At 66.7% G+C, this 56,073-nt stretch carries 59 protein-coding genes; 25 read left to right on the forward strand and 34 right to left on the reverse strand.

The annotated features are described in order from the left end of the window. Positions 1-51: 51 nt before the first annotated feature. Positions 52-843, reverse strand: a complete 792-nt coding sequence (locus BST38_RS14540) for an ArsR/SmtB family transcription factor (RefSeq protein ID WP_083144044.1) — start codon at positions 841-843, stop codon at positions 52-54. 111 nt (positions 844-954) lie between these two features. Between BST38_RS14540 and BST38_RS14545 the strand changes: the two genes are divergently transcribed. Next, a complete protein-coding gene (locus BST38_RS14545; protein ID WP_083144045.1) occupies positions 955-1,929 on the forward strand; it encodes a patatin-like phospholipase family protein in 975 nt (324 codons plus the stop codon). Here BST38_RS14545 and BST38_RS14550 read toward each other — a convergent pair. From BST38_RS14550 to BST38_RS14560, 3 genes are all read right to left on the reverse strand, one after another. Continuing rightward, positions 1,918-2,793, reverse strand: coding sequence for a patatin-like phospholipase family protein (locus BST38_RS14550; protein ID WP_083144046.1), 876 nt, complete (start codon positions 2,791-2,793; stop codon positions 1,918-1,920). The genes BST38_RS14545 and BST38_RS14550 overlap by 12 nt on opposite strands. A 65-nt stretch (positions 2,794-2,858) precedes the next feature. Then, on the reverse strand, positions 2,859-3,719 hold the full coding sequence (locus BST38_RS14555) for a class II glutamine amidotransferase (protein WP_083144047.1): 861 nt from the start codon (positions 3,717-3,719) through the stop codon (positions 2,859-2,861). 69 nt (positions 3,720-3,788) lie between these two features. Further along, the gene (locus BST38_RS14560) at positions 3,789-4,850 is read right to left on the reverse strand and encodes an NAD(P)H-dependent amine dehydrogenase family protein (RefSeq protein WP_083144048.1); all 1,062 of its coding nucleotides are present in this window, start codon (positions 4,848-4,850) and stop codon (positions 3,789-3,791) included. A gap of 155 nt (positions 4,851-5,005) precedes the next feature. On the opposite strand from BST38_RS14560, the gene BST38_RS14565 reads away from it, so the two are divergent. Further along, positions 5,006-6,193: a lipid-transfer protein gene (locus tag BST38_RS14565; RefSeq protein WP_083144049.1), complete on the forward strand. Its 1,188-nt coding sequence runs from the start codon at positions 5,006-5,008 to the stop codon at positions 6,191-6,193. A 135-nt stretch (positions 6,194-6,328) separates the two neighbouring features. On the opposite strand, the gene BST38_RS14570 is transcribed toward BST38_RS14565, so the two are convergent. Beyond that, positions 6,329-7,717, reverse strand: coding sequence for a cation:dicarboxylate symporter family transporter (locus tag BST38_RS14570; RefSeq protein ID WP_083144050.1), 1,389 nt, complete (start codon positions 7,715-7,717; stop codon positions 6,329-6,331). 109 nt (positions 7,718-7,826) lie between these two features. On the opposite strand from BST38_RS14570, the gene BST38_RS14575 reads away from it, so the two are divergent. Both BST38_RS14575 and BST38_RS14580 read left to right on the forward strand, forming a co-directional pair. Then, a complete protein-coding gene (locus tag BST38_RS14575) occupies positions 7,827-9,410 on the forward strand; it encodes a sensor histidine kinase (RefSeq protein WP_083144051.1) in 1,584 nt (527 codons plus the stop codon). Beyond that, a complete protein-coding gene (locus BST38_RS14580; RefSeq protein ID WP_083144052.1) occupies positions 9,407-10,096 on the forward strand; it encodes a response regulator in 690 nt (229 codons plus the stop codon). Before BST38_RS14575 ends, BST38_RS14580 begins: the two co-directional genes overlap by 4 nt. On the opposite strand, the gene BST38_RS14585 is transcribed toward BST38_RS14580, so the two are convergent. From BST38_RS14585 to BST38_RS14595, 3 genes are all read right to left on the reverse strand, one after another. Further along, positions 10,093-11,172: an MmpL3/TtfA transport complex stabilizer gene (locus tag BST38_RS14585; protein ID WP_181792073.1), complete on the reverse strand. Its 1,080-nt coding sequence runs from the start codon at positions 11,170-11,172 to the stop codon at positions 10,093-10,095. The two genes, BST38_RS14580 and BST38_RS14585, sit on opposite strands and share 4 nt — an antisense overlap. 375 nt (positions 11,173-11,547) lie before the next feature. Continuing rightward, on the reverse strand, positions 11,548-11,955 hold the full coding sequence (locus BST38_RS14590) for an STAS domain-containing protein (protein WP_083144054.1): 408 nt from the start codon (positions 11,953-11,955) through the stop codon (positions 11,548-11,550). 46 nt (positions 11,956-12,001) lie between these two features. Further along, entirely contained in the window at positions 12,002-12,340 is a 339-nt protein-coding gene (locus BST38_RS14595; protein WP_083144055.1) for an STAS domain-containing protein, read from the reverse strand. Between the two features lie 223 nt (positions 12,341-12,563). Between BST38_RS14595 and BST38_RS14600 the strand changes: the two genes are divergently transcribed. The 4 genes from BST38_RS14600 to BST38_RS14615 all read left to right on the forward strand — a co-directional run bounded on the left by BST38_RS14600 (position 12,564) and on the right by BST38_RS14615 (position 15,072). Beyond that, positions 12,564-12,905: a DUF732 domain-containing protein gene (locus BST38_RS14600; RefSeq protein WP_083144056.1), complete on the forward strand. Its 342-nt coding sequence runs from the start codon at positions 12,564-12,566 to the stop codon at positions 12,903-12,905. Between the two features lie 143 nt (positions 12,906-13,048). Next, positions 13,049-13,333, forward strand: a complete 285-nt coding sequence (locus BST38_RS14605) for a hypothetical protein (RefSeq protein WP_083144057.1) — start codon at positions 13,049-13,051, stop codon at positions 13,331-13,333. Positions 13,334-13,418: 85 nt separating this feature from the next. Continuing rightward, positions 13,419-14,750 carry an MFS transporter gene (locus BST38_RS14610; RefSeq protein WP_083144058.1) on the forward strand — a complete coding sequence of 444 codons (1,332 nt, stop codon included), beginning with the start codon at positions 13,419-13,421 and terminating at the stop codon, positions 14,748-14,750. Between the two features lie 73 nt (positions 14,751-14,823). Continuing rightward, positions 14,824-15,072, forward strand: a complete 249-nt coding sequence (locus BST38_RS14615) for a hypothetical protein (RefSeq protein WP_083144059.1) — start codon at positions 14,824-14,826, stop codon at positions 15,070-15,072. 1 nt (position 15,073) lies between these two features. On the opposite strand, the gene BST38_RS14620 is transcribed toward BST38_RS14615, so the two are convergent. Further along, positions 15,074-15,781, reverse strand: coding sequence for a TMEM165/GDT1 family protein (locus tag BST38_RS14620; protein ID WP_083144060.1), 708 nt, complete (start codon positions 15,779-15,781; stop codon positions 15,074-15,076). Between the two features lie 311 nt (positions 15,782-16,092). Continuing rightward, positions 16,093-16,455 (reverse strand): DoxX family protein, encoded by a 363-nt coding sequence (locus BST38_RS14625; RefSeq protein ID WP_083144162.1) that lies wholly within the window; start codon positions 16,453-16,455, stop codon positions 16,093-16,095. Between the two features lie 81 nt (positions 16,456-16,536). Between BST38_RS14625 and BST38_RS14630 the strand changes: the two genes are divergently transcribed. After that, positions 16,537-17,409, forward strand: coding sequence for a sigma-70 family RNA polymerase sigma factor (locus BST38_RS14630; protein WP_083144061.1), 873 nt, complete (start codon positions 16,537-16,539; stop codon positions 17,407-17,409). On the opposite strand, the gene BST38_RS14635 is transcribed toward BST38_RS14630, so the two are convergent. Beyond that, the gene (locus BST38_RS14635; RefSeq protein WP_083144062.1) at positions 17,382-18,737 is read right to left on the reverse strand and encodes an acetamidase/formamidase family protein; all 1,356 of its coding nucleotides are present in this window, start codon (positions 18,735-18,737) and stop codon (positions 17,382-17,384) included. The genes BST38_RS14630 and BST38_RS14635 overlap by 28 nt on opposite strands. A gap of 153 nt (positions 18,738-18,890) precedes the next feature. Between BST38_RS14635 and BST38_RS14640 the strand changes: the two genes are divergently transcribed. Together BST38_RS14640 and BST38_RS29360 are read left to right on the forward strand one after the other, a co-directional pair. Further along, the gene (locus tag BST38_RS14640) at positions 18,891-19,283 is read left to right on the forward strand and encodes a hypothetical protein (protein ID WP_083144063.1); all 393 of its coding nucleotides are present in this window, start codon (positions 18,891-18,893) and stop codon (positions 19,281-19,283) included. Positions 19,284-19,370: 87 nt separating this feature from the next. Next, on the forward strand, positions 19,371-19,526 hold the full coding sequence (locus BST38_RS29360; RefSeq protein WP_165761593.1) for a hypothetical protein: 156 nt from the start codon (positions 19,371-19,373) through the stop codon (positions 19,524-19,526). An 8-nt stretch (positions 19,527-19,534) separates the two neighbouring features. Here BST38_RS29360 and BST38_RS14645 read toward each other — a convergent pair whose 3' ends face one another. The 5 genes from BST38_RS14645 to BST38_RS14665 all read right to left on the reverse strand — a co-directional run bounded on the left by BST38_RS14645 (position 19,535) and on the right by BST38_RS14665 (position 23,176). Further along, complete coding sequence (locus BST38_RS14645) at positions 19,535-19,939, reverse strand: DUF2752 domain-containing protein (RefSeq protein ID WP_237160804.1); 405 nt, start codon at positions 19,937-19,939, stop codon at positions 19,535-19,537. Positions 19,940-19,944: 5 nt separating this feature from the next. Continuing rightward, on the reverse strand, positions 19,945-20,292 hold the full coding sequence (locus BST38_RS14650; protein WP_083144064.1) for a CD225/dispanin family protein: 348 nt from the start codon (positions 20,290-20,292) through the stop codon (positions 19,945-19,947). Positions 20,293-20,463: 171 nt separating this feature from the next. Next, positions 20,464-21,762, reverse strand: a complete 1,299-nt coding sequence (locus BST38_RS14655; RefSeq protein ID WP_083144065.1) for a H(+)/Cl(-) exchange transporter ClcA — start codon at positions 21,760-21,762, stop codon at positions 20,464-20,466. Continuing rightward, on the reverse strand, positions 21,763-22,074 hold the full coding sequence (locus BST38_RS14660; RefSeq protein WP_083144066.1) for a GNAT family N-acetyltransferase: 312 nt from the start codon (positions 22,072-22,074) through the stop codon (positions 21,763-21,765). 241 nt (positions 22,075-22,315) lie between these two features. Further along, positions 22,316-23,176: a DUF4436 domain-containing protein gene (locus tag BST38_RS14665; protein ID WP_083144164.1), complete on the reverse strand. Its 861-nt coding sequence runs from the start codon at positions 23,174-23,176 to the stop codon at positions 22,316-22,318. 201 nt (positions 23,177-23,377) lie between these two features. On the opposite strand from BST38_RS14665, the gene BST38_RS14670 reads away from it, so the two are divergent. After that, positions 23,378-25,132 carry a cadherin-like domain-containing protein gene (locus BST38_RS14670; protein WP_083144067.1) on the forward strand — a complete coding sequence of 585 codons (1,755 nt, stop codon included), beginning with the start codon at positions 23,378-23,380 and terminating at the stop codon, positions 25,130-25,132. A 10-nt stretch (positions 25,133-25,142) separates the two neighbouring features. On the opposite strand, the gene BST38_RS14675 is transcribed toward BST38_RS14670, so the two are convergent. Both BST38_RS14675 and BST38_RS14680 read right to left on the reverse strand, forming a co-directional pair. Further along, on the reverse strand, positions 25,143-29,339 hold the full coding sequence (locus BST38_RS14675) for a cadherin-like domain-containing protein (RefSeq protein WP_133057233.1): 4,197 nt from the start codon (positions 29,337-29,339) through the stop codon (positions 25,143-25,145). 328 nt (positions 29,340-29,667) lie between these two features. Beyond that, positions 29,668-31,014: an aminotransferase-like domain-containing protein gene (locus BST38_RS14680; RefSeq protein WP_083144165.1), complete on the reverse strand. Its 1,347-nt coding sequence runs from the start codon at positions 31,012-31,014 to the stop codon at positions 29,668-29,670. 175 nt (positions 31,015-31,189) lie between these two features. On the opposite strand from BST38_RS14680, the gene BST38_RS14685 reads away from it, so the two are divergent. Then, on the forward strand, positions 31,190-31,588 hold the full coding sequence (locus BST38_RS14685) for a PaaI family thioesterase (protein ID WP_083144166.1): 399 nt from the start codon (positions 31,190-31,192) through the stop codon (positions 31,586-31,588). Between the two features lie 3 nt (positions 31,589-31,591). Here BST38_RS14685 and BST38_RS14690 read toward each other — a convergent pair whose 3' ends face one another. Together BST38_RS14690 and BST38_RS14695 are read right to left on the reverse strand one after the other, a co-directional pair. Then, complete coding sequence (locus tag BST38_RS14690) at positions 31,592-32,815, reverse strand: oxygenase MpaB family protein (RefSeq protein ID WP_083144069.1); 1,224 nt, start codon at positions 32,813-32,815, stop codon at positions 31,592-31,594. A 105-nt stretch (positions 32,816-32,920) separates the two neighbouring features. Then, positions 32,921-34,573, reverse strand: coding sequence for an acyl-CoA synthetase (locus BST38_RS14695; protein ID WP_083144070.1), 1,653 nt, complete (start codon positions 34,571-34,573; stop codon positions 32,921-32,923). 64 nt (positions 34,574-34,637) lie between these two features. On the opposite strand from BST38_RS14695, the gene BST38_RS14700 reads away from it, so the two are divergent. The 4 genes from BST38_RS14700 to BST38_RS14715 all read left to right on the forward strand — a co-directional run bounded on the left by BST38_RS14700 (position 34,638) and on the right by BST38_RS14715 (position 37,313). After that, entirely contained in the window at positions 34,638-35,000 is a 363-nt protein-coding gene (locus BST38_RS14700; RefSeq protein ID WP_083144071.1) for a hypothetical protein, read from the forward strand. 92 nt (positions 35,001-35,092) lie between these two features. Continuing rightward, positions 35,093-35,887, forward strand: a complete 795-nt coding sequence (locus tag BST38_RS14705) for an SDR family NAD(P)-dependent oxidoreductase (protein WP_083144072.1) — start codon at positions 35,093-35,095, stop codon at positions 35,885-35,887. Positions 35,888-35,930: 43 nt separating this feature from the next. Further along, positions 35,931-37,046, forward strand: coding sequence for an alpha/beta hydrolase family protein (locus BST38_RS14710; RefSeq protein WP_420872576.1), 1,116 nt, complete (start codon positions 35,931-35,933; stop codon positions 37,044-37,046). Positions 37,047-37,115: 69 nt separating this feature from the next. Next, positions 37,116-37,313, forward strand: coding sequence for a hypothetical protein (locus tag BST38_RS14715; protein ID WP_133057234.1), 198 nt, complete (start codon positions 37,116-37,118; stop codon positions 37,311-37,313). 12 nt (positions 37,314-37,325) lie between these two features. Here BST38_RS14715 and BST38_RS14720 read toward each other — a convergent pair whose 3' ends face one another. From BST38_RS14720 to BST38_RS14730, 3 genes are all read right to left on the reverse strand, one after another. Then, positions 37,326-37,763 carry a hypothetical protein gene (locus tag BST38_RS14720; protein WP_083144075.1) on the reverse strand — a complete coding sequence of 146 codons (438 nt, stop codon included), beginning with the start codon at positions 37,761-37,763 and terminating at the stop codon, positions 37,326-37,328. A 248-nt stretch (positions 37,764-38,011) separates the two neighbouring features. Then, entirely contained in the window at positions 38,012-39,187 is a 1,176-nt protein-coding gene (locus BST38_RS14725) for an osmoprotectant NAGGN system M42 family peptidase (RefSeq protein WP_083144076.1), read from the reverse strand. A 219-nt stretch (positions 39,188-39,406) separates the two neighbouring features. Then, entirely contained in the window at positions 39,407-40,384 is a 978-nt protein-coding gene (locus tag BST38_RS14730; RefSeq protein WP_181792075.1) for a GlxA family transcriptional regulator, read from the reverse strand. A gap of 89 nt (positions 40,385-40,473) precedes the next feature. Between BST38_RS14730 and BST38_RS14735 the strand changes: the two genes are divergently transcribed. The 3 genes from BST38_RS14735 (at position 40,474) to BST38_RS14745 (ending at position 42,403) form a co-directional block, all read left to right on the forward strand. Next, the gene (locus BST38_RS14735) at positions 40,474-41,115 is read left to right on the forward strand and encodes an HD domain-containing protein (RefSeq protein WP_083144078.1); all 642 of its coding nucleotides are present in this window, start codon (positions 40,474-40,476) and stop codon (positions 41,113-41,115) included. 15 nt (positions 41,116-41,130) lie between these two features. After that, positions 41,131-41,835, forward strand: a complete 705-nt coding sequence (locus tag BST38_RS14740; protein WP_083144167.1) for a nitroreductase family protein — start codon at positions 41,131-41,133, stop codon at positions 41,833-41,835. A 142-nt stretch (positions 41,836-41,977) separates the two neighbouring features. Next, on the forward strand, positions 41,978-42,403 hold the full coding sequence (locus tag BST38_RS14745) for a cupin domain-containing protein (RefSeq protein WP_420872551.1): 426 nt from the start codon (positions 41,978-41,980) through the stop codon (positions 42,401-42,403). A gap of 23 nt (positions 42,404-42,426) precedes the next feature. On the opposite strand, the gene BST38_RS14750 is transcribed toward BST38_RS14745, so the two are convergent. From BST38_RS14750 to BST38_RS14760, 3 genes are all read right to left on the reverse strand, one after another. Beyond that, positions 42,427-42,705 (reverse strand): hypothetical protein, encoded by a 279-nt coding sequence (locus tag BST38_RS14750; RefSeq protein WP_083144079.1) that lies wholly within the window; start codon positions 42,703-42,705, stop codon positions 42,427-42,429. A gap of 115 nt (positions 42,706-42,820) precedes the next feature. After that, positions 42,821-43,360 (reverse strand): molybdopterin-binding protein, encoded by a 540-nt coding sequence (locus BST38_RS14755; RefSeq protein ID WP_083144080.1) that lies wholly within the window; start codon positions 43,358-43,360, stop codon positions 42,821-42,823. A gap of 106 nt (positions 43,361-43,466) precedes the next feature. After that, the gene (locus BST38_RS14760) at positions 43,467-43,856 is read right to left on the reverse strand and encodes a nitroreductase family deazaflavin-dependent oxidoreductase (protein WP_083144081.1); all 390 of its coding nucleotides are present in this window, start codon (positions 43,854-43,856) and stop codon (positions 43,467-43,469) included. Here BST38_RS14760 and BST38_RS29215 point away from each other — a divergent pair. Then, positions 43,844-44,077 carry a hypothetical protein gene (locus tag BST38_RS29215; RefSeq protein ID WP_133057235.1) on the forward strand — a complete coding sequence of 78 codons (234 nt, stop codon included), beginning with the start codon at positions 43,844-43,846 and terminating at the stop codon, positions 44,075-44,077. The genes BST38_RS14760 and BST38_RS29215 overlap by 13 nt on opposite strands. Before the next feature lie 32 nt (positions 44,078-44,109). Here BST38_RS29215 and BST38_RS14765 read toward each other — a convergent pair whose 3' ends face one another. Beyond that, positions 44,110-45,324 (reverse strand): Cmx/CmrA family chloramphenicol efflux MFS transporter, encoded by a 1,215-nt coding sequence (locus tag BST38_RS14765; RefSeq protein ID WP_083144168.1) that lies wholly within the window; start codon positions 45,322-45,324, stop codon positions 44,110-44,112. 338 nt (positions 45,325-45,662) lie between these two features. Between BST38_RS14765 and BST38_RS14770 the strand changes: the two genes are divergently transcribed. Both BST38_RS14770 and BST38_RS14775 read left to right on the forward strand, forming a co-directional pair. Next, positions 45,663-46,562, forward strand: a complete 900-nt coding sequence (locus tag BST38_RS14770) for an oxygenase MpaB family protein (RefSeq protein ID WP_181792076.1) — start codon at positions 45,663-45,665, stop codon at positions 46,560-46,562. Positions 46,563-46,614: 52 nt separating this feature from the next. Further along, entirely contained in the window at positions 46,615-47,640 is a 1,026-nt protein-coding gene (locus tag BST38_RS14775) for an NADPH:quinone reductase (RefSeq protein WP_083144082.1), read from the forward strand. Between the two features lie 231 nt (positions 47,641-47,871). Here the strand turns inward: BST38_RS14775 and BST38_RS14780 are convergent, their stop codons facing one another. Then, positions 47,872-48,606 carry a hypothetical protein gene (locus BST38_RS14780; protein WP_083144083.1) on the reverse strand — a complete coding sequence of 245 codons (735 nt, stop codon included), beginning with the start codon at positions 48,604-48,606 and terminating at the stop codon, positions 47,872-47,874. Between the two features lie 251 nt (positions 48,607-48,857). Between BST38_RS14780 and BST38_RS14785 the strand changes: the two genes are divergently transcribed. After that, positions 48,858-49,340: a YopX family phage-derived protein gene (locus BST38_RS14785; RefSeq protein WP_083144084.1), complete on the forward strand. Its 483-nt coding sequence runs from the start codon at positions 48,858-48,860 to the stop codon at positions 49,338-49,340. Here the strand turns inward: BST38_RS14785 and BST38_RS14790 are convergent. Then, complete coding sequence (locus BST38_RS14790) at positions 49,321-50,031, reverse strand: hypothetical protein (protein ID WP_083144085.1); 711 nt, start codon at positions 50,029-50,031, stop codon at positions 49,321-49,323. The two genes, BST38_RS14785 and BST38_RS14790, sit on opposite strands and share 20 nt — an antisense overlap. Positions 50,032-50,714: 683 nt before the next feature. On the opposite strand from BST38_RS14790, the gene BST38_RS14795 reads away from it, so the two are divergent. Beyond that, entirely contained in the window at positions 50,715-52,418 is a 1,704-nt protein-coding gene (locus tag BST38_RS14795; RefSeq protein ID WP_272818848.1) for an ATP-dependent nuclease, read from the forward strand. Between the two features lie 44 nt (positions 52,419-52,462). On the opposite strand, the gene BST38_RS14800 is transcribed toward BST38_RS14795, so the two are convergent. The 5 genes from BST38_RS14800 to BST38_RS29225 all read right to left on the reverse strand — a co-directional run bounded on the left by BST38_RS14800 (position 52,463) and on the right by BST38_RS29225 (position 55,707). Beyond that, complete coding sequence (locus BST38_RS14800) at positions 52,463-53,893, reverse strand: tyrosine-type recombinase/integrase (RefSeq protein ID WP_083144087.1); 1,431 nt, start codon at positions 53,891-53,893, stop codon at positions 52,463-52,465. Positions 53,894-53,902: 9 nt separating this feature from the next. Beyond that, positions 53,903-54,115, reverse strand: a complete 213-nt coding sequence (locus BST38_RS14805; protein WP_083144088.1) for a hypothetical protein — start codon at positions 54,113-54,115, stop codon at positions 53,903-53,905. Continuing rightward, positions 54,112-54,351, reverse strand: a complete 240-nt coding sequence (locus BST38_RS29220; RefSeq protein ID WP_133057236.1) for a hypothetical protein — start codon at positions 54,349-54,351, stop codon at positions 54,112-54,114. Before BST38_RS29220 ends, BST38_RS14805 begins: the two co-directional genes overlap by 4 nt. Continuing rightward, entirely contained in the window at positions 54,348-55,028 is a 681-nt protein-coding gene (locus BST38_RS14810) for a recombinase family protein (RefSeq protein WP_237160806.1), read from the reverse strand. Before BST38_RS14810 ends, BST38_RS29220 begins: the two co-directional genes overlap by 4 nt. A 211-nt stretch (positions 55,029-55,239) precedes the next feature. Further along, positions 55,240-55,707, reverse strand: a complete 468-nt coding sequence (locus BST38_RS29225; protein ID WP_133057237.1) for a hypothetical protein — start codon at positions 55,705-55,707, stop codon at positions 55,240-55,242. Positions 55,708-56,073 lie beyond the last annotated feature (366 nt).

Genomic DNA, 56,073 nt, shown 5'->3' on the forward strand with positions numbered 1-56,073 from the left:
CATGATCATCGGCCTGACGCCACACCAGAAACCCACTAATTCAGCAGGCTCCTAGCTGCCCAGTACCGCGGGTTGCTGCTCCAGGTGGCTCTTGAGATCCGACAGCTTCGACGGCCAGCCGCCTGAGACCAGCTGGCGCACAGTGCTTTCCTCCGGGAATCCGGTGTGGGTCACGGTGAGTTTCACCCGGCCGTCGTCGACCGGTTCCATGTCGAACGTGACCGTCGACCGCGGTTCGGCGGCGGCCCGTTCGATGATCTCTTCGGACAATCCGACCGCGGTGAGGTCCTTGGTGAAGGTGTGGAAGGTGAATGCCAGCCTGCGATAGGGGTCGCATTCGAGGACGACCTGCTCGGGTCCGGCGATGTTCAAGTCGCCGTCGCGCCATTGGAAAGTCGAGCCCACCTTCCAGTCGGTCACCAACCCGTGGCCCATGTAGCGCTCCGAGAACGCCGGGTCGGTGACGGCCTGCCAGAGCAGCTCGGGGGTGGTCCTGATGTAGGTGGTGTAGACGAAATCGTTGTTGTGCGCCATGGAATTCCGCTCCAATGCTGTTTTCAGGTCCGCGAGCGTCTGCGCCCGCAGTCGGTCGTAGTGGTTGATCCAGCGGTCGGCGATGGCGTTGATGGGTTCGGCGTTCAGGTAGTGCAGTTTCTCGCGGCCTTGCCACACGGTGCTGATGAGGTTGGCGTCCTCGAGCACCTTCAGGTGCTTGCTCACCGATTGCCGGGCCATGTCCAGCCCGGCGCACAGTTCTCTCAGGCTCTGCCCGTTGCGGGCGTTCAAGCTGTCGAGAAGACGCCGCCGACTCGGGTCGGCGAGCGCGCGGAACACCTCGTCCATGCCTCTAGTTCTCCCACATATGCAGCCTTATGGCTACATGTCTGACAATAGGCAGCCAAATGGCTGCATGTCAATGGGGCGCCGCCCCCTCATATAGGCCAGAATGAGCAGATGCGGGTCGCACTGGCGCTGGGCAGCGGCGGAGCACGCGGCTACGCCCACATCGGAGTCCTCAACGAGCTACGCGAGCGCGGCCACGACGTGGTCGGCATCTCCGGCTCGTCGATGGGAGCGCTCGTCGGCGGATTGGAGGCCGCCGACAAACTCGACGAATTCACGCTCTGGGCAAGCGGTTTGACCCAGCGGGCGGTGCTCCGGCTGCTCGATCCGTCGATCACGTCGGCCGGGGTGCTCAGGGCGGGCAGGATCCTCGACGCCGTCCGCGACATCCTGGGCGATGTCACCATCGAGGAGCTGCCGATCCCGTACACCTCGGTGGCGACCGACCTGGTCACGGGCAAATCGGTGTGGATGCAGCGCGGCCGGGTCGACGATGCGATCAGGGCCTCGATCGCGATCCCCGGCCTGATCACCCCGCACGTGCTCGACGGGCGACTGCTCGGCGACGGGGGCATTCTGGATCCGCTCCCGATGGCCCCGATCGCCGCCGCGCCCGCCGACGTCACGATCGCGGTCAGCCTGGCCGGTGAGGCCCCGGCGGCCGAACAACGCGTGCAGGACGCGCGCCAGCCCACGACCGACTGGCTCAGCCGGATGTGGCGCAGCAGTTCGTCGTTGTTCGACAACAAGACCGCGCACTCGCTGCTGGAGACCCCGACCGGGCGCGCGGTGCTGGGCCGGTTCGTCGCGGCCGACGACGAACCCCTCGACGAGTCGGTGGAGACGACAGGGCACGAGTTGCCGAAGTTGAACAGTTTCGAGGTGATGAACCGTTCCATCGACATCGCCCAGGCCGCGCTGGCACGCCATATCCTCGCGGCTTATCCGCCGGACCTGCTTATCGAGGTTCCGCGCACGGTGTGCCGCAGTCTCGACTTCCACCGGGCCGCCGAGGTCATCGAGATCGGCCAGGAACTGGCCAGCGTCGCGCTCGACACCTTGGAGCGCGCGGACTCAGAGCCCTGACAGGAAGTCGGCCAGTCGCGCGGCCTCACGGCGCCCCTGCTCCCTGCCCGCCCGTGCCGCGGGCGCCCGGCATGCCGGGTCGAGCGGATTCGGCCCGAACGCCGCCAGCGCCTCGCGGTCGGCGAAGACCGCCAGCGTCGCACCCGGAAAGGCCTCGATCTCGGCCGCCGTGCCGGCGCCCCACGGTGACGGGCCGTCGGCCGCCGACGGCACCAGCGCGACCGCGGACGCGCAGTCCGACACGGCGGACATGTTGACGGTGCTGGCCACGCCGCCGTCCATGTAGCGCCGGCCACCGATGGTGACCGGGGGCCACACCCCGGGAACCGCACAGCTGGCCGCGACGGCGTCGACCAGTGCGACCCCGGAGCCCGCCGTCAGCACCGACAACTCGCCGGTGTCGATGTCGACGGCGGTGACGCGCAGGTCGCGCTGCGGCCAGACATGGGACGGAAGGCGGTGCTCGATCACCGTGCGGCGCACCGCTTCGTCCACCGTGTCGGTGCTCGCCGCGACCGCACCGATCTTCTGGAGCTTCCGCGCTTTCGTCGTATCCGGGGTGGTCATCGCGGTGAGGAACAGCTCGGTGATCGTCTCGATCGACACCCCGGGATGGATCTCGTGGGCGCCGTATTCCTCGGACAGTTGCCGTTCGTACAACTGCTCCAGGGGCACGCCGCTGCACAGCTGAGCCCCGACGGTCGATCCGGCCGAGGTTCCGAGCAGGACGTCGGCGCCGAGCAGCCGCCGGCCGACCTCGGGCGCTTCCTCGACGATGCCGAGCAGCACGCCGGTCTCCCAGGCGATTCCGGCGAGTCCGCCGCCGGCGAGGACGAGTGCGCTCAGGGTCCCGTTACTGTTCACGCTGCCTTCCTGTCGCGGGGCACCTGCTCCCGCGGTCGCCGCGATTCTAGTTTGCGGCGCGCCGGCTACCGGACACTCTGGCTGACCGCCGCGGCGGGATTCAGCTCGGCGAGGGTGAGTTGGTGGCGGGGTTCGGGTATCGCGCCGGACACGCTGCTGATCTCCAGATCGGGTCCGACGTGCACCAGTTCACCCGGCTCCAGGAGCCGCCAGGCGGGGTCGTCGTCCATGGTCTCGGTCGCGAAGACCACCGAGGGTGAATCCATCAGGTGCTCCGACCGCGCGTGAATCCTGTTGCTGCGCAATTCGAATGCCGCATGCTCGGCGGGACGGCGCCGGTCGAGGATGAACAGGTCGTGCGTGTCGGGATAGCGCAGGGCCCACATGTCGGTCGCCGTACACAGCAGAATGTTGACCGCGTGCAGGGGGACGTTGCCGGCGATCCAGGTCATCGCCTCCACCAGCCCCGCTCCGACGTCTCCGCCGTGGCGGCGCACCGACGCGGTGATGAGCGCGAACACCCGCTCCGAGTCCGTCTGCCCGAGCACCAGATCACGTGCGGACAACTCCTTGAGCCGCGCGTCCATCGAGTCCAGCCCCTCCACCACGCCGTTGTGCGCGAAGAGCCTGCCGTCCTGCAGGAACGGATGGGTGTTGACCGCGGCCGACCCGCCGGTCGTGGCGTAGCGCACGTGGGCGATGAACGTCGTGCCGGTGTATTCGACGGCCTCGCGGGTGAATTCGGGGTCCGTCCAGGCCGCGACGGGTTGCTTGGACACCATCGGTGCACCGGACTGTTCGAACACCCCGATCCCGGTGCCATCCGGGTTCTTGTGACTCTGCCGGGCGAGACTGTCCGGCGCGTCGAGTAACCAGAACGTCGCCGAGACGGGCTTGCCGGCGTGCAGACCGAACAGCCGGCACATCAGGGCGACTCTTCGCCGAGGCCAGAGCGGGGCGTCATCGCACGGGCGAGAGCCATGCCCCGATAGTAGTCACCGCGGGCCCGTACCGAGGCCGGATGCGGCTTTACCGCTGATGAAGGGCAGGTCGAGGTAGGTGCTGACGCCCGGCGGCGCGGCGCACACGGCGGGCACCGAGTTCACGCAGTGCGCCGCGGTCGCGACGATCCCCGATTCGGGCCCGTGCTCGCCGAACTCCGACTGGAATCCCTTGATCACCACCGTGAAGTCCGGGTTGCCCCGCACCTCCATCTCGTAGCGCTGCCCTTCGGGACCGAAATCCCATGCCGGATCCAGATTCTCCTCACCCATCAGCCAGTTCACGGTGACCCGGACGACGACGTCGTCGCCGACGAGTGCCTCCCAGTGGAAGCGGCGCGCGGCGACCTGGCCGGGCTCGATCGCACCCAACGGAGAGTCGATCGGCGCGGTGGCGACCGCGATCTCCTGCGACGAGCGGATCTTGGGCTCGGCGGCGAATCCCATCGCGTCGACGATCATCCGCACCGACTGGACGAATCCGCCGTCGAGCAGTTTCTGCATCGGCCCGGACAGCGCCTTGTCCGGGGTGTCGCCGAAGCCCATGACATACCGCAGCACGTCGGGTGCCTCGTAGGTCCTCAGGTCCGAGAACTCCTCGGCGCGAACGAAAGTCACGCCGGTCGACATCGCCGACATCAACAGCGGGAACTTCTCACTGATCCCGCCGGGCGCGATTCCGGTGCCGTGCAGGGTGACCCCACCCGCCTCGGCGGCGGCCCGCAGCGGCGCGGCCTCCTTCTCCGACGGGTAGAACCAGCCGACCGGGCTGACGACGTTCTTTCCCGACCGCAGCAACGCGGTGACCTCGTCAGGGTTCGGCAGCAGCGGGGTGTAGATGACCGCGTCGGCGTCCAGCGCCAGGATCTCGTCCACGCTATTGGTGGCGATCACACCCAGCGGCGCGGTGCCGACGATGTCGCCGACGTCGCGGCCCGCCTTGGCGTCCGAATGCACCCAGCAGCCGACCAGTTCGAGCTCGGGGTGGTCGAGGACCCCGCGGATCGCGGCGACACCGACCCCGCCGGTGGCCCATTGCACGACGCGCAGCGCCATCTCGTCCCCTTCCCGGAAGATAGAACTAGAACACGTTCTATTTAGATGTACACCAGGCGCGGCGGCCGCCGACGGAGATCTGCACAACTGGTGGTCGATGCTCGGGTGGTCCGCGTTAACGTGCCTAGATACGCAATGTGGCGAAAGGGAATGTGATGAACCGAGTGTTCGTGGTCGGGGTCGGGATGACGAAGTTCGAGAAGCCCGGCCGGCGGGAAGGCTGGGACTACCCCGACATGGCCCGCGAGTCGGGAACCAAGGCGCTCGAGGACGCCGGGGTCGCCTACACCGAGATCCAGCAGGGCTTCGTCGGCTACTGCTCGGGTGACTCGACGTCGGGACAGCGGGCACTCTACGAACTCGGCATGACGGGCATCCCGATCGTCAATGTCAACAACAACTGCTCGACCGGCTCGACGGCGCTCTACCTCGCCGCCCAGTCGATCCGCGGCGGGTTGGCCGACTGTGTGCTCGCGCTGGGCTTCGAGAAGATGCAACCGGGCTCGCTGGGCGGCGGAGCCCAGGACCGGGAATCCCCGCTGGGACGGCACGTCAAGGCGCTGGCCGAGATCGACGAGTTCGCCTTCCCGGTCGCGCCGTGGATGTTCGGCGCCGCGGGGCGCGAACACATGAAGAAGTACGGCACGACCGCAGAGCATTTCGCGAAGATCGGGTTCAAGAACCACAAGCATTCGGTGAACAACCCGTACGCGCAGTTCCAGGACGAGTACTCGCTCGACGACATCCTCGGCGCCAAGATGATCTCCGATCCGCTGACCAAGCTGCAGTGCTCGCCGACCTCCGACGGGTCGGCCGCGGTGGTACTGGCCAGCGAGGACTACGTGGCCCGCCACGACCTCGCCGGGCAGGCGGTCGAGATCGTCGGCCAGGCAATGACCACCGACTTCGCGTCGACGTTCGACGGCAGCGCCGCCAACATCATCGGTTACGACATGAACGTCCAAGCGGCACAGCAGGTTTACCAGCAGTCGGGGCTGGGCCCGGAGGACTTCCAGGTGATCGAACTGCACGACTGCTTCTCGGCCAACGAACTGCTTCTCTACGAGGCCCTCGGATTGTGCGGGCCCGGCGAGGCGCCGAAGCTCATCGACGACAACGACACCACCTACGGTGGACGCTGGGTGGTGAACCCGTCCGGCGGGCTGATCTCGAAGGGGCATCCGCTGGGAGCGACCGGTCTGGCGCAGTGCAGCGAGCTGACCTGGCAGCTGCGCGGTACCGCCGACAAGCGTCAGGTCGACGGTGTGACCGCGGCCCTGCAGCACAACATCGGTCTCGGCGGCGCCGCCGTGGTGACCGCCTACCAGCGCGCCGAGCGGTAGGTAGCCCCTCCCCTTTCCCCCGCGAGCAGACACATACTCCGGCGTGTCGACGCGTGTCGCCGCGAGTTTGTGTCTGCTCGCGGCAGCAGAAAGCCCGGCCGGCGAGGGATCCGACCGGGCTTTCCTGCGTGTGCCCTACACCGCCGCAGGGGCCTTCTCCTGCGTCGGCTCTTCGACACGCGAGCCGTGGTCTGAATCCAGCATGGTGAGCTCGTCGAACGGATCTCGGCCTGCCAGAACGGAATCCACCTTCGCCTTGTCCAGGGTGTGCGTCCACGACCCGACCAGCAGCGTCGCGACCGCATTGCCGGAGAAGTTGGTCAGCGCTCGCGCCTCGGACATGAACCGGTCGATGCCGACGATCAACCCGACCCCGTCGAGCAGGTCCGGGCGGTGGGCCTGCAGGCCGCCGGCCAGCGTCGCCAGCCCGGCGCCGGTCACCCCCGCCGCACCCTTGGACGCGACGATCATGAACACCAGCAGGCCGATCTGCTCCCCCACCGACAGCGGGTCGCCCAGTGCGCCGGCGATGAACAGCGACGCCATCGTCAGGTAGATCGCGGTGCCGTCGAGGTTGAACGAGTAGCCGGTCGGGACGACGACGCCGACGGTCGAGCGGTCGACGCCGAGATGCTCCATCTTCGCGATCAGGCGCGGCAGCGCCGACTCCGACGACGAGGTCGACACGATCAGCAGGTACTCGCGGGCCAGGTAGCGGACCAGCTTGAAGATCGACACCCCCGACACCACCCGCAGCAGCGCGCCGAGCACGCCGAACACGAAGATCACACAGGTCAGGTAGAAGCCCAGCATCAACGCCAGCAGCTGACCGACCGCGGCCCAGCCGGTCTGGCCGACGACGTTGGCGATCGCACCGAACGCGCCGATCGGGGCCAGCCACAGGATCATCACCAGCACCTTGAAGACCAGCTTCTGCAGGTGCTCGATACCGCGCAGGATGGGCTGGCCCGCCGAGCCGAGACCCTGCAGCGCGAAACCGACCAGCAGCGCGATGAACAGCGCCTGCAGCACACTGCCCTCGGTCAGTGCCGAGAACATCGACGTCGGGATGATGCCCTGGACGAAGTCCATCAGACCGCCGGCCTCGTGCGCCTTGTCGGCGAGTTCGGCACCCTTGCCCGCCGTGTCCGTGACGTTGAGGCCGGTGCCCGGATGCAGGATGTTGCCGACGACGAGGCCGATGGCCAGCGCGAACGTCGACATCGCCAGGAAGTAGACGAAGGCGAGACCGCCGACCTTGCCGACGGTCGCGGCCTTGCGCACCGATCCGATGCCCAGCACGATCGTGCAGAAGATGACCGGCGCGATCATCATCTTGATCAGCGCGACGAACATCGTGCCGAGCACTCCGACGCTCTTGCCCACGTCGGGGGCGAGGATGCCGACCGCGACACCGGCGATCACCGCCACGATCACGGCGATGTAGAGCCAGTGGGTGCGGTCGCGCCGCTTCGGCGGCTCGGGTACCGGCCCGGGGGCGGGTCTGTCCATCGTGGTGGTCATCGGAACTCCTTAGGCACGCAGCTCGGCGATTGGGTCTGGAAAGATGCTCACCGACGACGTGACCCAGGTCACGGTTTAGTTCATTACGTTCACGACGGAGGGTGCGCCGATGCGACCAGGTCGCCGGTTGCCGTGGCCGAGGTCGCTGGCCGGTCAGGCCATCGCGCTGCAGGTCCTGGTGATCGCGGTGGTCGTGATGGCAGGCAGCGCGCTGGCGCTGTTCGACGCCCGCCGCGACGGAGACGCCGCCGCCAGAGACCAGGTGCTGGGCATCGCGACCGCGCTGGCGGATTCGCCGTCGACCGCGCAGGCGATCGAGGAGGGCCACGCCACCGAAACCCTGCAGCCGGTCACGGAGTTGGTGCGCCGCAGCACCGACATCGCGTTCATCACGATCATGGCGCCCGACCGGACCCGGTACACGCACACCGATCCGGCCCAGATCGGCGGCGAGTACCTCGGCACCATCGAGCCCGCGCTACGCGGGGAATCGTTCACCGAGGTCTACACCGGAACGCTGGGACCGTCCATCCGCGCCATCGTGCCGGTCTACGACTCCGACAGCCGGGTCATCGGGCTCGTCGCCGCGGGCATCCTGCAGCAGAGCCTGGCCGAACGCTGGCGCGCGCAGTGGCCCGTGATCGCGGCGGTCGGCGTTGGCGCACTGGCGATCTCACTGGCCGGGGTGTGGGGTATCCGGCGCCGCCTGTTGCGTCAGACCCACGGTCTGGCGCCCGACGAGCTGCGGGTCATGTACGACCACCACGACGCGATCCTGCACTCGGTGTCAGAGGGCCTCATCGTGCTCGACGCGGCGGACCCCAGCGGCGTGGCACTGGTCAACGACGAGGCCCGCCGGCTGTTGTCGCTGCCCGACGGCCGGGTGGTACCGGCCGACCTGCCGGAGTTCCTGCGCACGTACAACCCCGGCGCCCGCGATGAAATCCATGTCACCGACGACCGCGTGCTGGTGGTCAACCGCTCCCCGGTGCAGAACGGCGCCACCGGATCCGAGGTCGTCACGATCCGCGACCGGACCGAATTACAGGGCGCCCTGGGGGAACTCAACTCGCTCAAGGTGCTGACCGACTCGTTGCGCGCCCAGGCGCACGAGGCCGCGAACAAACTGCACACCGTCGTCACCATGGTCGAGATGGGCCGTGCCGACGACGCGGTGCGGTTCGCGACCGCCGAACTCGACCTGTCCCAGCGGCTCGTCGACCGCTTGTCGGCGGCCGTCGGCGAACCCGCCGTGGTGGCGCTGCTGCTCGGCAAGGCGGCTCAGGCCGGCGAGCGCGGTATCGAGCTGACCGTCACCGAGGACACCGAATTGCCCTCGGACACCGACGCTCTGCTGCTGTCCGGTCAGGAGATGGTCACCGTCGCGGGCAATCTGATCGACAACGCGATGGATGCTTGCGATCCGGAGAACCCGTGGGTCGAGGTGACGATCAATCAGCGCGACGGCCGACTGCTGGTCCAGGTCGCCGACAGTGGAAACGGCATGGACGAGCGGACTTTCGAGAAGGCGATGCAGCGCGGATACTCGACCAAGGCCGGCGCCGACGCCGGCGGGCACGGCCTCGGGCTGGCGTTGGTGGCTCAGGTGGTCAAACGCCACGGCGGGACGCTGTCGGCGGATGTGACCTACGGGTCGGTGGTCACCGCGACGGTGCCCGAGGAGATGCCGTGATCACCGTTCTGATCGTCGAGGACGAGCCGCTGATCGCCGAGGCGCATCAGGCGTATCTTGCTCGGCTTGACGGCTTTTCGGTCGCGGCGGTCGCCCACACCGCGCGCGATGCGATGCGGGCGGCGTCCGAGGCCACAGCGTCCGACACCCCGATCGATCTGGTGCTGCTCGACATCGGCCTGCCCGACGCCAGCGGGATCTCGCTGGCGTCGGCGCTGTCCGGGCTGCGTCCGGCACCGGACATCATCGCGATCACCTCCGAACGCGATCTGGAGATGGTGCGTGCCGCCGTCGGGCACGGGGCGCTGGCGTATCTGCTCAAACCGTTCACCTTCGCCGCGTTCCGCGAACGGCTGGAACGCTACCGCCGCTATCGGGAGGCGCTGCCGGCCGGAACGGATGCGGCCAGTCAGGCCGAAGTCGACCGCGCGCTCTCCGAGCTTCGGATCGGAGCCGACCGGGCGGCCGCACCCAAGGGCGCGGCACCGGGCACCAATGACGAGATCGCCCGCGCGGTACGGGATTCTGTCGACGGCGTCACCGCTGACGCGGTCGCCAAGCAGGTCGGGGTCTCACGCGTGACCGCGTGGCGCTACCTCGAGCGACTGGCCGACGAGGGCACGGTGCGCAGGCACACCGACTACGGCGGGGCGGGGCGGCCGAAGACGCGCTACCAGTGGCGTTAGACCCCGGCGGCCTGCAGGATGCGCGGCGGGTTCGCCGCGATCGGATCGGTCGCGAGGAACTGGTTGTACAGCGCCTCGATCGACGACTCGACCGAGAAGACGCTGACCCCGCCGGCATAGTCGGCGATGTAGAGCCGGGTGCCGTCCGCACTCTGGGCCACGCAAGAAGGCCGGGCGTCGACCCGCAACGAGTCGACCACGTCGAGGGACAGCGTGCACAGCGTCGCCACCCGGTCGTAGTCCACGATGTAGGCCCGGGTCTGGTCGGCGCTCATCACGAGCTGCGTCGGCGCACCGCGGAGGCTGACCGAGTCGGTGATCCGCAGTGTCGCCAGGTCGACGACATGCACGGCACCGCCGACCGCGCGGTCGGAGGTCAGCACGTAGACGGCGTCCCCCGCGTATCCGAGGTCGCGGATCGGGGAGCCGATCGGCACCACGCGTCCGACACGGTTGGTTTCCACGTCCACGACGATCAGCCGGCTGCCGTCGGCGTCGGTGACGCCGAGATAGAGCCGCTTGCCGTTGGGGTCGGCGATCATCGCGTCGATGTTGGCGGCCGGGCCGCGTCCGATCCCGATGGTGCCGACACGCTCGGCGGTGACATCGAGGACGGCGACGTCGACGCGATCCTGCGCCGACCGGCCGAGGTAGACCCGCTTGCCGTCGGGGCTGACCGCGAGGGCGGTCACCCCGGACGCGACGGGATAGGTCGCGGTGACGGTGTGGGTGTCGAGGTCGACGACGGCGACCGCGTCGTGGCTGTCGGCGGCGACCGCCACGTAGGCGCGGTCGTCGGCGACGGCCACTGCGACGGGTTCCCCGTCGACGGCGATCGCGCCGGACATCCGGAGGTTTGCGGTGTCGAGCACCGAGACGGTGTCGTCGCCGGCGTTGGCGATGACCACCGCGGCGCTGCCGGCGGCGAGATCACCGATCGGGCGGCGCGCCGAGGTGACCCGGCGCTCAAGCACCACGTCGCCGGCCGGAGTGTTCACAGCAGACTCGTCGACCCCATCAGTAACGTTCTTGCGGTTGTGCAACACGTGCCCCTTGGGCAACGAAAAGTTAGCCATATGTCTGGGTACCTCCGCCGGTAAAGCTCTACCGGGCTCTAGATTCCGGGCCTATCTCGGCATTTCGCTTCCGGTTTTCGGAAGCGGTCTGAATCGAGTGTAGCCACGCGAAATCAAGGTCGGCACAAGCGAAATCGCGCAGCCGGCGAATGGCGGACCACCTTCTCAGACTGCGCTTAATAATTTCTTCGTTACCACACCGTTACATTTTGTTAGCAATACGGAATCACCCCCTGAGCTGCGCGGGCGGGTTCGCCGGCAAGCGGCTGGGCGGGGTGTGACGAAGATTGCCCGGAGTTCAATTCTTAGGTTTGCCGGGCAAAGTGAGCGGCAGATCACACAGCGACACGACAGCAAATCCGCCGATATCTCCGATCAGGCCGGTTTGACGCCGCGCACCGACGGGATCTCCCGCAGCGGGATCAGGCCCTCGGGGTCGCAGAGCTTCACCACCCGCGTCACTGCCGGGCTCGGAACGACGCACCACCCGATGTCCTCGCGGGCGAGGTGTGCGCTGATCGCGTACAGCGCCGATGCGCCGTCGAAGGCCAGGAAGTTCACCTCGGTCAGGTCCAGGACGAGCGCCGCGGAACCGGCCGCGGCCTCGCGGACCAGGTGGGCGAACTGCTTGGCGTTGTGGGCGTCGATCTCCCCGCCGACCGAGACGGTCGTGTGCCGGTCGGCGTCCAACCCCTCGGTTCGGCACGACAGGACCAGCGACGTCGAGGCTATCGAGAAGCTTCGACAGTCGGCAGACCTGCTGCGTATCGACGTGACGGTCATTACAGCCCAATCTACCTGCGCAGGTGACGGCGCCCGACCTATTTTATCAGCCGGTCAGGTTGCGCAGTGCGATGTCGAGCGTCGGGTACACCTCCACGTAGTCGGTGATCCCGGTGATCTTCAGGGGCCTGCTCGTGGCAGGACCGTCGGCGACGACCGCGAATTTGATGCCGGCGTCGAGCTGCTTTCGGCTGGTCATCAAGACCTGCATGCCGGCAGAACCCAGGAAATCCACCTGCGTCATGTCCACGACGAGGCCGGCCGGCTTGCGCTGCGCCGCGGCGGTGATCGCGTCCTGCAGCTGCGGCGCCGTCAGCATGTCCACGGCACCGACGGCCGCGACGACGGCGACACCGTCAACCTCATGTTCGGTGAATTGCTGCACGTAAAAAGCCTCGTCTCATCGTGTACCCCGGTCAGCGCGGGAGTACATCATCGGCGGGAGGCTGCAGTCTGAACCCGGTGTCGAACCCGCGACAACCGCATACAGGGTAGCGAAGAGCCGACCGCGGCGAACAATCCGGACTCGTCAGCACCGAACACCCAAAATCCCTGGTCCGGCGCGGACTCGCAGCTACCATCCGCACAGACCTTTCACAGGAGGCTGTATGCGCGCGCACAACATCGGGCTGTCGGTCATCGCGGCAGGCGCCGCCGCGCTTGCCCTCGCCCCCATCGCCCACGCCACCGACGCCGATGCCGCGTTCCTGGCCGCCGTCGCACACCTGGGACTTCAGTTCGGCACTGCGGAGCAGGCCGTCGAGGCCGGTAACAACGTTTGCGACGTCGTCGCCGAAGGGTCTGTGAACAACGTCGACCCGGCCCGGATCCGGGCCGACATCATCGCCAACCTGTTGGGCGAGGGCGTCGACGAATACCAGGCCACCCACCTGATGATTGCCGCGGTCGGCGCGTACTGCCCGACCTACGACCACGTGGTCGGCGGCTGACAGAAGTCACCGGGAGTTAGTCACCGGGAGTTCTCCACCCGATCTCCACAGAACCTCCAAGCACGGCCCCCGCAGGGTCACGACGATTGGTGTCATCCATCGCGGCGACACATCAACGCCGCATCGTCGCAAGGAGTCACCCCATGAGAAGAACCCTCGCCGCAGGTCTGTTGCCGCTGGCCGCTGCGCTCGCCCTCGCCTCCCCCGCGCACGCCGAAGACGCGCAGACGACCATCAACCAGTTGCGCGCGCAGGGTGTCGACGTGCGCATCAGCCGGGTCGGAAACGCGCCGCTGTCGGAATGCACGGTGTCCGGGGTGCGCAGCCTGCCGGCCCCGGCGCAGCAGTTCTTCGTCGACGACGACGACTTCAACGTGTTCACCGTGGTGCCCCGGCGCAAGGTCGCGGTGTCCCTCGTCTGCAACTGAGCTGTCCCCGGCGGGCGCCGCCATCGGCACCCGTCTAGGTTTGGATCCCGTGTCCTCAGCCGCCCCGTCCTCGTTCCCGCGGGGTATGGCACTTCTGGTGGCCGGCGCCATGTTCATGGAGATCCTCGACGCCACCATCATGGCGCCGGCAATTCCGGCCATCGCCGACACCTTCGGAGTCGCCCCCGTCGACGTGAACGTCGCGGTGTCCTGCTACCTGCTCACCGCCGCCGTCCTGATCCCGGCCAGCGGTTGGATGGCCGACCGGTTCGGCATCCGTCCCGTCTTCCTCACCGCGGTGGTCGTGTTCACCGTGGCGTCGCTCGGATGTGCGTTGAGCACCTCGTTGGGGATGCTGGTGGCGATGCGCGTGCTGCAGGGCGTGGGCGGCGCGATGATGGTGCCCGTCGGTCGCCTCGCCGTGCTGCGGTTCAGCGCGAAAGCCGACCTGGTGCGGGCGATCGCTCTGCTCACCTGGCCCGCGTTGACCGCCCCGGTGGTCGCGCCGGTGCTCGGCGGGGCCATCGCCACCCTGGGGTCGTGGCGGTGGATCTTTCTGGTCAACGTCCCCGTCGGCATCGTGGGACTGGCGTTGGCGTTCAAGCTGATCCGCGGCGGCCCGTCCCCGACCCCGAGGCCGCTGGACTGGAAAGGTCTGCTGCTGGTCGGTGCCGGGATCGCCGCGGCGCTGGTGGCGCTGGAGCACATCCGGGTCAGCGGCACCGACTGGACGTTCGTCGGCGTCGGCCTGGTCGCCGCGGTGATCCTGCTGGGCGGTGCGCTGTGGCACCTGCGGCGCGCGGCCTCCCCGTTGGTGCGACTGTCGGTACTGCGGGTGCGCTCGTTGCGGATCACGGTGTCCGGGGGTTCGCTGTACCGTCTCGTGATCACCGCGGTGCCGTTCCTGCTGCCCCTGATGTTCCAGCTGGAGTTCGGCTGGTCGGCGTTCACCGCCGGTTTGATGGTGGCCGCGCTGTTCCTGGGCAATCTGACGATCAAACCGCTGACCACGCCGCTGATGCGGCGCTTCGGCATCAAACGGGTGCTGCTGGTGAACGCGATCTTGTCGGTCGGGTGGTTCGGTGTGCTGGCGCTCCTGGAGCCGGGCACCCCCGTCGTGGTGATCGCGGCCGTGCTCTATGTCAGCGGAGCGCTGCGGTCCATCGGTTTCACCGCGTACAACAGCCTCGCGTTCGCCGACGTCGACGGGGACGAGTTGACGCACGCCAACACGCTGAACGCGACGGTGCAGGAACTCGGTGCAGGGCTGGGGATCGCCGTCGCCGCGCTGCTGTTGACGGTGACGACGTCGTACTCGTGGACGTTCCTGGCGCTCGGCGGGCTGATGGCGCTCACGTTGGTGGAAACCCTGCGACTGCCGGGCGACGCCGCCTCCCATGTCACCGGTCGGCGCTGACCCGGAGTTCGGCCGACATCGCTCGCGCGCGCCTACCGCAAAAGTCTCGACCAGAACTTTAGCCTTGGTCCCCGTGACCACACTGCACGAACCGTCGCTGGCGGAGCTGGACTTCGACCCGGAAATCCAGTGCACCTGCCGCAAGTTCTGCGGTCCACTGGCCCATCCGGCGCAGTGGTGGGTGACGCTGTCGTGCGGTTGTCCGTATCCGATGTGCCGGCGCGCACTGCGGATCGCCAACGTCCGGCTCAAGGTACGGCCGTTGACGTGCCGCCACTGCGAGACCGATCAGATCGCGATCCGCTCGGTCGTCGCGATCTGATTCAGGCGTCGACCTCGTCGGGCGCCGGCTGCGGGCGGAGCACCGGGGGCCGCATGCGTTCCGGCAGCGCCCGCACGAGTCCGGCCAGTGCCGCCACGATCGCCACCGAGATACCGCCGACGAGCAGCACCGGCAGCGCCGGGAACGCGTTCTCCATCAGCATGTAGGCGCCGAAGACCAGGAACAATGCCGCGGCGCCGATCTGGATGAACCGCTCGGGCAGCTTCTTGCCGAGCACCGCACCGACGACGATGGCGAGCCCGTCCGCGGCCACCATGCCGAGTGTCGAACCCACCCACACGCCCAGCCAGTTGTTGTCGGAGGCGAGCGTGACGGTCGCGAGCATCGTCTTGTCCCCGAGCTCGGCGAGCACGAACGCCGACGTGACGACGAAGAACGCAGGCGCGGTCGCCTTCTCGGCGCGCGACGTCTCGTCGTCGGACAGGCTGTCTCCGCGCAGCGTCCACAGCCCGAAGAACACGAACATCGCGCCCGCGATCAGGCCCAGCAGATGGCCGGGCAGCGCCGCGCCGAGGTAATGCCCGATGGCCACCGACAGCACGTGCACCAGCGTGGTCGCGAATGTGATCGCGGCCAGCACCACCCACCAGCGGTAGCGCAGGGCGAACATCATCGCCACCAGCTGGGTCTTGTCCCCCAACTCGGCGACGAAGATGACGGCGAAGCTCAACAGCAGTGCGGCGAGCACGGTGCTCCTCGTGTCGAGGGCTACCGCTGGAGAAACGTGGAGACGCCTCCGGCCGGCAGCCAAGTACGTTCTGCGGCCGAAGGTCTCGCCCACCGGTCGGTGACCGGTCCGGACAACCGGGCCTCAGACGCGAACGCCATCAGGCCAGTATGTCGATTGCCGATTGGGGGCTACTCCCCTTCGTTGGAGCCACCGTACATGCGCCCTGACCCACCCCGCAACTCAACCGCGGCGAAACATCATCTCTCGCAATAAGTTTGGGATATCAACCAGGAAAGTTCGACAACCCCAACAAAGTTGACCGGAGTCCCTCACGGCGCTGCTGCGGCGACGGTGAAATAGCCGAGCGCCGCAACGGCCAGCACCAGGTACGTCGCCGGAAACGCGATGTTGTGCAACACCCCGGTGCGCACATGCACCGCCACCGCGCCGACGAAGAAGGCTGTCACCCCGAGCGCGGCGGCCAGCCCGAGCCACGGGGTGAGGACGAAGCCGGCCAGCAGGCCGAGCGCCCCCGCCAACTTCAGCGAGGCCAGGTACGGAATCCATCGCGGTGCGACGCCGACCTCGGCCGAATTCGCCAGCACGAACGGGGCGCGGGCCAGATCCGCGATCGCGATGGCCGCGTTCGCGGCGGCGCACGCTACCGTCAGCACCGCCAGTGTCGTGAGTATGCTCGTCACGTTTCCTCCCGAGCCTGTAGATCAATGACTTTCACCCTGTTGACGATTGGCCCGGGCGGAAGGTGACCGACGATGACATTCGATTCCGAATTCGAGGCGTCCCGCCCGCGACTGCTGGCGGTCGCGCACCGGCTGCTGGGGTCGGTTCACGACGCCGAGGACGCCGTCCAGACCAGCTGGTTGCGGGTGCAGTCGGCGTCGGTGTCCGAGATCGACAGCCCGGCGGCATGGCTGACGACAGTGGTGACCCGGGTGTGCCTGGATCACCTGCGGGACCGTCGCCGCCGCGAACTCCTCACCGCGCGTGTCGACCCCGAGCCCGAGTTCGCCTCGGCCGCCGACGAGGACTTCCTTCGCCGCCAGGACATCTCGCGGGCGCTGATGGTGCTGCTGAGGGTCCTGACCCCGCAGCAACGCGTGGCGTACGTGCTGCACGACCTGTTCTCCGTGCCGTTCGAGCAGATCGCCGGCGTTCTCGACACCACGCCGTCGAATGCGAAGAAGCACGCAAGCAGGGCCCGGGCTCGGCTGCGTCCGGCGCCGCACCCGGTCGACGCGCACGGCGCTGCGACCCACGACGAGATCGTCACCGCGTTCCTGCGCGCGGCCTCCGGCGGCGACCTCGACGGGATGCTCGCGTTGATGGCACCTGACTGCGTGCGCACCGTCGAGCCGTCGCTGGTGGCGCCCGGCACCGCCACCGAAATCGCCGGCGCCGCGGCCGTCGCGCGGGAGACCCGCGGTTTCGCCGACCGGATCCGTACGGCCACCCCGATGCGGGTCAACGGACGCGACGTGCACGTGATCGCACCGGGTGGGCGCCCGTGGGCGGTCCTCGACATCACCACCGCGGCGGGTCTGATCTCGCGCATCGCGATCGAACCCGCCAGTGACGCCGATCGGCTGGAGGCCCGCGCTCAGGCCGACGGGAAGTGGGATTTGTAGATCTGGCCGTGCACTCCGACGGTGCGGTCCACCACCTGTGAGACCGAGAAGTCGGCTGCCGCCGACAGATACGCATAGGCGGTGGCGCGGTCCATCCCGCGGTCGGTCTCGAGGAAGTCGAGCGCGTTGACCACGGCCTGTCTCATCGCGACGTCGAGGTCGGATTCCTGGCCGCCGATCGACCCGTCGGGGTCGGACAGACCGACCGGCACCCACGCGTCGGCCGTCTCACCGAACGGATAGCGGTAGGCGACCGACGGTGCGTCCCCCGAATCGGGTTTGCACACAGTCAACCGGTAGGTGCCGCGCAGCGATCCCTCCATCGCGGTCAGCGCCACTTCCCCGTCGCCCATGGCCATGTGCGGATCGCCGACGTAGAACAGCGCGCCCTCGGCGAAGACTGGCAGGAACAGCGTGGCGCCCTCCCCGAGCAACCGGATGTCGATGTTCCCGCCGCCGACGGTGGGTGGGATCGAATTGGCTGCGGCGGCGGTGATCTCGGTGTCCTGGGCGTAGGCCACCCCCATCATCCCCATGAACGGACGCAGCGGGAACCGCACCTGGGCGGGCCCGTAGCTCATCACCCCATGCCCGTCCTCGACCGCGGTGAACGTCGACACGTTGCCGTAGCGCATCGGGTCCTCGCTCGGCCTGCCGTCGGTGTCGACGGGCGGCATCACCTCGGCGAGGGTGATCCCCGCGGGCGGTCCACCGTCGGCGGTGCGGGCGAGCGCCCCTTTGCCGTGCCTGCTGGACACAACCCCGTACGGAACCCGCGGAATCGCCTGCAAGATCTCGATTTTGAGGACGTCACCGGGCTGGGCACCTTCGACGAAGACCGGCCCGGTCACCACGTGAGGCCCGTCCTTGTCGAAATTCCTCGGCGTGCGGTCGTACTCGGCGGCGATCGCGATCGCATCCTCGAGCACCTCGGACTCCGAGACGCCCTTGGACCCGAAGTACGCGACCGGATCCCGCCCCTGGTCTTCCAGGATGCCCTCGTGGCTGACCGCGTCGACGGTCACCGTCTGGCCCGAGGCCATCCGCAGTACCGGATCGGCGTGCACGGTGGGCACGTAACCCCACAACACCTCGTCGGGCACCGACTGCAGATAGTGGTCTCCGGCCGGATCACCGGCACCCGGCTGCAGAATGGCGAAGTCCGTTGCGGCCGTGGACGGCGATGACTGCCCGGTGTCCGACGCGCACGCCGCGGCGACGCCGGCGACACCGGCTCCCGCGCTGACCGCCGCGACGGCCCGCAGGAAATCCCGCCTGCCGATGCCGTTCCACAGAACCATCGCCGCATGCCGGGCACTGTCTGTCATGGTCCACCTTCCGCCGGAGAGTTGTCCCGAGAGGGGTTCCCCGCGCAGATTTCCGGGCCGAAACACCTGTGCTACATCCTTGTTGCCGAGGCATGGGTGGTGCGATAGTCGGACACGGTGCCAGTCGGACGCGGTGCCACGAGAGGACACGCCATGCCGTCAGTCGATCCGCAGCAGAACACCCGCCCGTTCCTGCTCGCCTCCCGCGTGTTCGCCGTGGCGACCAGCGCCGTCATCGTGATGTCGTTCGGCACCGCGGGTGTGCTGGTGCAGACAGGCGAGCTCAAGGATATCCACGGCGCCGCCGCGATCGTGCTGCACGTCGTGTCCGGCGGCTTGTTCGTCGCGCTGGCCGGGCTGGCCTACACCCGCAGGCGGGACTGGTGGGCGACCGCGCTCGCGGGGCTGGTTTTCGTGTACACGTTCATCCAGGCTGCCCTCGGTGAATCCGCGACACTCGGAGTCCACATCGCGGGGTCGCTGGTGATCGTGTTCGGCACGATCTTCGTCACGAGTTGGCTGTTCTCGCCGGGCCGGATCACCTGACCAGGATGGCCCGGGATCGTGTTTCATCCGGCCCGGATCGGAGAACCTGTTCCTGGTCCCCACCCGACGACGCTTGGAGGTTCCGCGGTGGAACAGCACGACGATTCACCGGCCACGCCGAAAGACGCCACGCAGGCCACCGACGAACAGCGGCGCGAGCAGGACAAGCTGGATCACCAGAATGACGACCCCGACGCGCCCGCGGGCTGGCAGACCCATCACCAGATCCCTGACGAGAACTGACCGTCGCCTCACACCCGCAGTGCGGTGAACGGCTCGAAGGGCAGGATCCGCACCACGAACCAGACCGCGACGACGGCCAGGGTCACCCACGCCGCCCAGCGGTGCTGTTGCCATGACACCACCGTGCGGTCGATGACGCGGCCGTAGGTCCACAGCGCGTAGGCGACGATCAGAAATCCGAGTGCCACCAGGCCCACCGCATTGAACCGGAGCGCGGCCGCGATGTCGCCGTGCAGCAGCGAGTAGATCATCCTCAGTGTCCCGCAGCCCGGACAGTCCACGCCCAGAAGGGTTTTCGTCGGGCAGACAGGGAGGAACCCGCCCGGTGTGGTCGGGTCACCGATCCACACGACGGCACACACGCCTGCCGCCGCGGCGCCCACGAGCAGCGGACCGCCGAGTCGGGTGGGCAATTCGATCAGTAAGACGAGGTATCCACGTCCATGTTCACGGCGCCGGTCGCGAACAGGATGCCGTAGATGATCCACACCGCGACGGCGGCGACGACACTCCAGATCGCCCACTTCTTGGCGGCATCGGAGGACGCCTGGGCCTCGGCATAGCGGCCCTGTGCCCACAGTCCGTTCACCTGCGCGGCCTTGACGATCGACACGATGCCGAAGGGCAGGCAGCAGAACAGCGTCGTCAGGATGCCGAGCACCAGGTTCGAATTCGGCGCGGCCGGGCCCGGCTGCGGCGGGGGAAAGCCGCCGCTGCCGGCGGGCGGCGGAGGCGGATAGTTGCCGGGCGGCGGCGGTTGCGTCATGTCGACTCCCTCGATGCAAGGTGAAAGTGCTGAAGAGCCTGCTAAGGGTATCCACAAGATCAGTGCGCGGTTGGCAAATTAACTCTGATCGAATCCCTTTCCGGCGACAATTCGGCCGACGTCGCAGAACCGGATGCCGCGCTTCGCCGGCGGACGCTGACAGCTACGGGATCAACGTCTCTCGTCGCCGCCGGGCGCCTCGACCGGCATCCGCTGCCGGAGTTCGGCATACACCGGCTCCGCCTTCACCGCGCGGGCCGCCAGGACGGCGCCTGCGGTTGCCACCACCATCGGCAACGCCATGGAGGTCGCCGCCGTCATCTCCAACACGATGACGATTCCGGTCAGCGGCGCCCGCACCGTGGCCGCGAAGAAGGCGGCCATCCCGGCCAGCGCCATCGGAATCGCCGGCGCGGCCGGGTCGTCGGTCACGATCCCGACGCAGCCGACGAACACCAGCCCCCACAGCGCGCCGACCGCGAGCAGCGGGGCGAACAGTCCGCCGGGGACTCCTGCCGAGTAACTCAGCGGACCCGTAACCAACCGTGCGGCAAGCAATCCCGCGGCCCCCAGGAGCACGAACTGATGGCCACCGAGGATCATCTGGGTCAAGGTGTCGCCGTCGCCGACCGTCAGCGGGGCGACACGCAGCGCGGCCCCCACCAGCGCGCCGATCACCGCCGCCTTCACCGGGGTCGGGACGCGCGGCACTTTCGCCGACCAGTCGGTCAGGACGAGCACCGCCAGGTTGTAGCCGGCACCCAGGATGCCGGTGAGCACCCCGAAGACGACGAACACCGGCAGCCAGCCGAGGCCGGGTGCCGCGAAGTCGGCGACCTGGAAGTCGAGCGCATCGCCGAGGATCGCGCGAGAGCACACGACGGCGGTGACGGACGCCAGGACCGCGACCGCCACCGTCTTCAGCCGTACCGATTTCGTCACTTCTTCGAGCGTGAACAGCATGCCGGCGATCGGTGCGTCGAACGCCACCGCCAACCCGGCGCCGCCCAGCGCCGCCTGCATCATCCGGGCGTCGGCCTCCGGCAGTCGCGTGCGCCGCGCGGCGAGGGCGCCGAGCGTCGCGCCCATGTGGATCGTCGGGCCCTCCCGGCCCAGCACCAGCCCCGAGCCGATCGCGAGCACGCCCCCGGCGAAGCGCGCCGGCAGGACCGTCAGCCGCGGTGGCCGGGTCTCGCCGAGGAACACCGCCTCGACATGCGGGATTCCGCTGCCGCGGGCCTGCGGTTCCCAGCGCACAAGTGCGCCGGCGATACCGGCCCCGAGTGCGGCCGCGGCGATCGGGATCAGCCAGCCCGGTCCCGGAAGATGTTGCGCCCACGCGACGAGGTCGATGCGCAGGGATTCGGCGCGGCGCAGACACCAGCGGAATGCGGCACCGACGACCCCGATGGCCGCGCCGGCCAGCATCGCCGCGGCAGCGAGCAGCAGCAGCCGACGAAGCTGGGGCATCTACGCGCGGTCGGTGATATCGGCGTATTCGGAGTTCTTGTCGATGTATTCGGCGACCATCCAGCACGTCGGAACGATCCGCAGACCCTCCGCGCGCGTGACGCGCAGCGCCTCGGCGACCAAGATCGTGGCCAGTCCCCTGCCCTGGAACTCGGGCAGCACCTCCGTGTGCGGGAAGACCCGCTGACCGTCGCGGTCGTGGTAGTCGGCAAGTCCCACGGCACGGCCCTCGACCTCGATGACGAACTGTCCCGGCTGCTGGGTCACGGTGGTCGCGGCACCGGTGCGGTCAGGCGGCGTGTCCGAACTCATGGCTTTACGATAGCTTCGCGGCGTCCCCGGATCGCACCCGATCTGTTTGCACGTTCATCCAAAGCGTTTGCAGACGCGAACAATACGACGCCGAACTCCGAAACTGGGTCTCAACTGGGCTTTTGCTGTGGTACTTTCGCGCCAGCTGCGATGCGCGGCCGACGGTGGGGCCGCGATGGTCGGCGTCGGATGTGCTGTCGGTCCCCTCGTGAGTACCCGACGCCGACCATCGCTCCCAGTGTCAGAGCTTGCTGTAGCGGTACCAGGCCACGACGTAGATCGCCATCGCCACCACCAGCGCGATGAGCACCCAGATCACGATCGCCTGATCGATCCACGCTCCCGGCGGCGGGGCGCCGGGCAGGATGTTGCGCAGCGGGACCACGGCGAAGAGCATCGCGGCGAACCAGGTGAACAGCGGCGGCAGGAACTGTCGTCTGCCCATGATGGTCTCGATGGCGACGATCATCGCCATCGCGGGCAGCGCGATCAGCACGAGCACGACACCGAGGTCGAAGGCCAACGTGCCGCGGTGCCGACTGAGCTCGATGACCGATGCGGACGGATCCGACTCCGTCTGGTCGACCTGGACGTTCCAGCCCTCGATGCCGCCGCTGACTCTGATGTCGGCCGGTTCGACGGTCCGATCGTCGCCCGTGCCGATCAACGCATCCGCGGTCAGTGGTTTGGTGGCGTACGTGTCGAAGGGCCAGTAGTCGGCGTCGCCGTGCGCCTCGACGGTCGCGGTGATGCTGCCCGGCGTCTCCCCCTTCGGGAATTTCAGCTCGCCGAGATTCACCCACGGATGAAGCCGGATCGCGATGTCGGTGTTCAGTACGCCCAACCGGGGGTCGAGATAGCGTTCCGGCGCGATAAGCAGAACGTCGACCTCGAGTTCGTTCGTTGCGGTGTGGAGGGTGTCCATGTCGATCGAGACCACCGGATACTCGGCGGGCGCCGGATCGAACGGACTCAGCGCGGGGTATGAGCTGCTGATCCACCAGTATCCGAAAAGCGAAGCAGCGTAGATCAATCCGACGATGACGATGCTTGACGTGATGCGGATCCGTCTCCGCAGCGGTTGTCGGCTCTCGTGTGGCACCGGAGGCATATTAGCGGGTCAAACGAATTCCGGCCGTGTTCCGAGTGAACTGATCCGACGGTCACAATTATTTGCCACGATTGGACGAAGGCGGACCAGCCCGGCGCGGATCATATAAATTGTCGGAGCGGCCGCAAATTCCGCGCTGCCGTGCGCGCCCGTAGGTTACGGTGCACTCCAACAGATCACGGGAGTATTGCGATGGCGCAGGCGAACAGAGCCGGTCAGCTCGGCAACGCCTCGGCCCGCCGCGCCGAAAGCTTCGCCGTCCGGCGCTGGCTTGCCACGGGGGCGGCGTCGGTCGGTATGGGTGCCGCACTGCTGGGGTTGTCACTGACCGACTCGCAGATCGGTGTGGCCACCGCGGAGTCCTCGGATACTTCGTCGTCGGTATCCCCATCGGATTCGAATTCGGTTTCGAGCGACACCGACACCGGTACCGAGGACGACGGCTCTGCCTCCGGCGCCGACGACCCTGACGCCGACGACCCCGAGGCGGATGTCGACGAGCTAGAAGTCGACGAGGGCGATATCGATGAGGGCATCGCCGAGGACATTGCCGAGGACGAGGAACCCGAGACTCGGCAGGTTCCCGCGCGGTCGCGTAGCCACGCGAAGGTCGCGGTCACCGCCGCGCCGGATGCCGAACGGGCGGACGCACCCGACGAAGACTCTTCCGACCCGATCGTCGACTCCCCCGCCCCGACGCCGGTCGTGACGCCCGCGGGCACGTCGACGCCGTGGGATGCGCTCGCCGAACGCAGACAGCAGAGCGCCGCCAAGGCCATCACCGAGTTCATGGCCGCGGCCCAGACGTGGATCGCGGCGCTGCCGGTGGACGACCCCGCCAAGCAGAACCTGACCGTGGCGCTGACCTTCATCCGCAACACGTTCTTCAACCAGGATCCCGTGCTCGATCCGGTGCAGATCTCCGGCCAGCTCGACGGCCCGGTCACCGGGACGATCAACGCGGTCGATCCCGAAGGCGATCCGATCACGATGCGGCTCAACAGAAGGCCGCAGTACGGGACCGTCGCGCTGAACCCGGACGGCACCTACACCTATACCCCGGGCCAGGGCTTCACCGGCGTCGACACCTTCTCCGTGACCGCGATCGACCGCGGCGCGCATGTGAATCTTCTCGATCTCGTCGGCCGGCCCGGCACCACCACCGGAATCCTGGTCAACCAGGGAGCGCTCAAGTTTTTGTTCACCTACGAAGGTGAGGCGGTGTGGACCGATGAGGCGCGCGCCGCTCTGCAGACCGGCGCGGACTCGCTGGCCCGATACTTCATGGTCACCACGCCGGTGACGCTGACGATCAAGGCGGTCGGCCAGAACACCGGTTTCGCTTCGGCCACAAGTCCTTCGGTCAGCGAGTCGGCCGGTTTCCACCGCACCGTGGTGCAGAACAAGATTCTCACCGGCAGGGACAGCAACGGCGACGAGTTCGACGGCGACATCGACTTCAACCTGTCCGCGGCGTGGTCGTTCACCTCCGAGATCGCAGCAGACGAGTACGACTTCGTCGGAACCGCGATGCACGAGTTGCTGCACACCTTCGGCTTCGACGCCAGCATCGGACCGGCGGGCAAGAACACGCAACGGACCTGGACGATCTTCGACAGCTTCGTCGTGACCGCCGGCGGTGTCCGGACGGTGGATCGGCGCCGCTACGAGTGGAACTCGGCATTCGATCCGAATCTCACCGGCGGCAACGGTGGCCTGTTCTTCGGCGGAGCCAACGCCGTCGCGGCCAACAACGGCAACCTGGTTCCGCTGCTGACCGTGAATCCGTGGGATGGCGGCAGTTCGGTGACCCATCTCGACGACAGGTTCTACACCGGCGACAACCTCATGATGATGAACGCGTATCTCCCGGAGGGCATCGCGGTACGGGTACTGAGCCCGATCGAGCGCGGGATCCTGAAGGATCTCGGCTACCGGGTCGCCTGACCCAGACCTGTCAGACGGTGTAGGTCCGCGACGAACTCGCCGGCGTCGTCGTGACCATGCCGTTGACCACCACGTAGTGACCGTCGGTCACGGTCAGGATGATGGTGTCGTTGTTCTGCGTTCCCGACGTGCTCAGGACCTGGGAGCCCGGGTTGTAGGACGCGGAACCGTGCTGGGGCTGCTTGGTGATGGTGTACGTCAGCGAGTCGCCATCCGGGTCGGTGGCGAACACCGAGGTCCAGTCGTTCACGAAGGGCCAGAAGACGCCGCCGGTGGGTGTGTTCGGCGCCGAGTTCATCGCGTAGATCGGCACTGTCGCGATGAACGCGGTGACACCGCCGAACTGATCCCGGACCGTGACGGTGAACTGGTCTCTGACCGCGGTGCCGCTGGCACCGATCTTCGCCGCGTCGTGGTAGTAGGAATTCAGTAGGCCCTTGCTGATCGTGTAGCTGAACGAACCGTTCGCCGCGATCGTGACTTCGCCGCCGTTGGTCGTCGAGAACGTTCCGGCGTCGAACGTCAGCGGATCTCCGTCGGCGTCCGATGCGCCGATCGTTCCGGTGGTCGTCTGGGTCCGGTTGATGAGGTTGCTGGTCTGGTTGTGGCTGGTGATCGTCGTCGTGCCGCCCACCGGCGGGGTGTTCACCACCTTCGGGGTGACCGTGATCGTCGCGATCGTGACCGTCTTGCCGGTGGTCACTTCGGTGCCGATGATCGTGAAGGTGTCCGGCGGTGTGGTGGAGTGCCCCGGACTGGTCCGGGTGTAGCTGAACACGCCGCCGGCGTCGACGGACACGGTGCCCTTGGTCGGCGGTGTGCCGAGGCTGTAGGTCATCAGACCGAGATCGGCGGGCGGGACGAAGAGCTGTCCGGTCACCTGGTTGAGCGTCGAGGTGTTGATGTTCGCGGTCGGCGACGGCGTGCTCAGCGACACGTTCACCGTCTGCGTCGTGGTGCCGCCGTGCCCGTCGGAGACCAACACCCGGAACGAATCCGCGGTTGCCGCAGACTTGTTCGGGATGTAGGTGAAGGTGCCGTCCCAGTTCAGTGACACGATGCCGCCGTTGGCGGTGTACGTCGAGGTCGCGGTCGCACCGGCCGGGTTACCGGCCCCGGCCAGCGAATAGGTGAACGAATCACCGTCGCGGTCTTCGCCGGACACCGAACCGCGCACGACACCGAGTTGGTTGGGGCTGCCGACCGATGCGCTGGAGGACGGCGTGCTGTTCTCGGTGCGCAACAGGATGTGGAAGGTGACTTCGCCGGTGCGGCCCAGCGAATCGGTGACGGTGATCTTGACGGTGTCGTACTTGTCGGAATCGGGCGCGTTCACCGCCGCGGCCTTGTGGAACACGTCGGAGTAGCTGGTGTTGGTGTAGGTGAATCCGCCGCCGGAACCGAGGATGGTGACGGTTCCGCCCTTCTCGGTGCTGTAGAAGCCGCCGCTGATCGTGACCGGCTGACCGAGGTCGTCGACCCCGCTCATCGTCCCGGTGGTGGTCTGGGTGGCGGGCGTGACCACCGTGCCGAGCAACCAGCCGCGGGGGGTGAAGCTCTCACCCGACACCGTCGTCGTCGGCGTCACCGCGATCAACGGCGGCGACACCGACACCACCGGCAGGGTCACCGACTTGCCGTTGGCGTCGGTACCGATGATCGTGAACGTGTCGTTCGTGCTGCCGGTGGCGGTGTTGCTGCGGGTGTAGGTGTAGGTGCCGTCGGGGTTGACGACGGCGGTGCCCTTCGCGCCCTGGGTGCCGATGGTGTAGGTCAGCAGCCCGACGTCGGGGGTCGGGACGTCCACCTTGCCGTGCTCGATGTAAGCGCCCGTACCCGTCACCGACGTCCCGACCCGCAGGTGCGACAGGACCAGCACGGTGGCGGTGGCCGTACCGCCGCGCCCGTCGGAGACCTGGACTTGGAACGAGTCTGTGTTGAGTGCCGGGATGAGCGCGGTCGACACCTTCGGGATGTAGACGAATTCCCCTGTGGCACTGTTGAGTTGGACGACACCGCCTTCATTGGTGTAGATCGACGTGCTCGTCGCCCCCGCGGTGCCCGGGTTGATCAGGCTGTAGGTCAGCGTATCTCCGTCGATGTCGTTGCCCGACGCGCTGCCCCGGACGATGCCCATCGCGTCGGGCAGCCCGGGCAGCGCGATGATCGTCGGCTGATTGTTCGCGACCCCGGTGTAGTTGACGGTCACGGTGACGGTGACGGTGTGGCCGTCCGGCGAATACGGGCGCTCCGCAGACGGGAACAGGCCGTCGCTGATCGTCATCTCGAAGGTGTCGGTGCCGGTGTGCGTCCAGTTCGACGTGCGGGTGTAGATCCACCCGCCGGCGACCAACGGGTTGATGGTGACGATGCCGTTGGCCGGTTGTTCGGACACCGAATACGTCAGCAGGTCGCCGTCGGGGTCGTAGGCCTGCACGGAACCACTGGTGGTGAGCAGGATCTGGCTGTTCTGGGTCTGGCCGGTCACCACCGGGAGGTGGTTGAGTGCCACCCATTGGAACCGCTCATAGACCCCGACCAAAGCGATGTAGGCCATCAGCGACCACGGGTTGGGCTCTGCCCCGCTGTTGACCGACATGCCGAGAACGCTTGCCGGCGAAAGGAATCCCGGTGTGCCGCCGGCGATCGCCGCGTCCCGGATGCTCTCGGGATCGAAGTTCCCGCTGAGTAGTTCGTTGAGGATGCTGACCAGCGCACCGATGCTGGCGCTGGCGACGGAGGTCTCGGTGATCAGGATGTCGGCGCCCGGCTTGATCTCATATGGCGGTACCAGCCGGTTGAGGAGGTCGGCGAATGTGTTGAGGCCGTCGGAGAACGTGTAGCCCGGCAGCGCCGACTTGATGAAGAGGTTGACCAGCGCCATGGTGTCGGGGATCCACTTCGTGGTCGGAGTCGGACTCGCGACCAGCAGGTCGAGCAGATCGTTGTGGGCGTCGAGGGTCTGATCCAGCGTGTAGTTGGCGGGTGTGACGAAGTTCTTGGGCGGCTCGGGCCAGCCGGAGAGTTGCAGCAGGATCTGCGTGAGGGTGTTGAGCGCGTGCTCGTCTTCCGGCGTCGCCTGGGCCGTCGCGAACTGGCCGCTTTGGATGGCGGCGGCCACCCGCGCCTCAGCCTGCGCGGTGTACATGTTCGCCGCGATCGGGGCACCGATGATCGGGATCGTGCCGATGAGATCGCGGGTGATGTCCCCGAATTCGTCGGCGATGTCCACGCGGTCTCCGCGCAGGATGGCCGCTGCGAGCTCGCCGAGATTGCCGAGGAGGCTGACGCCGTGGGCCACTGTGCCCACGACGGGGATCCACCCGTACTTCTTGCTGAACTCGGCCTGGGTCGCCTCTCGGAAAAGCTCTTGCATCGGGTCGCCGCCGACCACCAGGGTGTTCCCCTGATGGGCGGTCGCCGGGGTCACGCCGTTGCGGTTCTGCAGGGAGTGCCGCAGCAGCAGCCACAGTGAATCTGTCAGACCCGTCGGCAGCGTGATACCGCCGCGGGGGCCCAGCCCCAGCCAGTTCAGCAGTTCGTCGACGATCTCGATGACCGCAGCCGGCGGCTCTGGCGCAGTTTGGGCGGTGGTTTCAGTAGGGCTCGTGGTGTCGTCTGCCGGCGCCGCGTGGGTGGCCTGCGCCGGTGGCGGAGCGTCGGGTTGCTGGTCCGCGGCCGCGGGCTCCTCGACGGGGGACGGCGCTGGTTCGTCGTGGACGGGGTCCGGCACCTCCTCGGTGTCGAGGTCGTCGGAGTCCTCGGGTGCCGCGGACTGCGGTGACGGTGTGGCGCCCTCGGTTTCGTCGTCGGGATCCTCGAGAGCGTCGTCGGCAACCTCGACCTCGGGGCTGTCGTCGTCGATCTCCGCCGCTGCGGGCGGCGTGGACGTCCGGGTTGACGCGGGCTTGCGGGAGCCGACCGACAGTCCCACCGAGTCTGAGTCTGAGTCTGAGTCTGATTCACCGGCCGACGAGTCCGCGGCTCCCGACGCGCGGGAGGCCCTGTCGTCGCTGCCGGCGCTGGGCTTGCCGCCGGTGGACGCGTCGCCCGTGGAGGCCGCGGCCGCGCCCTGCCCGCCGGCGATCGCGGCGGCGAGCCCGACACCGGCCGCGCCCACCCTCAGCCAGTTCGTCATCGGACTGGTCGCGGGTTTGCGGTGGCGACCCGTCGTCCGGCGCGGTTTCCGTGGGCTAGCCGCAGCCATGCGAGCTCCTTCGCTCTCTCGTGTCGAGCGCCGGCGAACCCGGCTCCCCCGGCCCCGGCGCGGTCGAAAAAGTGACACGACATTTTGACGGAGTAGTAATTTAGCATTGAAACCGCTCCAAGATCAGCTAAGTGGGGTTCAGAACCTTTTAAGCAGTCTGATCACTGCCTTTACAGGTGTAAATTTTCTGTGGCAACCTTGTCCGGACCAACGAAGGGTGTAGATAACCTCCGTCTCAGCATTAACTTGTGCCCCAGAAATTGCGCGGCAAGCGACGCCTGGCGCCGTCAGTTCTCTGCCGGCGAACGGGGGTGCGACGGGGCCGGGCTCAGACGACCTGGCGCGCCGGCAGATGCCGACCGACGTGCCCGCGGATCTCCCGAAGCGCGCGCACCAGGTCCGCTTCTGGCGGGGTCGCCAGCGCGAGGCGGATCGCGTTCGGCACCGACTTCGTCGTCGCGAACGCGTCGGCGGTGGAGACCAGAATCCCCTCGTCGGCGAGCTGATGCGCGATGACGTCGCTGCGCGCTTCCTCCGGCAGCGGAAGCCAGCCGATATAGGAGTTGGGGTGGCCGTGGTAGCCGAGCCCGGCGAGCTCGGTGCGGGCCAGATCCTGCCGGCGCCGGGCATCCTTGCGCCGCAACACTTCCAGCCGCTCGGCGGTGCCGTCGGTCAACCATCGGGTGGCCAGCTCCGTCGCGATCGTCGACGTTCCCCAGCTACCGGTGCGCAGCGCGCGGATCAGCGCCTCACGCCGATTCCGCGGTGTCACCACGAATCCGAACCGGATTCCGGGCGCCAGACTCTTCGACAGCGAGCCGACGTAGAAGGTGCGTTCCGGGGCCAGCGTGGCGACGGGCGCGCGGCCGGGCTCCAGGAATGCGTACACCGCATCCTCGATCACCGCGAGGTCGTGCCGTCGCGCCACCCGGGCCAGCTTTCGGCGGTCGCCACCACTGAGCACGAATCCGAGCGGATTGTGCAGTGTCGGAGTGCAATACAGCGCCGACACCCGCCGCCGCGCACAGAGCCGGTCCAGATAGGCGAGGTCCATCCCCGACGCGTCGACCGGGATCGGCGCCAGTTCGAGACGGCGCGCAGCGGCCGCGAGCTTGATCCCCGGATAGGTCAGCGCGTCCACCGCCACGAGCGATCCCGGTGCGGTCACCGCGCCCAGGACGGCATCGAGTCCCTGCTGTCCGCCGGCAGTCAGCACCACCGCGTCCGGCGCGACATCGATGCCGTGACCGAGTAGATAGGTCGCCACCGCGGCCTGCCCGCGACTGCGACCGCCGGGCGGCTCCTGCATGAGAAGCGCGGCGAGGTCGCCCCCGGCGGCGAGGTCGCGCAGCGCCTGCCTCAACTGCTCACTCTGCACGGGCGCCAGCGGCTGGTTGAACGACAGGTCGGCGATCCGCTCCGCCGATGTCCGGCGCTGCGGCTCGATCCCGGCGAACCCGCTCAGATCGCGGACGAACGTGCCCCTTCCGGGTTCCCCGATCACCAGCCCGGCGTCGGTGAGCACCCGATACACCTTCGTGGCCGTGGCCACCGCGATGCCGTATTCGGCGGCCAACGCCCGGTGTGTCGGCAGCCGCGTTCCCGCCGGCAGCGCTCCGGCCCGGATCTGCACGGCGATGTCGTCGGCGACGTCGGTGTGTCGGTGGACGCGCAGGACGACCCCTTGTCTGTAGGACAATTTCTTGATTGCACTATGGCACGTTTTCTAGCGTCGGGTCGTCCTGTTGCGGTTGATCTTTCGAGGAGGCTCCATGCAGCACACCACGTTGCCGGTGCTGGAACATCTCAGGCAGCTCGTCGTCGGTGCGACCCCGGATGCGGCGATCCACCTGCAATACCCCACCGCCATCTCCGGTCTGCTGGGCTTCGAGATCGCGTCCGTCGGTGCCGAAACCGCGTCGGTGCGGGTGTCTGTGGATCCGTCCAGGCACGGCAATCAGCAGGGCACCGTGCACGGCGGGTTCCTCGTCGAACTGGCCGACGCCGCGATCGGCACCGCACATTCCACGCTGATGGTTCACGGAGAGACGTTCACCAGCATCGACATTCGAGCCGCGTTTCTCCGCCCGGTGTGGGTGGACACGTTGACCGCGACCGCGCGGACCACACATCACGGCAGGACGATCACGCACTACGCGTGCGACGTGACACGGGCGGACGGCAAGGTCGCCGCGACGGTCACCAGCACGGTGATGACGCTGCGCGGCGACGCGGCCCAGGGCCGATGACCGTCAGGCCACCCGGCTGACGTGGGCCGCGGACTCGCCGATGGTGGCCGAGGCGTCCGCACCGATCATGGTGCGCAACAGCTTTGCGTGTTCGCGCCGTCCGCGGTGGTCGGCGCGGTCGACCCCGCCGGGCACGGTCAGCGCGGCGGCGCTGCGGGCGAGGTTCACCGGGAGCCGCAGCAGCGGGTACCAGGGCAGGGAGTATGACGGCAGGCCCAGCGAACGCAGGGCTTTCGGGCCGAGGAACGCGCTGGTGACCGACAGGTGCTGGGCCCGGGCCAGGCGGCGCCGCAGTTCCGGGAGGCTGTCGTAGTGCCATGCCAGCGGATCGTCGGCCATCGGCGCGGCGAGTTGCTTGCTGGACTCGTCGGGGGCGGCCAAAGCGGTCAGCGTGTGTGCCAGCACCCGGATGCTGTCGCGGAAATCCTTTGGCAGCCATTGGTCTTCGACGCCGATGAGCCACCCGACGTAGCGGGTCAGGTGCGCGACGGCGGTGTACTCGGACGGCGAGAGCACCACCCCCATCCCCATCGCCCCGACCGCGGGCGCGACCAGCGCGCCGACCAGCGTCGCGGCCATGTCGGTCTGGTTGACCGGCAGCCCCCACTCGTCGGGCCGCCAGTCCGGCATCGCGGCGACGTGCCTGCGGACGAACGAGTGGATCAGCCGCACCCGGATGGTAGATCGGTATCCGACGCCGAGGTGGTCGAGACCGCCCTCGGCGATGACGTCCATGGCCCACTGCATGGTCTCGGCGAATCGCTTGTTCGAGCCCTTCTCCAGGGCTCCGGTGCGCAGCAGCGTCTTGTTGAATCCGGAGAACTGGTAGCCGCCGAGCAGCGACACGTCACGGGCGACGTACATTCCGTCGGCCCCGCCGCGGCGCAGCGCGCGCTGCCCGATGCTCAAAAGCTCGGGGTCGGCCCAGTCCGGCAGGGGCTCAAAGGTTTCGAAGAACTCGCGCAGCGGTGCCGGAGCGTCGGAGACGCTGTCGATGCCGTCCTGCAGAGCGCGTTCGAACAGCGGCCGGGTCTGCTCCATACCGGTGGCTGCCATCCATTCGACGAGGCGGTCCATCGGCTCGTCGCCGACGTTGAGCCGTTCGCCGAGGTCTTGCCACTGCTGCGCGCTCGGATTCCGGATCGCCAGCACGCTCGCCAGGGCCCGCACGCCGGCCGGGATCGGCCGTGGACGGTCCGGGTGGCGCGTCGGAGTGGGCGCACTCACAGCAGCTCCTCCTTGAGCTCACTTCTGACAACGCTCGTAGTCAGAAGTGAGGCTATTCCGAGCACAGACGCGTGTCAACGAGCGGGCGGCGCGGGCGGTGAGGGCTCAGGCGTCGACGTCCATCTCCACCAGAACGCGGCGGAGCAGCTTTCCGGTGGCGTTGCGCGGCAGTTCGTCGACGAAGACCACGTCACGAGGGACCTTGTGCCGGGCCAGATTCTCCTTCACATGGCGCTTGATCGCCTCGGGATCCTTCTCCGCATCGGACTCGGGGACGATGAAGGCCCGCAGCCGTTTCCCGAACTCGACGTCGTCGACGCCGACCACCGCGACCTCGACGACATCGGGGCGCGCCTCCAACAGGTTCTCGACCTCCTGCGGGTACACGTTCTCCCCGCCCGAGACGATCATGTCGTCGTCGCGGCCGTCGACGAACAGCAGGCCGTCGTCGTTGAAGTGGCCCATGTCGCCGCTGGACATGAAACCGTCGATGATCTGCTTGCTGCGCCCGTCGGTGTACCCGGAGAACGGGGCGCCGTTGCGGACGAAGATCCGGCCGCGCCGGTTGGCCCCGTCGATGCGCTGGTCGTTCTCGTCGAACAGCACGACCTCACAGGTCACGGGTGAGCGGCCGGCGGTGCCGGGCGCGGCGCGCAGTTCGGCGGGGGTCGCGACACTGGCGATCGCGCACTCGGTGGACCCGTACATGTTGTAGAGGACATCGCCGAAGGTGTCCTGGACCCGGTTGGACAGTTCGGGGCTCAGCGCCGATCCGGCGATCAGGATGACGTTCAGCGACGAGGTGTCGTACTTGGCGATCACCGCGGGGTCCAGCTCGACCATCCGGTGCAGCATGGTCGGCACGGCCACCAGCATGTCGGCCTTGTGCTCGGCGATGAGCCGTAGCGTCCCTTCGGCGTTGAAGCGCCGGGCTGTCACCACCTTGTTCCCGAAGGCCGCGCCGGTGGTGTAGGTGGCCCAGCCCGTGCTGTGGAAGATCGGTGACACGATCACCATGGTTCCCTTGTGCGGGAACGGGATCCGGTCGACGATCTGCGCGGTCGCCAGCGGCGAGACGGTATCGCGCGGAGCGCCCTTGGGCAGACCGGTGGTGCCGCTGGTCAGGATCACCGACCCGCCGGCCTTGTCCGGCGGCGGCAGCGGCTCCGACGGGTTCACGGCCACGATGTCGTCGAGGGTCGGGACCCCCTCGGGCACCTTGGTGCCGTCGTCCACCCAGGTCAGCACGCGGGGCATGTCGGCGGGAAGCGCGTCGAGGAGGCCGAGGAACTCGCTGTCGTGCAGCACCACCGCGACGCCCTCGCGCTGACACACCTCGGCGAACTGCGGTTTGGCGAAGCCGGTGTTCATCAGCACCATTCGCGCGCCGGCCTTGCCGCAGGCGGCCATCGTGGTGACCAGGCCGCGGTGGTCGCGGCACAGCACGCCGACGACCGACCCCGGCGTGACTCCGAGCCCACGCAGGCCGCGCGCCAGCGCCCAGGACCGGTCGTCGACCTCCTTGTACGTCAGTGTTCCGCGCTCGTCGGCGATCGCGGGCAGGTCGGTGTACTTGCGGCCGCCGAGGATCGCCATCGTGGCCTGCGGACCGTAGACCCGGGCGAACTTCGCCGTCTGCACCGACGATCTGAGATCGGTCAGATCGATGATGCCGGTGTCGATCAGGCGCTTCAGTGCGCGGCCCGACTCGGATACCAGCTGAAATTTCTGACGGACGGTCTGCAACGCTGCAGTCATCGGTAGGCCTCCCAGGTCGATGGAAGCCAAGGTAGCAAGCGCGGGCCGGGGTTACTGTGGATGTATGGCGCGCAGCTGTCGCTGGGGCGCGGCCACCGTCGTCACCGTGGTCGCGGTGCTGGGCGGTGCGGTGTCCGGCATCGGTGCGGCCGCGGCGGCACCCGGCGACGATGCCGCCCCGGTCATTCCCGCCCCGGTGATACCGGCGCTTCCGCTGCCGGTGCTGCCGATCCCCGCGGGCTTGCCCCCGCTCCCCTACCCCGCCGATGTCCCGGTGGTGCAGTTGCCCGCCGATATTCCGGCCGTCGAGTTCCCGGCCTCGGTGCCGCCGGTGTCCCTGCCCGCCGACGTTCCCCCGGTGCCGTTGCCCGCCGACGTGCCGCCGGTCCAGATGCCCGCGCCGATCCCGGAATGGTTGGTGCGGTAACCCGACCCTGATCGATCACCACCACGGCGGGCCGATGCGGCCTAGCCTGGACGAGGCGGCAGACAGCTGCCCGCGAGGCGACGGGTGACGCAATGACAGGAAACCGTCTGGACCACAAGCGGGTCGTCATCACCGGCGCCGCGAGCGGCATCGGGCGCGCGGCGGCCCAGTTGATGGCCGGCGAGGGCGCCCGGGTGCTGATCGCCGACCTCGATGCGGACGCGGCCGCCGCGGCGGCGGCCGACATCGGAGGTGGTGCCGTCGGCGTCGCCGTCGATGTGCTCGACGAGGCGTCGATCACGGCCATGATCGGCTGTGCCGTCGACACCTTCGGTGGCCTCGACGTGCTGTGTAACCACGTGGGCGGCAGTGACCCCCGCAAGGACCTCGACCTGTTGCGGCTCGACCTCCACGAATGGGACCGCGCCATGGCGCTCAACGCCCGCAGCACCGTGGTCGCCTCGCGGCTGGCGCTGCCGCACATGATCGCCGCGGGTAGCGGCTCGATCATCAACACCGTCTCGGTGGCCGGTCTGGCCGGCGACACCCTGCAATGCGCCTACGGAGCGGCAAAGGCCGCGGTCATTCGGCTCACCCAGTACATCGCCACCCAGTACGGCCGCAAAGGTGTGCGCTGCAACGCGGTCGCCCCGGGAGCTGTGATGACGCCGGCTCTGCGTGACAACGTACCCGCCGACGTGATCGATGACATCCGCCGGCACAACGCGCTCGACCTCATCGGCACACCCGAGGACATCGGTTGGGCCATGGTCTATCTCGCCTCCGACGAGTCCCGCTACATGACGGGCCAGACCCTGGTGCTCGACGGCGGGCTGACCGCGCAGAGTCCGATCGCGGCCAGCCGACGGGCACTGCTCGGTGACTGAGCACCCCCGGCGCGGGCTGGCCGGGCTTGCGGTGCTGGTGCTGATGACGGGCTGCACCACTGCGCCGGCGCCGACGCCCGAACTGCGCCCCGGGCAACTGCTCACCGCACGCCCGCTGACCACCGTCGCAGCCCTGCCCAGCGCCGCGGAAACCCGGTTGATCACCTATGTCTCGGAGGACTCGCACGGCGAGCCGATTGTCGTCTCCGGTACCGTGGCGGTACCGAAAACCGAACCGCCGCAAGGCGGCTGGCCGGTGATCAGCTGGGCGCACGGGACCACGGGTTACGCCGACACCTGCGCCCCGTCGGCCGACACCGCCGACGGCTTGATCCACGACTACACCAGCAGGGTCCGCCCGATGCTCGACGGCTGGCTGTCCCGCGGGTTCGCGGTCCTGCAAACCGACTACCAGGGGCTGGGTACGCCCGGCGGGCATCCCTACGTCGACGGCACCAGTGAAGCGAACACCGTCACCGATATCGTGCGGGCCGCGCGGGTTCTCGACTCCGGGATCGGAACCCAGTGGCTGGCCGTCGGACACAGCCAGGGCGGGCAGGCGGCACTGTTCACCGCGCAGGACGCGCAGGCCCGCGACCCCGACCTCGATCTCGCCGGGGTGGTGGCCCTCGCACCCGGCGGGGTCGATATGGGTCAAGCCGTCGACCTCATCCGCTCCGGAGATCCGGAAATCGCAGCCACCCAACGATTTCTGCCGTTGCTGGTGCTCGGCGCAGCGGTGGTCGATCCGTCGGTCGACCCCGACGCGATCTTCACCACCGCGGCACGGCCACTGCTGGCCACCGCACGGACGGAGTGCGTCGCCCAGATCGATACCGTCCCGACGGTGCCGACCTCTGAGGTGCTGGAACCAGGTGCCGACCTCGACGGGTTGCGGACCTATCTCGCCCACCAGGACCCGATCCGGGTCACCCCGCGAGTGCCCGTGATGATCGCGCAGGGCAGCGCCGACGCCGCGGTGCCGGCGGCCGGCGTCGACAAGTTGGCCGCGGCGCTGTGCGGCAAGGGGGCCGCGGTGGAATACCGGGTCTATCCCGGCCAGGACCATCGGGGCGTCATCGCCGCCGCCGACCGGGACATGCAGGACTTCGTCGCCGCCGCAAGAACCGGGCGGGCAGCTGACAACTGCCCACGTTGATACCGGGAAATATCAAGCGAGTCAGCGTTTATGGCGTCTTTCGGGTATCCGCCGTGAGAAGCTCGGGGCATGACATTTCGCGTGAAGTTCGGGCGCCAAGAGGTGCCGGCCGAGTACGGCGACGATGACACCTACGTGTTCCTCGAGAGCGGCGCCCTCAAGCTGTCGTTCAAGAAGCCGGCGCAGTGGGACGAGTATTACGCGCCACACGCGTGGTACCAGGTCATCGCCGAGGAGAACCACGGGCCGGGCCGCGCGAAAGGCTAGGCGAAAAGACCCTCACGATGACGAGGCCTTGAGCTCCTCGGCCTCCTGCCGGGCGTAGGCGGCATCGATGCAGGCTGCCGCCGCTTCCTCGATGGCGCTCTCCGCGAACCAGATCGCATCCAACGCATAATCCTCGGCAGCGTCGGCATATCGCTCGGCGGTCTTGATGTCGTGCTCTTCCCGCTTCTCCGCGATGGTCGACCGGAGCTTCTCCACGTGGTCCTTCCACTTGGTGCGGATGTCGTCCCATTGCGCGGAGGCCTTGTCGGCGGCGGAGTCGACGGAATCCTTGACGCGCTCCACAGACTTCGCGGCACGCTCACGCGCGGCGTCCGCATCGGCCTTCATCTGGTCCTTCTCGTGCTCAGTCGATTCCTTGAGCTTGTCGGCGGATTCCTTTGCCTTTTCAGAGAGTTCGTCGAACTTCTCGCTGAGCCGATGGTCGGCCATTCGTCGCTCCTCGCGTCAGATTCCGGTCCCGGTCGGGGTCGGCATGACACCACACTGTCACTCGGAGCGCCGCTCCAATAGCCCTAAAAGCTAACGATTTTCGGAAACTTTCGGCCCGGCCGCCGCAACCCTCGGAGCCGGATCCGTTCTCGCGCAGCGATCTTGATCCCTGGCTACGCGTGACACCAGGAGCCACAGGCGCCGAGGCGTGGTAACGGTGGACCCGGGGAGCCACAGCAAAGGAGCGGTCAGCCGCGCGACAGCGGGACCCACTTCTCCTGGGGTGCGGGTTGACGCTCGGACGGGAACTCGTGCAGATCGCCGGAACCCGACGGCGCCGCGTCCCAGTGGGCGAACGTCAGAGGCGACCGGATCCACGCATCCAGCAGGGCATACGTGGCCTTCATCGCGTCGAGGTGGGTCCTCTCCCACCCGTGGCTGCCGTCGACACCGAAGCCCACGAGCGCGGCCCTGGTGTTGGCGCCCGCTTCGATCGCAGCGGCGGCGTCGGAGCGGTAGTACCGGAACACGTCACGCACGAACGGGATCCCGCCCTCATCGGCAAGCCGGCACAGTTTCCGGGTCAGGTGATAGTCGTAGGGACCGTGCAGATCGGACATCGGCACCGCGACGGCGTCCTCGCGGGAGTGCTGGCCGGGTGCGCACACCGCGTTGTCGACGGTGATCATCTCGGCGATGTCGGCGGGCAGCCCGGTACTGGCGCCGTATCCGACCTCTTCGGCGATGGTGATCATGACCGCGGTGCGGTGCGGCAGCATCACCGAGTTTTCGGTGAGGGCCTTGATCAGCGTGAGCACCACCGCGACGCCCGCCTTGTCGTCGAGATGGCGGGACACCACGAACCCGTCTTCGGTCAAGACCGGATTGGCCATCAGCGGGGCATAGTCACCGACCCGGATTCCGAGCCGGCTCAGGTCCTCGCGGCTCGAAACCTGGCGGTCCACACGCACTTCCACGTGATCCCAGTCGGTGAGCTGATTGTCCACCTCGTCACCGAACGCGTGTCCGCTGGCCTTCAGCGGCAGGATCGTGCCGGTGATGAAGTCGCCCGGTTCGTCGGTGAGGATCCGCACCCGAGCACCCGCGGCGAAGCGCGCGGAGAAGGTGCCCACGGGGATCACCTCGAGGCGTCCGTTGTCCTTGAGGCCCCGCACCATGCACCCGGTGGTGTCGGCGTGCACCACCAGCGCGCGGTCGGTCGTCTCCGACTCTCCGGGCAGTTCGACGATCAGCGCGCCCCGGCGGGTCAGCGACAGCGACAGCCCCAACGCCTCGAAGATGCCGCCGATCATCTGCATCACCGCGTCGGTGCGCCCGGTCGGGCTCGGGGTCTGCAGAAGCGTGAGCAGCGTGTCGACCATCCATTCGCTGTCCGTCTCCGGCATCAGGCCGTTCGCGGGCATCAGACTCTCCTCCGCGAAACCCTGTGGCCGCGTCAGAGCGCCTCATGCGCCGAGCGCGATGGGTCCGCTCTGGTCGCAGCCTATCGGCTGGCGAGCGCGGTGATCGGTGATTGGCCGCGCGGAGTGAGCTCGGCATGAGTCACGAATTGGGCTATGTGGTAGGTCAATTCATGATCAATCCCGGGTCCACCACCTGGTTCGCGCCGGATGTCGACGCGGTCAGGTCGAGATGGCGGTGCGGAACCTGTCCCGGTACGCCTTCGGCGGCACACCCAGGTGTGTGACGAAGACCCTCCGCAACGTCTCGGTACTGCCGAACCCGGCCAGTCGCGCGGCCTCGGTGACGGTGCGGCCGGCGTCCAGGGCGGCGCGCGCGACGTCGACCCGGACCCGCTCGACATAGTCCGCCGGGGTGGTCCCGAGCTCGGCGCGGAACAGCCGGGTCAGTTGGCGAGTGCTCAGCGCGGCGCGGGTGGCCAGACTGCGCACACTGTGGTTGCCGCCGGGGTCGGCGGTGATCGCCTCGGTGACCACCCGCAGGGCCGACTGCGGCGGCGGGTGGGCCTCGATCAGCGCCGAGAACTGGGACTGGCCGCCCGCGCGCTTGAGATAGACGACCAACCAGCGGGCGACGTCGCGCACCAGATCGGTGCCGTGATCCTGTTCGACCAGCGCCAGGGCCAGGTCGATGCCCGCCGAGATCCCGGCCGAGGTGTAGACGTCGCCGTCGCGGACGAAGATCGCGTCCGGCTCGACGGTCACGTCGGGGAACGCCCGGGCCAGCGAGCGCACGTTGTGCCAGTGCGTCGTCGCGCGGCGGCCGGTGAGCAGCCCGGCCTGCGCGAGGATGAACGACCCGGTGCAGATTGATCCGAGCCGCCGGGTCCGCCCCGCGAGCGATCGCACCGCCTCGACCAGCTCAGGATCGATTGCGCGCGCGGGGAATTCGTCACTTCCGGCGACCAGCACGGTATCGGCCGAGGCGATGGACCCGATGCTGTCGGTGACGCCCAGCCGGATCCCGACAGAGGTCCTCACATCGTCGCCGTCGACGGAGGCGACCTTGATCCGGTAGTCGGCGCCGAACCGGTTGGCCTCGGTGAACACCTCGGCGGCACCGGAGACATCCAGCAGCGTCACGTCGTCGAAGACGACGATCACCACCACCCGCGCTGCCACAGCGTCATTGTGTCGCATTCTGTGGGCCGAACGGCGCAATAGCCGTGCGTGCGTCGGCCCCCACCTGCGTTGACTCGATCGTAAGAGACCGATTCAGGAGGGTGACCATGACAATCCAGACGATCGCCGGGATAGCGATCCCCGACAGCGCACTGGTGCGCGAAGCGACCGACTTCATCCGCGAGGCCGAGGACGACCTGCTCTTCGACCACTCCCGCCGCGTGTATCTGTTCGGTGCGCTGCGGGGGCAACGCTCGGGGCTGCAGCCCGACCTCGAACTGCTCTACGTCGGGGCGATGTTCCACGACCTCGGCCTCACCGAGCGCTACCGCACCTCGGAGTTGCGCTTCGAGGTCGACGGCGCCAACGCGGCACAGGACTTCCTGCTGCAGCACGGCGTCGACCCTGCCGCCGCCCGCACGGTGTGGCTGAGCATCGCGCTGCACACCACTCCCGGTGTGCCCCAACACCTTGATCCCGAAGTCGCGTTGGTCAACGCCGGCGTCGAGACCGACGTGATCGGCCTCGGCCGCGACGAACTCTCCCCGGACGCGATCGCCGCGGTGACCGCCGCGCATCCGCGGCCCGACTTCAAGAAGCGCATCCTGTCGGCGTTCAACGACGGCATGAAGCACCGGCCCGACACCACGTTCGGGACGATGAACGACGACGTGCTGGCGCATTTCGACCCGGGGTTCCAGCGCACGGATTTCGTCGACCTCATCGAGACCAACAGCTGGCCCGAGTAGCGCAAGGAGCAGATGATGAACATCCACGAAGCCCTCTACACCACCAGGATGATGCGCCGGCTGCGGCCGGATCCGATTCCGCTGGAATCCCAGGCCCGCATCCTCGACGCCGCCGTCCGCGCGCCCAACGGAGGCAACACCCAACGCTGGCACTTCGTTGCCGTGGACGATCCCGCGTTGATCCGCAAGTTCGCCCAGCTGTTCCGGAAGGCCCGTGACGTCGAATATCACAAGTTCGCCAATGGTTCCGGACCGATGGCGGCCCCGGCCCCGGGCGCGGATCCCGCCGCTCACGCCGACACGATGCGCCGGATGAAGGTCTCCGGGGACTACCTGGCCGACCACTTCGAAGAACTGCCCCTGTTGATCTTCGTCTTCGCCATCGACGATCTCGGCGGCGCCAACATCTATCCGGCGATCTGGAGCCTGTTGCTCGCCGCTCACGCCGAAGGCGTCGGCGGGGTGATGACGATGGTGCTACGCAACGTCGAAGACCGGGTCGACGAACTGCTCGGGGTGCCGGTCGCCCAGGGTTGGAAGATGTCGGCGATGCTGGCCCTGGGATACCCGCGGGGCACCTGGGGTGTCGCGGCCAATCGCCGTCCCGTGCAAGAGGTCTCGTCCCGCAACAGCTGGGACGGGCCGTTCGGCGTCGACGTTCCCCAGCCGTTGTGGCCCCCGCAGCGGGAGGCCATCCCGGCGCTGTCGGCGGCCGGCTGACCGCGATCTGAGGAAGGTAGGCGATCATGTCCACCTCAGGTGACGCGGTGCTGACCGTCGTCGCGCCGGGCGCCGCGACGTCGTCGCCATCCCGGGATTCGGCGCCGTCCTGAAACTCACCAGCGCGACGACCGGCGGGCTGGTGTCGATCGTCGAGCACCCGTTCCCCGTCGGCGCGATCACCGCAGCGCATCGTCATACCCGCGAGGACGAGCACTCCTACGTGCTTGCCGGTGAGATCGGTTTCCGATCCGACCACGACGAAGTGGTGCTCGGGCCCGGCGGCGTCATCACCAAACCTCGCGGCCAGCTGCACGCCATGTGGAACGCGGGACACGAACCCGGCCGGATCCTCGAAGTCATCACTCCCGGAAACGGTTTCGAGAACTACTTCCGCGAGCTGGGAGAGCTGCTCACCTCCGGTGTCACCGAGTCCCGGCCAGGCATCCCGCTGCACGAGTCTGCGGAGTTCGCCGAACTCGCCGCGAAGTACGGGCTGACCTACGACACCCCCGACTGGCTCGACGACATCGTGCGTCGCTACGGGTTGTCGCCGGCGACGCATTGACCCGCGCCGCGCGGCGTCGGCCCCTAGTTCGTGCCCGGGAGCTGCGTGAGGTATTTGGCCAGCCGCGCCTCGTCGACCGCCCCAGGGTTGTTCGCGCAGCCCTCGACCACGGTCGCCATCTCCTCGCCGGTGAGCTTCACCGCCGGGAACGCTTCGGCGATGTCGCGGATGCAATCGGCGCGCGTGGACTCGTCGTGCCAGTTTTTCAACAAGTAGAAGGACATACCGAGGAAGGCTGCCGCCATCACACCGACAGCGACCCCGATGACCGCGGCGCTGACGTAGTTTTGGCGACGGAACATGATGTGCCGGTTACCTCGCCCCGTCCCGGATCCCCATGGCCATCGACGGTAACTCCGACGTCGACGCGGTAGCTGAGACGAGTCTGTGGATCTGCGGTCGAACGGCGGCGCGAGTTCAGACCACCGGTGCCGAGAGGTTCACCACGCGCAGTGTCGCGACGTCTCTGACCTGCCGGCCACCGGCGAGGTCGGTGGGCAGGACAAGCCGCGGCCGGTCGAGGACCTTGCCGTCCTCGACGGTGGCGAGCATCGCGGGTCTCGGCGATACCGCGGGACTGCTCTCGCCCCAGGACAGCGCCGCGGTGTAGCCGTCGGCCGCGGTGACCAGAATCGCGACCGACAGCAGCGGGTTGGTCTGACCTATGTCGCCGCGCGGCCTGGACGCGGTGAGCACCGCGTCGAGAAGGGATCCGGCATAGGTGTGTGTCTCGGGTCCGGTGTGGGTCTGAAACGTCACGGTCTCGGTGTGGTGCGCCAACGTTCGCAGTTCGTCGAGCGTCCAGTTCCTGGGTGCGTCGACGTCTCCCACCACGTCGACGGCAACAGCAGCCGGTATCGACGGGTCAGCGCGCGCGTCCACGCCGGTGAGGGCTGCGACTGTCAGCAGCGCGGTCACCGTCAGCGAAACCAGTCCGCGGTTGAGAGTCGTGCCCATCCCCCGATTATGGGGACGACGAAACTGCGCCGGGGTGGCTGAGATTCGGCCTGGTTATCCGGCAAGGAGTTTGCATCGGCCGCCCGACGTGGCCCGAGAATAGAGGTCAGTCCGCGGCAACCGTCAGCAGAACGACGGCCTCGTTGTAGGGAAACGCGCGGTAGAACAACCGGGAACGCGGCATGACGAGGTCTGCGGCCTCGGCCTTGCTCACCACCCGTGGGTTGACGAGCGCGACGGCTCGTCCCCGCTTGTGCAGCACCGTCGGGCCGCCGGCCAGCACGTTCTTCAACCAGTCCGTCTGTGGGCCGTAGCCGATGAGGACGGCGTAGCCGTCCTGGGTTTCGAATACCAACAGGGGTGTCCGATACCGCTTGCCCGACTTGCGCCCGACGTGCTCCAGCGTCCCGAGGTTCGGAAGCCACGGCGTGATCGCGCGAGCCGCCGGATTGGTGACCCGCTTGTTGAACTCGGCGATTCGGCGTGGCATACGCATTCTCGGAGTCTAGGCATCGGTCGGGTTTTCTTGCTGCCGAACTGCGACAGAAGCGGCGCCCCGCTGCACTCGAATCGGCACATCCGCTGTCAGGCAGCTATTTTGAGCGTTACCGGTACGTCTCCGATGCGCGCGCCCGCTGCATCTACTTCGGCCGGCTCACCGAATTCACCGACGTCGACCTGCACCCCCTCGACGTCGAACAGAGCGCCGAGTTCTAGCTGCGGCCATGTCGAGTGCGACCAGGGCGTCACTAAACACTGGTGCCCCCAGTCGGACTCGAGCCGACACGTGACGGATGCTGCGCCTTGGGGGCGATGACCCGAAGAAGGGATGAGGCCAGCAGCAACGCTGCTGCAGTCACGATGGTTGCCGTCCAGACAGGTCCAAGCGCACCCGGAATCAAGCCGAGTGCAGCCGCGGCGAAGATGGGGCCGACGACTGCCCCGACGTTGAGTGCTGCGGTTGCATAGGATCCCGCCATGGTCGGTGCCCCCGCCGCCGCGTAAAGCACTTGTGTGAGCAGAGTGCTGCCGACAGCGAATCCCAAGACGCCCTGCGCCAACACGAGCCCGAACAGCGCGACGGGGTTGGTTGCGAAGAGCGCCAATGCGATCCACCCGAGAAGAAGGACTCCACCGGCACCGACGATGAGGAGCCGGGGGCGGGTGTCGGAGAATCGCCCCGCGATGGTGACCCCGATGGCGGAACCAATCCCGAAGAGCACCAGAACCACCGATACCCACCACTGGCTCAGATCCGCGGTGTCCATGACGACCGGCGCGATGAACGTCAGCACCGCGAAGATGCCGGCGTTGACAAGTGCAGCGAGCAGCATCGTCAGAACGAGGCGCGGAGATCTCAGCTGCGCCAGCTCCGAGCGCAAGGACGGCGGGAGCGTCGCATCCGCCGACGGCTGGCCAGTTCCGGTGGGGAAGCCTGTTGCGATGCCGATCGCCGCGGGTATGCAGAGCAGAGCGATCGCCCAGAACGTCGACTGCCAGCCCATCGCGGTACCGAGCAGGGAACCAATGGGGACTCCAACGACTGTGGCGACGGTGGTGCCGGAGAGCAGAACCGCCACGGCCCGACCCTTACGATCGGCCGCCACGAGCTTTGTCGCCGCGCCCAGCGCGACGGCCAGGAATCCCGCGTTGACGATCGCCGCGAGCACCCGCGTCACGAAGAGGACCGTGAAGTCCGGGGTGAGTGCCCCCACGACATGCGACAGGGCGAATACGAGAACGCACCCCAGCAGCGTCGCCTTCGTCGGCAGGCGACGGGTGGAGGCGGCCATGGTGGGTGCGCCGATGACCATGCCCGCGGCGAATGCTGACGTCAGCAGGCCGGCAGTTCCCACGGAGACGCCGAAGTGGGCGGAGATATCCGGTACGAGACCGGCGAGCATGAATTCAGAAGTGCCCATGGCGAAAACCACGAGGGCAAGAAGATAGAGGGCGAGAGGCATCGACACAGCTCCGAGACAAGAGAACGAACAGGGGGACGTCTCGTCACCACGGTCAGCGCCCGAAGGACTCCCGAAGTCGTGCCGCGTAGAGCGGTCGGCAGCTGGGGGGAAAACTCAGGAGAAGCGAAGGGCTGACGGTGTGACCGACAGCCCCTGAGTGTGTGATTCAGGGCTCGACATACCGCTCATCCTAGCTGTGGGCCTCACCCTGGATCATCGTCCACACGAGCGGCACCCGGCGAGAACGCGCCAGCCCGGATACGGCGCCTTCCTCGGACATCGCGACCAATAGTCACGCATCCCGCCCCTGCTCCGGCGGGCCACGTACCGTCGAGAGCATGGTGTTGACGCGGGAAGTGGCGGCGATCAGGAGCGCCTTGGGTCGCGCGGTGTTCGGGATGGTGGCCGGGCCGGACGGTCCGGACAACCGAGCACGTATCCACGGCACTCCGGGGCCTCGGTGGTTCGCCGAGGATCGGCCGATCCGCCGTGTGCACGGCGACGCGTCGATGTTCGTCGGCGGATTGCGGGCGCTGCTCCTGCAATCCCTGCATCCGTTGGCGATGGCCGGCGTCGCCGAGCACTCCGACTACCGCGCCGACCCGTGGGGACGTCTGCAGCGCACCAGTACGTTCCTCGCGGTGACGACGTTCGGGCCCGACGCCGACGCGCAGCGGGCCGTGGACAAGGTGCGCGGCATCCACCGCCGCGTGCGTGGGGTGGCGCCGGACGGCACCCCGTATGAAGCCGGTGATCCCCATCTTCTCGAATGGGTGCACATCGCCGAGATCGACAGCTTCCTGCTGGCACACCAGCGCTACGGGGCACAGCCTCTCGACCAGGCCGGCCGAGACGGGTATGTCGCCGACACCGCCCGCGTCGCAACGGCTTTGGGCGTGCCTGATCCTCCCCGCACCGAGGCCGAGCTGCGCGAGCGGATCGAGGCCTACCGGCCGGAGCTGCGCGGTACCGCCGCTGCCCGCGACGCCGCCCGATTCTTGTTGTTGACGCCGCCGCTGCCCTTGGCGGCACGCGCACCGTATGGAGTGCTGTCCGCGACCGCGGTGGCGATGCTGCCGGGGTGGGCGCGAAAGCCGTTGTGGTTGCCGTACTTTCCTCCCCTGGAGGCGACGGCGGTGCGGGCCGCCGGACAGGTGCTCGTCGGCGGGATCCGGTGGGTGATGACGGCCAGTCAGGAAGAGCAGGCTGCCGGGAGTGTAGCCCCGGTCGCACGCTGATGCGGTCGAGGCGTCAGGAACATCTGGTGCCGCGCATCGCGTTGTCCGTCCTATGAAGGCGATCACCTACTCCCGAACCGGCGACAGCTCTGTCCTGCACCTGCGAGACCGTGAGGTTCCCGAACCCGGCGCCGGGCAGGTGCGGGTGCGTGTCGTGGTGTCCGGTGTCAATCCCACCGACTGGAAGCACCGCAAGGGTGCCGGCCCCGACCAAGAGCTCGAATTCCCCGAAGTCGTTCCCCACCATGACGGCGCCGGAGTGGTGGACGCCGTCGGCGACGGCGTCTCCGACCTGGCGGTCGGTGATCGGGTGTGGGTTTTCATGGCCCAGCTTCAGCGGCCGGACGGTACGGCGCAGGAGTACGTCGTGCTGCCCGTCGTCTCGGTGGTCCCGCTGCCCGACGACGTCGGCTTCGATGTCGGGGCGAGCCTCGGGGTGCCGGCGATCACCGCGCACCGGGCACTGACAGTCGCGGAGGGGCGGCCGTCGCGGCTGGCGCCCGGAGCCCTGGCCGGAGCGACGGTGCTCGTCGCGGGTGGCGCCGGCGCGGTCGGCCATGCCGCCATCCAACTGGCTCGGTGGGCTGGTGCCCGCGTGATCACCACGGTCAGCACGCCCGAGAAGGAGGCGCTGGCAGCAGCGGCGGGTGCCGACCACGTCGTGAACTACAAAGCCGGTGACACCGCGGCGGCGATCCGCGCGGTCGCGCCCGACGGGGTCGACATCGTCGTCGAGGTCGCACCGGGGGCCAACGCCGCACTCGATGCGGCTGTCGTGTCGAACCGGGCGACGATCGCGATCTACGCCAACGACGGTGGCGGGAGTGTCGAACTCGACGTCATGGCGAACATGTGGGTGAACGCCCGGTATCAGTTCCTGGTCCTCTACACCGTCGGTGACGACGCGCTGGCGAACGGTCGAGACGACGTGGCCGCCGCCGTCCGCGACGGAGCGATGGGCGTCGGCGAGAGCAACGGACTACCCGTGCACCACTTTTCGCTCGAGGACACCGCTGCCGCCCACGACGCGGTCGAGAACGGAGTGACCGGCAAGGTACTCATCCGGGTGAGCGGGTAGCGATTGCGTCGGAGTATTTGGGCTACGGCGGGCCCGACTGCAGGGTCCAGAGGCTTCTTTTGGTGCCCCCAGTCGGACTCGAACCGACACTTGGCGGATTTTAAGTCCTTTCAGCTGACAGTGGTGGACCGATAGTCGTTGTGCTGCACCATATTTCGATAACAGAGGTCAGTAGTGCCACGCGTAAGGGAACACTTTGGGAACACTTTTGGCCTCAACCGCATCGCGGGATTACAGCGCCCCCCAGGGCGAGTCCGTAAAGCCAGCGGCTCTCATCTCGTCCTTCGCTTCCTCCATGTAGGCGTCCACCTGCTTCTTTAAGCTGCCCATAAAGCTGAGCGCCCGCTCTTGGGCCTGGGATTCGGTGTAAGCCTCTTTGCCAATCTCAGTACGGAAGACGTTGATAAATTTGTTCAACTGGTCGCCGGCAGCCTTCAGAGTGACTGGTGTTGCGAACGGTTCGGTGGTCGTCCTCAGCACCGCCAACATAGCCATGTTCAACTCTGATGCTGCGTCGAGCACATTGACCGGGGCGACAAGCCGCATCTTGTTGAACGGCGTCATGATTCGCTTGTTTTCTTCTGTCACCTTCGCGGCATGGTCGAGCTTCTCCTCGACGTTGGGGTCAGCTACCCCCGTCCGGTTGTAGAACATGTCTCTGATGGTGTTGAAGATGCCCTTCGTGTCGATAGAGTTTTGCAGGATCTCGGTACAGACCTGGGTGTACTCACTTGCGACGGCGTACAAGTTCTCATGCTCCCGCAGCTTGTCCTCGCGCTGACGCTTCTGCTCTTCCGTAAGGTCTTCGCGAAACTCTTTGCGATTCAGCACATCGTGCTCATGTGAGAACCTGCGGTTGTCTGCTGCCCTCGTCGTGAAGTACGTGCCGATGCTGCCGAGCGAGCCAAGTAGGACGCCACCTGCCCAGAACTCGGGTGTGGTCACGTACTCAAGCCATCCGCTCATGGCGTCAGATTTTAGTGGCAGAGTGTGACAGTTCAGAGGCGCGACACGACGTTGTTAAAAGCGCGGCATCAATTCATTTACTAAATGATTACTAATTGCTACTATCAATTTGTAATGAGTTATACCCAATTAAAGATCAAATTAGCCTATCGGGCGAAACTATCCCTGCTTGCCAAGAAACACAATCGGTCTATGGCGAACATGGTGGAAGTGTTAATAGATAATGCTTTAGCGGCAGAGGAATCAAAACGATGAGTAGGACAATTAAATTCAGGGCGTGGGACGGAACCAAGATGCAGACGGTCGCAAGCATCGATTGGGACTGGGAAGACGAAGGCTCAATAGAGTCTTTATGTGCACTTTCAGGATTCTTCGTGGATGGTTCTCCGCTTCGGTTCTACACGGACCATGCAGATAAGCCGATGTTGATGCAATACACCGGCGTCCGCGATAAGCACGGCCTAGAGATATACGAGGGAGATATTGTTCACTCCGAAACAAGCCCCTTATGGCTCAGAGTCGAATGGTTCGATTCCGCCTTTTCTTTAGTGCCGGTCAGGTCATCTAGCCTAGCAACGGCCGTCAAGTGGAGGATGAACACCAACAGGATGAAGGTGATGTCTATCCACGCCATGATCTGCTCGAAGGAAGCAAAAGACCTCTACCCGCTTGAGGTTGTCGGCAACATCTACGAAAACCCTGAGCTGCTGGAGACTAGTCCCGCCGCTTCTTAGCCGGATGCCAGATCAACCACCATGCCCTCCCGACATTCGTCGACCAGTTAGAGAGCAGTTGACGTGTGGTACGGCGCTGGTGCCAATGGCGCTCCCACAAGCCCCGGTAGTACTTGACTTGCTTCAGCTTATTGCGCCGCAAGCCCTGTCCGCCAATGTCTATGATGATCGCCCACTCGTAAGAGTTTGAATCAATGAATATGACCCAGAGCTGATAGATAATGCCCATACGGTCGTTTTCGAACTCCTTCTGAAGCATTCCCCCCGGCTCGATAACCGTACGACCGCCAGTGAAGTACAGAGGCTTGACGTCTTGCGCGTTTTCCCAGTCCTGCTTGATCTCAGCTAGCGAACTGAGGAACATCGTATACGCATCCGGGAAAAGAGTGGCACGAAACGATTTTCGTACGAGTTCTGCGCGCACTTCACGAATTTCGGCCGCCGAGTTATTCGTGACCTCCACTTCCATTACCCAGCGACCGCGCTCCTCTCCTTCTCGCTTGATATGCGACTCGCTCGCCTTCACGGCGACGAGCATTGCTTGCTTTCGCTTCTCTTGCCGGTGCTGAAACATGTAGTAACCGACGGCGATGAGTGCGGCACCGCCAGTTGCGATGGCCCCCACCCACTCGGCGACGTTCCCCCATACATCTGCGCGCAACGGGTACTCCCAGAGATCTCCCCAGTTCACCGCATGATTGTGCATGACACTCGACGCCAGAAGTGTTAGGCGGACACATACCCTGGCGCACGTTCCCCGCAGGAAGCACGCTTCTATCTACAACCGCGAAGGCACCTTTGATCTTGAGGGTCTACGCCACCGCACTCACCATCGAGCGGCTGACATCCACGCCTCGACGTCACGTCAACCTTGACTCGGCGGATTATCGTCCACGCTCAGCTTCACGTTGAACGGGAACACAAAGGGAACACTTCGGCACGGTTTAACAGGGGTCATAAACCCCTGACCAGTGCCCCCACCGGGACTCGAACCCGGAACACACGGATTTTAAGTAAGGCTAGGCGGCCATCGAACACCAGGGCGAATGGCCGTTTGCAAGCTTCGAACGCCCTGATCAGGGGCGGTTTTGAGTCGGCTCCGGTACGCCTTCGGCCCGGCTCTAGATCGCTCTAAGTACGCCCCCGGTCGCCGCGTTGCCGCCGCGACGGGATGGGCTGGGCGGTTGTTAGCTACGGCGCCTGTCGGTCCGCAATGAGAAAAACGCCTGCGTTGGAGTTAGGCGAACTGTCAACGAACGGCGCATAGAATCGCCGAAGCAGATGGGGAGGCAGCGCCTTGGCGCTCACGCCATGGGCTGAAAGCCAATAGCGAACAGAGCAGAATGACCGAGGGAGGGTCGGGAAATAAGCGTCATCTCATACGTCCGAATCGAGAATTTCCGGTCAATACGCAATGCGGAGCTGTGCGATATAGGTGATTATGCTCCGATAATCGGCGTCAACAGTAGTGGAAAATCGAACGCCCTTCGAGCGCTCAACTTGTTTTTCAATGGCTATCTGGATGAAAATCAAACGCCAGTGAGTATGCAGGATGACTTCAGCACACATGCTCCGAAGGGAAAGAAAAAGGTTCTAGCAGTAACCGTAGGGCTGCGATTGGGACCCGATTTTAAGGTGAGAGGGCAGGAAGAGTTTCATAAGGCCCTCGACATCGATGACGTAATCTACATAACCCGTTCATGGAGCCTCAGTCTCGATAAGACCACGGCCGTTGACACACTCCATTTTGGCAATTCGCTGACCTCGATGACAGAAGCAACCGCAGATAGGGCCGCTTCTGTCATCGCTCATATCCGAGCAGTTCGTTTCGTCTACGTACCAAACCACGCCCGCCCAGCCGACCTCATACGTCGTGAGCTCACTCCGTTACGCAGCAACCTCGTGTCACGCCTGCGATCAACCAAGGCGTATCGGGAGTCGTCGGTTGACGAATTGTTCACCGAGCTGACCGCGATGGGTGAACGCATGTTCGGCGAAGTATCGAGAGCTGTTTCCCGCGGTCTCCCTGGCGTCGGAATCGAACCTGATTTGCCAGCAGACTTCGCCGACCTCGTCTTCAACCTTGGCGTACGGGCGGCGACAACCGGTGACGTGGCTCGTGCCCCTGAATTCGAAGGCTCCGGAGCTCAGTCTCTGCTCCTGCTACATGTGCTCAACCTCGCTGATCGCACCCATCGCGGCAACGGATTTGGCTGGATACAGGCAAGCGTCTGGGCGGTTGAGGAGCCAGAGAGCTTCCTTCATGCGGGTCTCCGCGCGCGGTTCTCCCAAGATCTGCGCGACTACGCGGCGGACCCGAAAAGACAGATATTCGTTACTACTCACCAGGATGAGTTTGTACGAATATCGGATGTCGCATGGCTGGCCAAAAAAGGTCCGGAGACTGTGTTACACCGAATGACAGCGCGCGATGCTCTGACGGAAAGCACCCGGGGATCAATTGTTTCCTACGCGCACCCGCTCTTCTCGTTTGCAACGGAGCCGATCGTAATCGTGGAGGGTCGAATCGATGAACTTTACCTCCGCGCGGCGATTCAAGAGGCTGGCCTAAAACCTCGATGGCGACTGGTACCACCCGGCGCTGTGTTGGGCGAGGACCACACTGGTGATGCTATCCACCCATACTTGAAATATAATAAGCCTGTCATTGCTTCACGACCAGACGTCGCCCCGGTGATTGTACTTCGCGATTGGGAAGCAAAGGACAAGCAGAAGTACGACGACGTCCTAGGAGTGCACCCATTTTCCGAGTGCCTAGTACCGCCAGCCGGTATCGCCAATCCAGCGCTTGGCGATTCCTTCCGCGGCATTGAGCGGTTCCTACCTACGGATTTCATCACGGCGGTTATTCCTGAAAAGACACTCGGTCGAGAAAGCGGCGAACCGGATGCGCCTTATTCAATAAAGCGTAAAACCCTAGAGGATGAGAAAGCCAAGCTTGCGGCTAGGGCGAAGAATGGCGCTCCCGTGGGCCCCTACATGCAAGAGCTTGCTATCTGGATCGACACCCAGATCTCGGAGATCTTGCAAAGGGTGCCCAGCAGCGCATTCCTATGACCTTCGACCCGACCCCGTGCCAACTTAGCGGATAGACATACCCGTCATGATCGACCAATCAACGGCACCACGTTGCTTTCCATTCGGGCGGCCCGGTAGACCGGGGCGGGTGGTTCTGGCAGCGTGTTGAGCGCGCCGCCGTCCCGCTCGGGGATGTAGTCGCCGTAGGTGTCGAGCGTCAGCGTGAACGTGCTGTGTCCCAGCCACTTCGACACCTGCATGAAGTGGGTGCCAGCGGAGAGCTGAAGCACCGCGAACGTATGCCGAAGATCATGGAGGCGGACGCCCCGAATAGCGGGCGCATCCTTCGTCGCGGGGCGGGTAGCCGGTAAGCCGACCGCCTCTAGGGCGGGCTTCAGGATCGTGTCGTAGAAGGTTCCGAGCGCGAGTGGCTGCGACCAGTCGAGCGGTACCGCGTACCGCTCCCCCGCTGCTCGGTAACCGCCCCCGTTCTTCCGCGACGGCCATAAGGGCGCAGTCGGTTCGGTCGCGCGCGGGTGGACTTCGGAGAGGTAGTCGGCCATCCGCTTCGCGAGCCAAGGCGGGAGTGGCACGGTTCGGCGGCTGCGCTTGCTCTTCGGGGTGCCGACGACCCAGACGCCATTCTTTCGGTCCTTCGTCCGCGCGACGCGCACGGAGCATCGAACGCCGCCTTGGTCGGTGGGCCCAGGCGAGAACAGAAGATCAGCGACCTCTAGCCCTGCGGCCTCAGCGGCCCGTAGGCCTGTGTACGCGAGGAACTCGACCAAGAGCCCGTACACCGGGTACGCGGGGAGCTCTGGGCCGGTGTAGCCCTCCGGTGGGTAGCCCGCGACCGCCGCACTCAGCGCCCCGACTTGTGCCGCCGTGAGCGGGTGGTGTTCGAAGTCGGGGTGGTCGCCGGTCGCGCGGCTCGCAGAGAAATCCACCCGGTCCGCAGGGTTCGAGTCGAGCGCGCCGTGTTGAACCGCGTACTTGAGCACTCGCCGCACCACGTCCCACACATGCTTCACCGTGCCGGGGCTGATCGGCTTTCGGTCGCCCTGTCGAGATTGCTGACGCACCAGCCCAGTTAGCAGCTTTTCGAGGTGGGCCGGTGTGACTGCTGCGACCGCGAGACTGCCGAGGTCCCCGAGCACGTACGTGTGGAGCTGTCGTTCGTACTCGTCTACGGTGCGCTGTTTAACCTTGCCGCTCGCGACCCGAACCGCCTGCGCGTCGAGCCAGGCCCTCGCGTAGAACCCGAACGGCTGCTCCCCGTTAGCTCTCTGCTCGGCCAGGGCGCTCGTGCCTGCGTGCGTGTGCTTCGCGGCGTTGAGTTCGTCTCGTCGCACTTCTGCGGCCTCGCGGGTCGGGTAGGTCTCGCGCCGCGCTCGTGTCGCCCCGGTGGGTAGGCCGAACTCGTCGCGAACCGCCTCACGCCAGACGACCGCGTACGTCTTGACGACCTTGCCGTTGCGACGCTGTTTCGTGTCGTGCGCACGTACGTATGCCATTTGCCGCCCCTAGACTCCCCAGCGGTTACCGACTTGAGCGGACCGCAATTCTTCGGTGATGTATTCGTCCGTCTCGCCGCCGTCGAACTCAACGACGTGGCCCATGTCGCCGCCGTCGTTGTAACTGCTGACTACGCGGCCCTCCTGCCGATGCCGCGAGTGGCCCGGTAACGCGACGCGAACCCGCGTGCCGCGCTCGTAGTAACCCAGCTCAGCGCTCATCCCAGCCGCCGTATCCGGCGCGTGTGCGCCTGGGCACGCTTAGTCCTGTTGCCGCCGGGGTTCTGCCACGACCGCCGTCGGGGCTTGGCGCGCTCTTGCGCGCGCGCTTTCTCCTCCGGCGTGACGAGTCCGCAGCCGAGACGGGCGGCAGCTTCTTCGGGGTGATCCTTCGCCCAGCGCCAATATGCGGCCGCGCGAATCTCTTTCATGTCTTCTTCGGTGAAGTGCACGGTCATGCTGTCTTCTCCATTTCGGTTGTCGCGGTCGCAGATTGGTAGATGCGCCGCACGGTTGATGATTGCCACGTCGATAGCCCCGCTGGGGACAAGATGCCCTCGGCCTCAAGCGCGCTGGCGATTCTGGCGAAGCTCAGCCCAGCTTGACGATCCATGACGATTCGGCGCACGACACCCGGCTTGGCCAGGCGAGGTCGCCCGACACGCTCTCCGCGTGCCCGCTTAGCCGCGAGCGCCGCCTTGGTGCGCTCGCTGATCAGTTCGCGCTCGTATTGGGCGTAGTTCACCAGATTCATTGCGAACATGCGGCCGGCTGCCGTAGTCAGGTCCACACCGAGGTCGAGCAAAACCAGTGACCAGCCTTGTCTTTGGGCACATTCGATGATCGTGGCGGCGTGGATGATCGACCGCGATAACCGGTCAAGCTTCGCAACGATGAGTCCCTCGCCCTGACCCATCGCCAGAAGCTCCAGTACCTCAGCCAGTCTCGGGTTGATGTACTTACCGCTGCCGCCCTCGTCGGCAAAGTGCTCGACATCCCAGCCGCGCCGTTCGGCCTCGGCATCGATTGCCGCGCGCTGGGCTTCGAGGCCATTGCGTTTGTCTGCCTGGTCCTCAGTGCTCACGCGCGTGTACCCAAACATCAAGGGCCGCTGGCAATTCGTATTCTCTGCCATGTGGTTCTCTGCTTTCTTCGGGGCCTAACCGAACGGTTCGGCCTTACGCCCCGGTTCTACGCCAGTCACCAGCGCTGCACGAGCCGCTGAGCAGCGCTTTCGCTCTGACCGTTCATTCGTGTTCTGCCATGCGAATTAGGCCCCGCCAGTCGCGGGTACCGGGGCGGCGGTCCGACAAGCCAGTGCCCCCATGAACGGTCTCTATGGGCTATCACCGCTGAAGCCTGTCGCGGATGTCGGACAGTGCGTCCTCCATCGTTTGAAGCCCGGTACCCGGCGGGCGGCTAGGGGCGTCCTCGGCGAAATGCGGCCTCGGGGGCGGGCCGTCGCCCCGGTCGGCGGGTACGGGGCCGTGAGCGCGCCCATGAGGCGGGTCGGCGGGGTACTCGTCGGGGTCTACTATCTCAGCGTCGACTACTTCGAGCGGTTCGTCGTTCGCGGCCAGGGCGCGTGGTTCGGGTGCGAGCCCGCGACGGGCTCGCGACTCCTCGCGGTTGATTGTTGCGATACCGCTAAGTCCCTGCAGCAGTTCCTCATACGGTTTGGTTGGGCCCGCGGCAGAAAGCTCAAGTGCTTGCTTAGCAGAGATGCCCGCGCGGTCGAGTGCATCGCGAATCGCGGCCAGTTTCACATGCTCGGACTCTGAGTCTGTCGCAATGTTGAGCAGTTCCTTTGCCATGCGGTCGGCTGCTTCCTCAAGCCGTTGTCGCGCTTTTGCTTTCACCTGTGGGGCCTTCGCGCCGTGGTAGTCGCACACATTCGTTCCACGGCGGGCGGGGTTGTGGCATCTATCGCCGCTTTTCTTGTGGCCGTCGCACCGTCGCCCTCGGCTCGTGGCCCACCAAGCTTCACTCCATTTGTCATTGGGTCCTGATGTCGATAGGTCACTCACGGGTTGTTCCTCTCATGGTCGAAACATGTTCTAAATAAATGCATTTGCAGACCTCCCCTAGACGCGTCCCGAACGGCCAAGGCGGTGTGGTCCATCTCGTTGGGGGGTACGAGGGGTACGCGTACCCCCCATCGCCCGCGTCTCGATGCTCCG

The organism is Mycolicibacterium parafortuitum (assembly GCF_002086815.1).
GTDB classification, from domain to species: Bacteria; Actinomycetota; Actinomycetes; order Mycobacteriales; family Mycobacteriaceae; genus Mycobacterium; species Mycobacterium parafortuitum.

Coding starts and splice junctions, on each gene's coding strand:
- BST38_RS14785 (WP_083144084.1), top strand. CDS start 48,858: ATGAGTAGGACAATTAAATTCAGGGCGTGGGACGGAACCAAGATGCAG.
- BST38_RS14585 (WP_181792073.1), bottom strand. CDS start 11,172: ATGGCTAACTTTTCGTTGCCCAAGGGGCACGTGTTGCACAACCGCAAG.
- BST38_RS14655 (WP_083144065.1), bottom strand. CDS start 21,762: ATGCCCCAGCTTCGTCGGCTGCTGCTGCTCGCTGCCGCGGCGATGCTG.
- BST38_RS14555 (WP_083144047.1), bottom strand. CDS start 3,719: ATGTGCCGGCTGTTCGGTCTGCACGCCGGCAAGCCCGTCTCGGCGACG.
- BST38_RS14670 (WP_083144067.1), top strand. CDS start 23,378: ATGGCGCAGGCGAACAGAGCCGGTCAGCTCGGCAACGCCTCGGCCCGC.
- BST38_RS14770 (WP_181792076.1), top strand. CDS start 45,663: ATGGTGTTGACGCGGGAAGTGGCGGCGATCAGGAGCGCCTTGGGTCGC.
- BST38_RS14780 (WP_083144083.1), bottom strand. CDS start 48,606: ATGAGCGGATGGCTTGAGTACGTGACCACACCCGAGTTCTGGGCAGGT.
- BST38_RS14570 (WP_083144050.1), bottom strand. CDS start 7,717: ATGACCACCACGATGGACAGACCCGCCCCCGGGCCGGTACCCGAGCCG.
- BST38_RS14540 (WP_083144044.1), bottom strand. CDS start 843: ATGGACGAGGTGTTCCGCGCGCTCGCCGACCCGAGTCGGCGGCGTCTT.
- BST38_RS14740 (WP_083144167.1), top strand. CDS start 41,131: ATGAACATCCACGAAGCCCTCTACACCACCAGGATGATGCGCCGGCTG.
- BST38_RS14810 (WP_237160806.1), bottom strand. CDS start 55,028: ATGGCAGAGAATACGAATTGCCAGCGGCCCTTGATGTTTGGGTACACG.
- BST38_RS14800 (WP_083144087.1), bottom strand. CDS start 53,893: ATGGCATACGTACGTGCGCACGACACGAAACAGCGTCGCAACGGCAAG.
- BST38_RS14765 (WP_083144168.1), bottom strand. CDS start 45,324: ATGCCTCTCGCCCTCTATCTTCTTGCCCTCGTGGTTTTCGCCATGGGC.
- BST38_RS14545 (WP_083144045.1), top strand. CDS start 955: ATGCGGGTCGCACTGGCGCTGGGCAGCGGCGGAGCACGCGGCTACGCC.
- BST38_RS14575 (WP_083144051.1), top strand. CDS start 7,827: ATGCGACCAGGTCGCCGGTTGCCGTGGCCGAGGTCGCTGGCCGGTCAG.
- BST38_RS14650 (WP_083144064.1), bottom strand. CDS start 20,292: ATGACGCAACCGCCGCCGCCCGGCAACTATCCGCCTCCGCCGCCCGCC.
- BST38_RS14775 (WP_083144082.1), top strand. CDS start 46,615: ATGAAGGCGATCACCTACTCCCGAACCGGCGACAGCTCTGTCCTGCAC.
- BST38_RS14735 (WP_083144078.1), top strand. CDS start 40,474: ATGACAATCCAGACGATCGCCGGGATAGCGATCCCCGACAGCGCACTG.
- BST38_RS29225 (WP_133057237.1), bottom strand. CDS start 55,707: ATGGCAAAGGAACTGCTCAACATTGCGACAGACTCAGAGTCCGAGCAT.
- BST38_RS14565 (WP_083144049.1), top strand. CDS start 5,006: ATGAACCGAGTGTTCGTGGTCGGGGTCGGGATGACGAAGTTCGAGAAG.
- BST38_RS14660 (WP_083144066.1), bottom strand. CDS start 22,074: ATGAGTTCGGACACGCCGCCTGACCGCACCGGTGCCGCGACCACCGTG.
- BST38_RS14700 (WP_083144071.1), top strand. CDS start 34,638: ATGGCGCGCAGCTGTCGCTGGGGCGCGGCCACCGTCGTCACCGTGGTC.
- BST38_RS14710 (WP_420872576.1), top strand. CDS start 35,931: ATGACGGGCTGCACCACTGCGCCGGCGCCGACGCCCGAACTGCGCCCC.
- BST38_RS14630 (WP_083144061.1), top strand. CDS start 16,537: ATGACATTCGATTCCGAATTCGAGGCGTCCCGCCCGCGACTGCTGGCG.
- BST38_RS14610 (WP_083144058.1), top strand. CDS start 13,419: ATGGCACTTCTGGTGGCCGGCGCCATGTTCATGGAGATCCTCGACGCC.
- BST38_RS14805 (WP_083144088.1), bottom strand. CDS start 54,115: ATGAGCGCTGAGCTGGGTTACTACGAGCGCGGCACGCGGGTTCGCGTC.
- BST38_RS14720 (WP_083144075.1), bottom strand. CDS start 37,763: ATGGCCGACCATCGGCTCAGCGAGAAGTTCGACGAACTCTCTGAAAAG.
- BST38_RS14750 (WP_083144079.1), bottom strand. CDS start 42,705: ATGTTCCGTCGCCAAAACTACGTCAGCGCCGCGGTCATCGGGGTCGCT.
- BST38_RS14590 (WP_083144054.1), bottom strand. CDS start 11,955: ATGACCGTCACGTCGATACGCAGCAGGTCTGCCGACTGTCGAAGCTTC.
- BST38_RS29220 (WP_133057236.1), bottom strand. CDS start 54,351: ATGACCGTGCACTTCACCGAAGAAGACATGAAAGAGATTCGCGCGGCC.
- BST38_RS14730 (WP_181792075.1), bottom strand. CDS start 40,384: ATGCGACACAATGACGCTGTGGCAGCGCGGGTGGTGGTGATCGTCGTC.
- BST38_RS14755 (WP_083144080.1), bottom strand. CDS start 43,360: ATGGGCACGACTCTCAACCGCGGACTGGTTTCGCTGACGGTGACCGCG.
- BST38_RS14705 (WP_083144072.1), top strand. CDS start 35,093: ATGACAGGAAACCGTCTGGACCACAAGCGGGTCGTCATCACCGGCGCC.
- BST38_RS14695 (WP_083144070.1), bottom strand. CDS start 34,573: ATGACTGCAGCGTTGCAGACCGTCCGTCAGAAATTTCAGCTGGTATCC.
- BST38_RS14725 (WP_083144076.1), bottom strand. CDS start 39,187: ATGCCCGCGAACGGCCTGATGCCGGAGACGGACAGCGAATGGATGGTC.
- BST38_RS14560 (WP_083144048.1), bottom strand. CDS start 4,850: ATGGCGCTGCGCGTCGTGCAATGGGCCACCGGCGGGGTCGGTGTCGCC.
- BST38_RS14675 (WP_133057233.1), bottom strand. CDS start 29,339: ATGGCTGCGGCTAGCCCACGGAAACCGCGCCGGACGACGGGTCGCCAC.
- BST38_RS14760 (WP_083144081.1), bottom strand. CDS start 43,856: ATGCGTATGCCACGCCGAATCGCCGAGTTCAACAAGCGGGTCACCAAT.
- BST38_RS14605 (WP_083144057.1), top strand. CDS start 13,049: ATGAGAAGAACCCTCGCCGCAGGTCTGTTGCCGCTGGCCGCTGCGCTC.
- BST38_RS14715 (WP_133057234.1), top strand. CDS start 37,116: ATGACATTTCGCGTGAAGTTCGGGCGCCAAGAGGTGCCGGCCGAGTAC.
- BST38_RS14640 (WP_083144063.1), top strand. CDS start 18,891: ATGCCGTCAGTCGATCCGCAGCAGAACACCCGCCCGTTCCTGCTCGCC.
- BST38_RS14600 (WP_083144056.1), top strand. CDS start 12,564: ATGCGCGCGCACAACATCGGGCTGTCGGTCATCGCGGCAGGCGCCGCC.
- BST38_RS14635 (WP_083144062.1), bottom strand. CDS start 18,737: ATGACAGACAGTGCCCGGCATGCGGCGATGGTTCTGTGGAACGGCATC.